Origin of the sequence: Inquilinus sp. CAU 1745, assembly GCF_039839375.1 — a bacterium.
Classification (GTDB): Bacteria; Pseudomonadota; Alphaproteobacteria; order DSM-16000; family Inquilinaceae; genus JBDOQU01.
Genome location: NZ_JBDOQU010000013.1, coordinates 57,413 through 111,311, shown reverse-complemented (window position 1 = coordinate 111,311; position 53,899 = coordinate 57,413). Strand labels below are relative to the sequence as shown.

The 53,899-nt window shown below is 65.1% G+C and carries 61 protein-coding genes, 1 tRNA gene and 1 riboswitch (1 of these 63 only partly in view); of the genes, 23 read left to right on the top strand and 39 right to left on the bottom strand.

Features of this window, described 5'->3' with window-relative positions:
- The 4 genes from proV to AAFN89_RS15315 form a co-directional block, all read left to right on the top strand.
- On the top strand, positions 1-779 hold the 3' portion of the coding sequence (gene proV / locus AAFN89_RS15330) for a glycine betaine/L-proline ABC transporter ATP-binding protein ProV (RefSeq protein WP_347539969.1). Its footprint begins 445 nt before the window's first position; only the last 779 of its 1,224 coding nucleotides appear in the window; its start codon lies beyond the left edge, outside the window; the stop codon is at positions 777-779.
- A 148-nt stretch (positions 780-927) separates the two neighbouring features.
- The gene (locus AAFN89_RS15325; protein ID WP_347539968.1) at positions 928-1,845 is read left to right on the top strand and encodes a proline/glycine betaine ABC transporter permease; all 918 of its coding nucleotides are present in this window, start codon (positions 928-930) and stop codon (positions 1,843-1,845) included.
- A 58-nt stretch (positions 1,846-1,903) separates the two neighbouring features.
- Positions 1,904-2,785: a glycine betaine ABC transporter substrate-binding protein gene (locus AAFN89_RS15320; RefSeq protein ID WP_347539967.1), complete on the top strand. Its 882-nt coding sequence runs from the start codon at positions 1,904-1,906 to the stop codon at positions 2,783-2,785.
- 231 nt (positions 2,786-3,016) lie between these two features.
- Positions 3,017-4,513, top strand: a complete 1,497-nt coding sequence (locus AAFN89_RS15315) for a heme peroxidase family protein (protein WP_347539966.1) — start codon at positions 3,017-3,019, stop codon at positions 4,511-4,513.
- Positions 4,514-4,565: 52 nt separating this feature from the next.
- Here AAFN89_RS15315 and metZ read toward each other — a convergent pair whose 3' ends face one another.
- The 4 genes from metZ to AAFN89_RS15295 all read right to left on the bottom strand — a co-directional run bounded on the left by metZ (position 4,566) and on the right by AAFN89_RS15295 (position 8,376).
- Positions 4,566-5,771, bottom strand: a complete 1,206-nt coding sequence (metZ, locus tag AAFN89_RS15310) for an O-succinylhomoserine sulfhydrylase (RefSeq protein WP_347539965.1) — start codon at positions 5,769-5,771, stop codon at positions 4,566-4,568.
- Positions 5,772-5,813: 42 nt separating this feature from the next.
- Positions 5,814-5,890, bottom strand: a riboswitch (SAM riboswitch).
- Positions 5,891-6,140: 250 nt separating this feature from the next.
- Positions 6,141-6,707: a hypothetical protein gene (locus tag AAFN89_RS15305; RefSeq protein ID WP_347539964.1), complete on the bottom strand. Its 567-nt coding sequence runs from the start codon at positions 6,705-6,707 to the stop codon at positions 6,141-6,143.
- Positions 6,707-7,975 (bottom strand): hypothetical protein, encoded by a 1,269-nt coding sequence (locus AAFN89_RS15300; RefSeq protein ID WP_347539963.1) that lies wholly within the window; start codon positions 7,973-7,975, stop codon positions 6,707-6,709. Before AAFN89_RS15300 ends, AAFN89_RS15305 begins: the two co-directional genes overlap by 1 nt.
- A gap of 167 nt (positions 7,976-8,142) precedes the next feature.
- Positions 8,143-8,376 carry a zinc-finger domain-containing protein gene (locus AAFN89_RS15295; protein ID WP_347539962.1) on the bottom strand — a complete coding sequence of 78 codons (234 nt, stop codon included), beginning with the start codon at positions 8,374-8,376 and terminating at the stop codon, positions 8,143-8,145.
- Between the two features lie 109 nt (positions 8,377-8,485).
- On the opposite strand from AAFN89_RS15295, the gene AAFN89_RS15290 reads away from it, so the two are divergent.
- Together AAFN89_RS15290 and AAFN89_RS15285 are read left to right on the top strand one after the other, a co-directional pair.
- Complete coding sequence (locus tag AAFN89_RS15290; protein ID WP_347539961.1) at positions 8,486-9,472, top strand: ABC transporter ATP-binding protein; 987 nt, start codon at positions 8,486-8,488, stop codon at positions 9,470-9,472.
- The gene (locus tag AAFN89_RS15285; RefSeq protein ID WP_347539960.1) at positions 9,456-10,502 is read left to right on the top strand and encodes an alpha/beta fold hydrolase; all 1,047 of its coding nucleotides are present in this window, start codon (positions 9,456-9,458) and stop codon (positions 10,500-10,502) included. Before AAFN89_RS15290 ends, AAFN89_RS15285 begins: the two co-directional genes overlap by 17 nt.
- Before the next feature lie 9 nt (positions 10,503-10,511).
- Here the strand turns inward: AAFN89_RS15285 and AAFN89_RS15280 are convergent, their stop codons facing one another.
- On the bottom strand, positions 10,512-10,934 hold the full coding sequence (locus AAFN89_RS15280; protein ID WP_347539959.1) for an OsmC family protein: 423 nt from the start codon (positions 10,932-10,934) through the stop codon (positions 10,512-10,514).
- Positions 10,935-11,160: 226 nt separating this feature from the next.
- Here AAFN89_RS15280 and AAFN89_RS15275 point away from each other — a divergent pair, with 226 nt between their 5' ends.
- Both AAFN89_RS15275 and AAFN89_RS15270 read left to right on the top strand, forming a co-directional pair.
- Entirely contained in the window at positions 11,161-12,552 is a 1,392-nt protein-coding gene (locus tag AAFN89_RS15275) for a glycosyltransferase (RefSeq protein WP_347539958.1), read from the top strand.
- A 260-nt stretch (positions 12,553-12,812) separates the two neighbouring features.
- Positions 12,813-12,889, top strand: a tRNA-Arg gene (locus AAFN89_RS15270).
- A gap of 246 nt (positions 12,890-13,135) precedes the next feature.
- Here AAFN89_RS15270 and AAFN89_RS15265 read toward each other — a convergent pair.
- Complete coding sequence (locus AAFN89_RS15265; protein WP_347539957.1) at positions 13,136-13,984, bottom strand: LysR family transcriptional regulator; 849 nt, start codon at positions 13,982-13,984, stop codon at positions 13,136-13,138.
- Between the two features lie 90 nt (positions 13,985-14,074).
- Between AAFN89_RS15265 and AAFN89_RS15260 the strand changes: the two genes are divergently transcribed.
- The 3 genes from AAFN89_RS15260 to AAFN89_RS15250 are packed head-to-tail and all read left to right on the top strand — an operon-like array spanning position 14,075 to position 16,568.
- Complete coding sequence (locus AAFN89_RS15260) at positions 14,075-14,452, top strand: carboxymuconolactone decarboxylase family protein (protein ID WP_347539956.1); 378 nt, start codon at positions 14,075-14,077, stop codon at positions 14,450-14,452.
- Positions 14,445-15,659, top strand: coding sequence for an alpha/beta fold hydrolase (locus AAFN89_RS15255; protein WP_347539955.1), 1,215 nt, complete (start codon positions 14,445-14,447; stop codon positions 15,657-15,659). Before AAFN89_RS15260 ends, AAFN89_RS15255 begins: the two co-directional genes overlap by 8 nt.
- A 3-nt stretch (positions 15,660-15,662) precedes the next feature.
- The gene (locus AAFN89_RS15250) at positions 15,663-16,568 is read left to right on the top strand and encodes a LysR substrate-binding domain-containing protein (protein WP_347539953.1); all 906 of its coding nucleotides are present in this window, start codon (positions 15,663-15,665) and stop codon (positions 16,566-16,568) included.
- On the opposite strand, the gene AAFN89_RS15245 is transcribed toward AAFN89_RS15250, so the two are convergent.
- The 13 genes from AAFN89_RS15245 to AAFN89_RS15185 all read right to left on the bottom strand — a co-directional run bounded on the left by AAFN89_RS15245 (position 16,565) and on the right by AAFN89_RS15185 (position 28,761).
- Positions 16,565-16,795: a DUF2274 domain-containing protein gene (locus tag AAFN89_RS15245; RefSeq protein WP_347539999.1), complete on the bottom strand. Its 231-nt coding sequence runs from the start codon at positions 16,793-16,795 to the stop codon at positions 16,565-16,567. The genes AAFN89_RS15250 and AAFN89_RS15245 overlap by 4 nt on opposite strands.
- Before the next feature lie 2 nt (positions 16,796-16,797).
- A complete protein-coding gene (locus tag AAFN89_RS15240; protein WP_347539952.1) occupies positions 16,798-17,994 on the bottom strand; it encodes a TrbI/VirB10 family protein in 1,197 nt (398 codons plus the stop codon).
- Positions 17,991-18,944 carry a P-type conjugative transfer protein TrbG gene (gene trbG / locus AAFN89_RS15235; protein WP_347539998.1) on the bottom strand — a complete coding sequence of 318 codons (954 nt, stop codon included), beginning with the start codon at positions 18,942-18,944 and terminating at the stop codon, positions 17,991-17,993. The genes AAFN89_RS15240 and trbG overlap by 4 nt, the downstream gene beginning before the upstream one ends.
- Positions 18,944-19,630 carry a conjugal transfer protein TrbF gene (gene trbF, locus AAFN89_RS15230; RefSeq protein ID WP_347539996.1) on the bottom strand — a complete coding sequence of 229 codons (687 nt, stop codon included), beginning with the start codon at positions 19,628-19,630 and terminating at the stop codon, positions 18,944-18,946. Before trbF ends, trbG begins: the two co-directional genes overlap by 1 nt.
- Positions 19,627-20,979, bottom strand: coding sequence for a P-type conjugative transfer protein TrbL (gene trbL / locus AAFN89_RS15225; protein WP_347539951.1), 1,353 nt, complete (start codon positions 20,977-20,979; stop codon positions 19,627-19,629). The genes trbF and trbL overlap by 4 nt, the downstream gene beginning before the upstream one ends.
- 4 nt (positions 20,980-20,983) lie before the next feature.
- A complete protein-coding gene (gene trbK-alt, locus AAFN89_RS15220) occupies positions 20,984-21,292 on the bottom strand; it encodes a putative entry exclusion protein TrbK-alt (protein ID WP_347539950.1) in 309 nt (102 codons plus the stop codon).
- An 8-nt stretch (positions 21,293-21,300) separates the two neighbouring features.
- Positions 21,301-22,068: a P-type conjugative transfer protein TrbJ gene (trbJ, locus tag AAFN89_RS15215; protein WP_347539949.1), complete on the bottom strand. Its 768-nt coding sequence runs from the start codon at positions 22,066-22,068 to the stop codon at positions 21,301-21,303.
- Positions 22,065-24,503: a conjugal transfer protein TrbE gene (gene trbE / locus AAFN89_RS15210; protein WP_347539948.1), complete on the bottom strand. Its 2,439-nt coding sequence runs from the start codon at positions 24,501-24,503 to the stop codon at positions 22,065-22,067. Before trbE ends, trbJ begins: the two co-directional genes overlap by 4 nt.
- An 18-nt stretch (positions 24,504-24,521) precedes the next feature.
- Positions 24,522-24,800, bottom strand: a complete 279-nt coding sequence (locus tag AAFN89_RS15205) for a VirB3 family type IV secretion system protein (protein ID WP_347539947.1) — start codon at positions 24,798-24,800, stop codon at positions 24,522-24,524.
- Positions 24,800-25,132, bottom strand: coding sequence for a TrbC/VirB2 family protein (locus tag AAFN89_RS15200; RefSeq protein WP_347539946.1), 333 nt, complete (start codon positions 25,130-25,132; stop codon positions 24,800-24,802). Before AAFN89_RS15200 ends, AAFN89_RS15205 begins: the two co-directional genes overlap by 1 nt.
- The gene (gene trbB, locus AAFN89_RS15195; protein WP_347539945.1) at positions 25,129-26,139 is read right to left on the bottom strand and encodes a P-type conjugative transfer ATPase TrbB; all 1,011 of its coding nucleotides are present in this window, start codon (positions 26,137-26,139) and stop codon (positions 25,129-25,131) included. The genes AAFN89_RS15200 and trbB overlap by 4 nt, the downstream gene beginning before the upstream one ends.
- A 174-nt stretch (positions 26,140-26,313) precedes the next feature.
- A complete protein-coding gene (locus AAFN89_RS15190; RefSeq protein ID WP_347539943.1) occupies positions 26,314-26,760 on the bottom strand; it encodes a ribbon-helix-helix protein, CopG family in 447 nt (148 codons plus the stop codon).
- A 9-nt stretch (positions 26,761-26,769) separates the two neighbouring features.
- Positions 26,770-28,761 carry a conjugal transfer protein TraG gene (locus AAFN89_RS15185; RefSeq protein ID WP_347539942.1) on the bottom strand — a complete coding sequence of 664 codons (1,992 nt, stop codon included), beginning with the start codon at positions 28,759-28,761 and terminating at the stop codon, positions 26,770-26,772.
- 261 nt (positions 28,762-29,022) lie between these two features.
- Between AAFN89_RS15185 and AAFN89_RS15180 the strand changes: the two genes are divergently transcribed.
- Positions 29,023-29,847, top strand: a complete 825-nt coding sequence (locus AAFN89_RS15180) for an arginase family protein (protein WP_347539941.1) — start codon at positions 29,023-29,025, stop codon at positions 29,845-29,847.
- Positions 29,848-29,938: 91 nt separating this feature from the next.
- On the opposite strand, the gene AAFN89_RS15175 is transcribed toward AAFN89_RS15180, so the two are convergent.
- Positions 29,939-30,886 (bottom strand): helix-turn-helix domain-containing protein, encoded by a 948-nt coding sequence (locus tag AAFN89_RS15175; RefSeq protein WP_347539939.1) that lies wholly within the window; start codon positions 30,884-30,886, stop codon positions 29,939-29,941.
- 86 nt (positions 30,887-30,972) lie between these two features.
- On the opposite strand from AAFN89_RS15175, the gene AAFN89_RS15170 reads away from it, so the two are divergent.
- Positions 30,973-31,632: a DJ-1/PfpI family protein gene (locus tag AAFN89_RS15170; protein WP_347539938.1), complete on the top strand. Its 660-nt coding sequence runs from the start codon at positions 30,973-30,975 to the stop codon at positions 31,630-31,632.
- Between the two features lie 28 nt (positions 31,633-31,660).
- On the opposite strand, the gene AAFN89_RS15165 is transcribed toward AAFN89_RS15170, so the two are convergent.
- The gene (locus tag AAFN89_RS15165; RefSeq protein ID WP_347539937.1) at positions 31,661-31,933 is read right to left on the bottom strand and encodes a hypothetical protein; all 273 of its coding nucleotides are present in this window, start codon (positions 31,931-31,933) and stop codon (positions 31,661-31,663) included.
- A 132-nt stretch (positions 31,934-32,065) separates the two neighbouring features.
- On the opposite strand from AAFN89_RS15165, the gene AAFN89_RS15160 reads away from it, so the two are divergent.
- The 5 genes from AAFN89_RS15160 to AAFN89_RS15140 all read left to right on the top strand — a co-directional run bounded on the left by AAFN89_RS15160 (position 32,066) and on the right by AAFN89_RS15140 (position 36,013).
- Complete coding sequence (locus AAFN89_RS15160; RefSeq protein WP_347539936.1) at positions 32,066-33,241, top strand: zinc-dependent alcohol dehydrogenase; 1,176 nt, start codon at positions 32,066-32,068, stop codon at positions 33,239-33,241.
- A 259-nt stretch (positions 33,242-33,500) separates the two neighbouring features.
- A complete protein-coding gene (locus AAFN89_RS15155) occupies positions 33,501-34,346 on the top strand; it encodes an MBL fold metallo-hydrolase (protein WP_347539935.1) in 846 nt (281 codons plus the stop codon).
- A gap of 205 nt (positions 34,347-34,551) precedes the next feature.
- The gene (locus tag AAFN89_RS15150; RefSeq protein WP_347539934.1) at positions 34,552-34,704 is read left to right on the top strand and encodes a hypothetical protein; all 153 of its coding nucleotides are present in this window, start codon (positions 34,552-34,554) and stop codon (positions 34,702-34,704) included.
- Between the two features lie 65 nt (positions 34,705-34,769).
- Positions 34,770-35,588, top strand: a complete 819-nt coding sequence (gene xth, locus AAFN89_RS15145) for an exodeoxyribonuclease III (RefSeq protein ID WP_347539933.1) — start codon at positions 34,770-34,772, stop codon at positions 35,586-35,588.
- Positions 35,588-36,013: a DUF1810 domain-containing protein gene (locus AAFN89_RS15140; RefSeq protein ID WP_347539932.1), complete on the top strand. Its 426-nt coding sequence runs from the start codon at positions 35,588-35,590 to the stop codon at positions 36,011-36,013. The genes xth and AAFN89_RS15140 overlap by 1 nt, the downstream gene beginning before the upstream one ends.
- Before the next feature lie 219 nt (positions 36,014-36,232).
- Here the strand turns inward: AAFN89_RS15140 and soxR are convergent, their stop codons facing one another.
- Positions 36,233-36,676, bottom strand: coding sequence for a redox-sensitive transcriptional activator SoxR (gene soxR / locus AAFN89_RS15135; protein ID WP_347539931.1), 444 nt, complete (start codon positions 36,674-36,676; stop codon positions 36,233-36,235).
- An 81-nt stretch (positions 36,677-36,757) separates the two neighbouring features.
- Here soxR and AAFN89_RS15130 point away from each other — a divergent pair, with 81 nt between their 5' ends.
- The gene (locus AAFN89_RS15130) at positions 36,758-37,444 is read left to right on the top strand and encodes an MBL fold metallo-hydrolase (RefSeq protein WP_347539929.1); all 687 of its coding nucleotides are present in this window, start codon (positions 36,758-36,760) and stop codon (positions 37,442-37,444) included.
- 232 nt (positions 37,445-37,676) lie between these two features.
- On the opposite strand, the gene AAFN89_RS15125 is transcribed toward AAFN89_RS15130, so the two are convergent.
- Positions 37,677-38,591 carry an AraC family transcriptional regulator gene (locus AAFN89_RS15125; RefSeq protein WP_347539995.1) on the bottom strand — a complete coding sequence of 305 codons (915 nt, stop codon included), beginning with the start codon at positions 38,589-38,591 and terminating at the stop codon, positions 37,677-37,679.
- Positions 38,592-38,777: 186 nt separating this feature from the next.
- On the opposite strand from AAFN89_RS15125, the gene AAFN89_RS15120 reads away from it, so the two are divergent.
- From AAFN89_RS15120 to AAFN89_RS15110, 3 genes are all read left to right on the top strand, one after another.
- Positions 38,778-39,671, top strand: a complete 894-nt coding sequence (locus AAFN89_RS15120) for a DMT family transporter (RefSeq protein WP_347539928.1) — start codon at positions 38,778-38,780, stop codon at positions 39,669-39,671.
- A 9-nt stretch (positions 39,672-39,680) separates the two neighbouring features.
- Complete coding sequence (locus AAFN89_RS15115) at positions 39,681-40,085, top strand: cupin domain-containing protein (protein WP_347539927.1); 405 nt, start codon at positions 39,681-39,683, stop codon at positions 40,083-40,085.
- 125 nt (positions 40,086-40,210) lie between these two features.
- Positions 40,211-41,128, top strand: coding sequence for a DMT family transporter (locus AAFN89_RS15110; RefSeq protein WP_347539926.1), 918 nt, complete (start codon positions 40,211-40,213; stop codon positions 41,126-41,128).
- Between the two features lie 269 nt (positions 41,129-41,397).
- Here AAFN89_RS15110 and AAFN89_RS15105 read toward each other — a convergent pair whose 3' ends face one another.
- The 15 genes from AAFN89_RS15105 to AAFN89_RS15035 form a co-directional block, all read right to left on the bottom strand.
- Positions 41,398-41,829, bottom strand: a complete 432-nt coding sequence (locus AAFN89_RS15105; RefSeq protein ID WP_347539924.1) for a VOC family protein — start codon at positions 41,827-41,829, stop codon at positions 41,398-41,400.
- A gap of 25 nt (positions 41,830-41,854) precedes the next feature.
- Positions 41,855-42,124: a dihydrofolate reductase family protein gene (locus AAFN89_RS15100; protein WP_347539923.1), complete on the bottom strand. Its 270-nt coding sequence runs from the start codon at positions 42,122-42,124 to the stop codon at positions 41,855-41,857.
- A 153-nt stretch (positions 42,125-42,277) separates the two neighbouring features.
- On the bottom strand, positions 42,278-44,050 hold the full coding sequence (locus AAFN89_RS15095) for a DUF3363 domain-containing protein (RefSeq protein ID WP_347539921.1): 1,773 nt from the start codon (positions 44,048-44,050) through the stop codon (positions 42,278-42,280).
- A gap of 247 nt (positions 44,051-44,297) precedes the next feature.
- Positions 44,298-45,071: a lytic transglycosylase domain-containing protein gene (locus AAFN89_RS15090; protein WP_347539920.1), complete on the bottom strand. Its 774-nt coding sequence runs from the start codon at positions 45,069-45,071 to the stop codon at positions 44,298-44,300.
- Between the two features lie 3 nt (positions 45,072-45,074).
- Positions 45,075-45,410 carry a DUF736 domain-containing protein gene (locus AAFN89_RS15085; protein WP_347539919.1) on the bottom strand — a complete coding sequence of 112 codons (336 nt, stop codon included), beginning with the start codon at positions 45,408-45,410 and terminating at the stop codon, positions 45,075-45,077.
- A 57-nt stretch (positions 45,411-45,467) separates the two neighbouring features.
- Entirely contained in the window at positions 45,468-46,013 is a 546-nt protein-coding gene (locus AAFN89_RS15080; protein WP_347539918.1) for a S26 family signal peptidase, read from the bottom strand.
- Positions 46,010-46,531, bottom strand: a complete 522-nt coding sequence (locus AAFN89_RS15075; protein ID WP_347539917.1) for a DUF2840 domain-containing protein — start codon at positions 46,529-46,531, stop codon at positions 46,010-46,012. The genes AAFN89_RS15080 and AAFN89_RS15075 overlap by 4 nt, the downstream gene beginning before the upstream one ends.
- Entirely contained in the window at positions 46,524-46,778 is a 255-nt protein-coding gene (locus AAFN89_RS15070; protein ID WP_347539916.1) for a hypothetical protein, read from the bottom strand. Before AAFN89_RS15070 ends, AAFN89_RS15075 begins: the two co-directional genes overlap by 8 nt.
- Positions 46,775-47,413, bottom strand: a complete 639-nt coding sequence (parA, locus tag AAFN89_RS15065; RefSeq protein WP_347539915.1) for a ParA family partition ATPase — start codon at positions 47,411-47,413, stop codon at positions 46,775-46,777. The genes AAFN89_RS15070 and parA overlap by 4 nt, the downstream gene beginning before the upstream one ends.
- A 211-nt stretch (positions 47,414-47,624) precedes the next feature.
- Positions 47,625-48,509: a replication initiator protein A gene (locus AAFN89_RS15060; protein WP_347539913.1), complete on the bottom strand. Its 885-nt coding sequence runs from the start codon at positions 48,507-48,509 to the stop codon at positions 47,625-47,627.
- Between the two features lie 18 nt (positions 48,510-48,527).
- A complete protein-coding gene (locus tag AAFN89_RS15055) occupies positions 48,528-48,812 on the bottom strand; it encodes a helix-turn-helix domain-containing protein (protein ID WP_347539912.1) in 285 nt (94 codons plus the stop codon).
- A 141-nt stretch (positions 48,813-48,953) separates the two neighbouring features.
- Complete coding sequence (locus AAFN89_RS15050; protein ID WP_347539911.1) at positions 48,954-49,490, bottom strand: DUF2285 domain-containing protein; 537 nt, start codon at positions 49,488-49,490, stop codon at positions 48,954-48,956.
- A 353-nt stretch (positions 49,491-49,843) separates the two neighbouring features.
- Positions 49,844-50,107 carry a DUF2285 domain-containing protein gene (locus tag AAFN89_RS15045; protein WP_347539910.1) on the bottom strand — a complete coding sequence of 88 codons (264 nt, stop codon included), beginning with the start codon at positions 50,105-50,107 and terminating at the stop codon, positions 49,844-49,846.
- Between the two features lie 147 nt (positions 50,108-50,254).
- Positions 50,255-50,506 (bottom strand): hypothetical protein, encoded by a 252-nt coding sequence (locus AAFN89_RS15040; RefSeq protein WP_347539909.1) that lies wholly within the window; start codon positions 50,504-50,506, stop codon positions 50,255-50,257.
- A gap of 890 nt (positions 50,507-51,396) precedes the next feature.
- On the bottom strand, positions 51,397-51,885 hold the full coding sequence (locus tag AAFN89_RS15035) for a RidA family protein (RefSeq protein ID WP_347539908.1): 489 nt from the start codon (positions 51,883-51,885) through the stop codon (positions 51,397-51,399).
- A 152-nt stretch (positions 51,886-52,037) separates the two neighbouring features.
- Here AAFN89_RS15035 and AAFN89_RS15030 point away from each other — a divergent pair, with 152 nt between their 5' ends.
- Positions 52,038-53,009, top strand: a complete 972-nt coding sequence (locus AAFN89_RS15030) for a YafY family protein (RefSeq protein WP_347539907.1) — start codon at positions 52,038-52,040, stop codon at positions 53,007-53,009.
- 153 nt (positions 53,010-53,162) lie between these two features.
- Here AAFN89_RS15030 and AAFN89_RS15025 read toward each other — a convergent pair whose 3' ends face one another.
- On the bottom strand, positions 53,163-53,486 hold the full coding sequence (locus AAFN89_RS15025) for a DUF736 domain-containing protein (protein ID WP_347539905.1): 324 nt from the start codon (positions 53,484-53,486) through the stop codon (positions 53,163-53,165).
- Positions 53,487-53,899: the final 413 nt, after the last annotated feature.

Sequence of the window (53,899 nt, the reverse complement as noted above, 5' to 3'; positions counted from 1 at the left end):
AGGCGATGACGGCGCTCGCGGCCGTCGGGCTCGACCAGTACGCCCAGAGCAGCCCAGACCAGCTTTCCGGCGGCATGAAGCAGCGCGTCGGCCTTGCCCGCGCGCTGGCCAGCGAACCTACGATCCTGCTGATGGACGAGGCGTTCTCCGCGCTCGACCCGCTGATCCGGACGGAGATGCAGGACGAGCTTCTGCGCCTCCAGACCGAACACAGCCGGACGGTCGTCTTCGTCAGCCACGATCTGGACGAGGCGATGCGGATCGGCGACCGGATCGCGATCATGCAGGATGGCGCGGTGGTCCAGGTCGGCACGCCCGAGGACATCGTCATCAACCCCGCCAACGACTATGTCCGGTCGTTCTTCCGCAATGTCGACGTGTCCCAGGTCTTCAGGGCGGGCGATATCGCCCGGCAGACCCAGGTGACGCTGATCGAGCGGCCGGGGATGGACGTCAACGCGGCTCTGGACCGGATGCGCAGGCATGACCGGGACGTCGCCATCGTCGTCAGCCGCGACAAGAAATATCAGGGCGTGGTCACCGCCGACTCCCTGGCCGCGGCGATCAAGGGAACGGAGAAGGACGCCTACCACCGCGCCTTCCTTTCCGACATCGCGCCGGTGGAGGCAGACGCCCCGCTGGCCCAGGTGATGAGCGTCGTGGCGGAAAGCCGGTGGCCGGTGCCTGTGGTGAACGAAGGCGGCCGCTATGTCGGCGCCATCTCCAAATCCTCCCTGCTGATGAGCCTCGACCGGGCGGGTTCGCAGGAGGAAGCGTGAGGCGAGCCTGAACCAACTGCCCCTCACCCAACCCTCTCCCCGGAGGGGCGAGGGCTACCAACTTTACCCTCGCCCCTCAGGGGAGAGGGAGGGGCCCGCGAAGCGGGAGGGTGAGGGGGCGTGCAGAAAACGTTGAATCGAGTCGATCATGGATTTTGAATTCGATATCGGCGCCGGGGCGAACGCCGCCGTCGATTACATCCTCGATAATTTCTCTCCCGCGCTGGACGCGATCTCGAGCGGGATCGAGTTCGTCGCGGAATCGATCGAAGCCGGCCTCCTCTGGGCGCCGATCTGGGCGTTCGTGGCGATCCTTGTCGTGCTGTCGCTGTGGCGGGTCGGCTGGAAGTTCGCGATCTTCACCGGGGTCGCGTTGCTGCTGGTCGTCCATATGGAACTGTGGGAGCAGATGATCGAGACGCTGGCGCTGGTGATCGCCGCGACGATCATCGCGATCTTCATCGGCATCCCGCTTGGCATCGCGATGGCCAAGAGCCGGTGGACCGCGACCGCGCTCCGCCCCGTGCTCGACCTCATGCAGACCATGCCGGCCTTCGTCTACCTGATACCGGCGGCCATGTTCTTCGGGCTGGGCGCCGTGCCGGGGACGATCGCGACGGTGATCTTCTCCATGCCGCCGGTCGTGCGCCTGACCAACCTCGGCATCCGCCAGGTCCAGAGCGAATTCATCGAGGCCGGCCTCGCCTTCGGCTGCACCGACCGGCAGTTGCTGGCGAAGGTGCAGTTCCCGCTGGCGCTGCCCTCGATCATGGCGGGCGTCAACCAGACCATCATGCTGGCGCTCTCCATGGTCGTCATCGCCTCGATGATCGGGGCGGGCGGGCTCGGCAACACCGTGCTGACCGGCATCCAGCGGCTGGATGTCGGCCTCGGCTTCGAAGGCGGGCTCGCCGTCGTCGTGCTGGCGATCATCCTCGACCGCATCACCCAGAGCCTCGACCGCCCCAGCGCGTTCGGCTCGCTCAAGACCCTGTTCTCCCGTGGACGCGCCGCGACAGGCGGCGTCGAGGGCGATATCGGAACCGGCGCCCGCGCCGGCTCCTGAAACCGTCGCCGGCCGTTTCCGATGGCTGGCATCCGTTCCACCCCTCACCGGAGGTGACATGATTAAGAAGATTGCAGGAATTTCCGCCGCGGCCCTCATGGCGGCCGGCGTCGCCCAGCCGGCGTTCGCCCAGGACGGCGAGCCGCTGACCATCGGCTGGACCGCATGGTCGGACGCCGAATTCGTGACCAAGCTGGCCCAGCAGCTCATCACCGAGAATTACGGCCAGGAAGTCGAGCTGATCCAGACCGGCATCGCGCCGCAGTACCAGGGCGTAGCCCAGGGTGATATCGACGCGATGATGATGGCCTGGCTGCCGGGGACCCATGCCGACTATTGGGACCAGGTGGGCCCGGACGTGGTGACGCTGGGCGTCCTCTACACCGACGCCAAGCTGGGCTGGGTCGTGCCGGAATATGTGCCGGAGGACCAGCTTTCCTCGATCGCCGACCTCACCGATCCCGAGGTGCGGGAGAAGCTGGACTCGACCATCCAGGGCATCGATCCCGGCGCCGGGCTGATGCGCCTGTCCAACGAGACGATCGAGGCCTACGGGCTGGACGAGTATGAGCTGGTCTCGGCCAGCGACGCCGCCATGGTCGCGGCGCTGGACCGGGCGATCCGCAACGAGGAATGGATCGTCGTCACCGGCTGGAGCCCGCACTGGATGTTCGGCGCCTACGATCTCCGCTATCTGGAGGATCCCGAAGGCACGCTGGGCGGCGTGGAGCGCGTCTACGCCATCGCCCGCCAGGGCTTCCAGCAGGATTATCCTGAGGTGGCGCAGTTCCTGATGCGGATGCACCTGCCGCTGGAGGAGCTGGAAAGCGCGATGGCCAACGCCCAGGAGACCTCCTATGAGGAGGCCATCGGCCAGTACATCGAGAACCACCCCGCCCGGGTGAACTACTGGCTCACGGGCGAGATGGCGGCGTCCTAAGCCGATTCGTCCTGAAGAGAAGCCCGCCGGTGGAGATCGCCGGCGGGCTTTTCATTTGTTGCCCGACCGGAATCTACGACTGAATCGCCATTCGTTAACCGTTCCGGACGCCTCCGAATTAAGCCCGCTGCATAATATTGTAGGATGTCGGTGACAAAGCCGGCGGCCCGATTGCCGCCGCGCGAGCCGGGGATGACCATCGTCCTTCCACTGTTGTGAGGGAGGGGCGTCATGGACACGCAGGTCAAGATCAAGCCGAAGAAGGGTGAAAAACCGCAGGGCCACGGCCCGCAGGACCATGCCGGCATGCATCACGGATATGGGCGGCGCGAATACCAGCCGGTTCCGCAGGGGCCGGTCTTCAAGCCGGGCAAGTTCGGCCGGATGTTCCCCGAACTGCCGCCGATGGCCGCCGACACGGCGGCGCTGGATGCGCTGGCCGCCGCGATGCTGGATGCCGACGGCAACCAGTCCGGCGACAATCCGGCGGTACCGGCCGGGTTCACCTATTTCGGCCAGTTCGTCGATCATGACGTGACCTTCGATCCGACCACCATGCCGGAAGTGGCGATCGATCCGCAGACGGTCTTCAACTTCCGCACGCCGAAGCTGGAGCTGGACAGCCTCTACGGCTCCGGCCCCGACCTGGATCCGTTCCTCTATCAGCCGGACGATCCGGCGCTGTTCGCGCTGGGATCGACCGGGCAGGGGCAGGGCGACCCGGCGCTCCCTGTAGGCTTCCCCAACGATCTGCCGCGCTTCAACAAGATCGCGCTGATCGGCGACCCCAGGAACGACGAGAACCTGGCGGTGGCGCAGACCCATCTCGCCTTCCTGAAGTTCCACAACAAGATCGTCGCCACTCTGCGCGCAGATGGAACCCCGGCGGCGCAGCTTTTCGACGCCGCGCGGAAGCTGACGACCTGGCACTATCAGAAGATCGTGCTGGAGGATTTCATCGGACGGCTGGTCGATCCGGCGGAGATGGCGGACGTTCGCCAGAATGGCCGGAAGTTCTTCCTGTTCGCGGACGAGCCGTTCATTCCCGTCGAATTCTCCGTCGCCGCCTATCGGCTGGGCCATTCGATGGTCCGGCAGTTCTACAATTTCAACCGCGTCTTCCGCTTCGGCGGGGTGACGCCGGCCAGCCTGGCGCTGCTGTTCCGCTTCACCCGGCTGTCGGGCGGCGGGGCCGACGTGCCGGTGCCCAGCGACTGGATCATCGACTGGCGGCGCTTCTACGATTTCAACGCCCCCGGCGTGGAGGTGAACCCGACCCGCAAGATCGATCCGTTCCTGGTCCAGGAACTCCACACCCTGCCGGGCGGCGGCGGTTCCCTGCCCCAGCGCAACCTGGTGCGCGGCCTGCGCATGGGGCTGCCGTCGGGCCAGGCGGTGGCGGCGCGGATGGGCTTCGCCCCGCTGACCCCGGCTGAGATCGGCGACGGTCCGGACGGGCAGGTGGCGACGGCCCAGGGTCTCACCCAGCAGACGCCGCTCTGGTACTACATCCTGAAGGAGGCGCTGGTGCAGCAGGACGGGCTGCGGTTGGGCAAGGTCGGCAGTCGGATCATCTCCGAAGTCTTCGTCGGGATGCTGGAAGGCGACCCGAATTCCTTCCTGGCGCAGGATCCGACATGGACTCCGACCCTGCCCCGGGCGAACAACGATACCTTCACGATGGTCGACATGCTGACCTTCGTGGATGAGATAAACCCGATCAACTAAGGATCGGCAATAGAGACTGATCGACCGGGGTGGGGGCGGACGGGCGCTGGCGTCACGCGGATTTCGCGGCCGCCAGCGCCCGTTCCACGTCCGCCTGAAGGTCGTCATACCCTTCCAGCCCGATCGACAGGCGGACCAGCCCGTCGGTGATGCCCATGGCGGCGCGGTCCTCAACGGCCATGGCCCTGTGGGTCGTGGTCATCGGGTGGGTCGCGATCGACCGCGTGTCGCCCAGATTGTTGGAGATGTCGACGATCCGCAGCGCGTTGATGAAAGCGAACGCCGCCTGCTTGCTCCCGAGGTCGAGCGATACGATCGTACCGCCGCTCTTCATCTGGCGGCGCGCCAGCTCATGCTGCGGATGGCTTTCCAGGAAGGGGTAGCGGACGGTTCGCGCGCCGCCGTCGGCCTCGATGAATTCGGCCAAGCTGTGGGCCGAGCGGGTCTGGCGCTCGACCCGGATCGACAGCGTCTCCAGCCCCTTCGCCAGCACCCACGCGTTGAAGGGGCTGAGCGCCGGGCCGGTATGCCGGTAATAGGGCATGAAATGGTCGTTGCAGAATTCGGCGTCCGCCAGCAGCGCCCCGCCGAGGCACCGCCCCTGGCCGTCGATATGCTTGGTCGCGGAATACATCACCACGTCGGCGCCAAGCTCCAGCGGCTTCTGGCCCAGAGGCGAGGCGAAGACGTTGTCGACGAAAACCTTCGCGCCGCCGGCATGGGCGATCTCCGCCACCGCGGTGAGGTCGACCAGATCCAGCGTCGGGTTGGCCGGGGTCTCCAGGAAGATGGCGCGCGTGTTCGGACGCATCGCCGCCTGCCAGGCGTCCAGGTCGGCGCCGTCGACCAGCGTCGTCTCGATCCCGTAGCGGGGCAGGATGGTCGTCAGGATGACGTGGCAGGAGCCGAACAGCGCCCGGCTGGCGACGACATGGTCACCCGCGCGCAGATAGCAGAACAGGCCGGTGAAGACGGCCGCCATGCCGCTGGCGGTGACATGACAGGCTTCCGCCCCCTCGATCAGCGCCAGCCGTTTCTCCAGCACCTCCAGCGTCGGGTTGGCGTAGCGCGAATAGACGAAGCCTTCATCCTCGCCGGCGAAGCGGGCCTCGGCCCGTTCGGCGGAATCATAGACGAAGCCGGAGGTGAGGAAGATCGCCTCCGACATCTCGCCGAAATCCGAACGGCGCAGGCCGCCCCTTACGAGAGCGGTTTCGAGGCTGATGTCATCGTTAGGAGAGAGAAGCGCCTGGTCCAAAATGAAAGCCTCCGGAATCGGGTTCGGCCGACCGGAGGCTGAGCGTGCTGGCGCCCGACCTTTTAGCGGTTTTTAACGTGGTCGCAAGCCGGTCGGCTCAAATCTCCACGGAGGACGCGCAATTTCCGACAATGGCGGCGGTTCGTCAAGCCGCACAGTCATGCGGGAGTCCTGCAGGCTCGGCCGCCGGCGAAGGACCGGGCGCGGCCTTGGCCCTGGTCGACACCTAAGAGAAAAAGTCATTCCGGACTTGATCCGGAATCCATGGGCCCTTGCCGCCTCACCGACGGCGAAGAACCGGGTGCGGTCCGGGCCTTAATCGACGCTGCATGGATGCTGGATCAAGTTCTGCATGACCAAACAGAAGAGTCACGCGGGCTCCATCGCCGGAAGTTCGAACCGCTCGGCGAAGGCCCGGTGTCTGTCGACGGGCGGTTTTCCCTCCTTCTGGACATAGAGCGGTATGGTCTTGCCTCCCTGTGGATGGGTCAGTTCCACCACGTGGTAGGTGATCGTCACCGAGGCGCGGTCCTGGTGCCTGTGGGTTATCTTCTGCACCCGCAGAGTCACGCCGCGATAGTTCGCGATCGGTTCCTGCCAGTCGTCGCGTCCGAAAAGCGTCTGGGTCTTCACGATGATCATGCTGCCGGTGATGAGGAAGGATTTCGCGAACCGGAAACTGAAAATCCCCCGGATCAGGAACACCAAGCCGACCAGCCCTCCGACGACGGGGAACAGGATCCTGAAGAAAGGATCATCCATCATCCGATAAGCGACGATGGCGACCGCGATGGCGGCAGGACCGAGGAGAAGGCCGAGCCATACCTGGAGGCGCGGCGTCTTGTAATCGAAGGCCAGGATGGCCGCCGAGGGATCGAGCGCCGGCCTCAGCGCCAGTGCGCCGCCGGGGTTGGTGGCGGTTTTGATCAGCCCCATCAGGCCGCCCCGCCGCGCGCCAGCTCATGCCGCAGGAAATCCCGGACCCATTCCAGCTTCCCCTGGTCGAACTGCCTCCCGGCGAAGACCAGCCGGTCGCTGTCGTTCTCGATGATGACCTGCCAGACATAGGCCGTTTGCCTGTCGCCATTGGAAGTCCTGATATGGGTCATGCGCTGGTCGACGCGGATCTGCTCGATCGCGCCGCGATCCATGCTCCGTTCCGTCGGCCTCTCCAGCGGCCTCGCCCTGACCAGTTTGGTGACGGTACGCTCTATCCAGGCCGAAAGCGCCGATCCTTTGGCGTATTTCACCCATACGCTGGACGCGTCGAGGCCAAGGACGGTTTCGCTATCCTCCTTGCCGCCCCTGAAGAGCCGTTGGAGACCAAGCATCATCAACACGAAGATGGAGCACATCCCGAAGACGAGGATGCCCATATAGGGTTGAAGCAGGAAGACACCGCCGCCGAAAACAAACGGGAGCGCCAGCCAGAACAGCCATGTGAACGACCTGCCGGCGGCGCCTTGGCCGACGACGATGTGAATGGCGTCGCCGTTCCGGGTCACGGTGACGCCGGAGGGCGCGGGACCCGGATCGATCGGCGGGGAGCACGTGATCCCGCCATCGCCCTCATCCTCCGCGGCAATGGGGCTGATCGGCCGATCGAGCGCATCCGTCCCGCGCGCGACGAACCCGCCCGCGTCCGGCTGGAGCGCGGGCAGATCGAAGCGCAGGGCGAACGCTTCCTGGATATCGCGTGGAGATTCGCTCTGATCCGCCACGTAGAGGGGCGTTATCCGGCCGGGATCGTCATGGGCCAGTTCGATGATCTGATAGGTATTGGAGGTGGACGTCTTGCCGACGCTGCTGTCGGCCACCTGCCGCTCCCGCAGCAGCACGCCGCGATAGTTGGCGATCGGCTCCTGCCAGTCATTGCGACCCAGGAAGGTCCGGCTCTTCACGATCACCATGTTGTCGGTGATGAGGAGGGATTTCTCGAACCTGCTCTCGGCCAGGCCGCGAACCAGATTCAGCAGGGCGAACAGGCCGAACCCGCCGGCTGCAAGGGTGACTATTCCGCCCGGGGACAAGTAGATGACGATGGCGGCGATCGCCAGGACCGCGCCGCCGACCATCATGCGCAGCTTCCACAGGCCCTCCGCCGGCTTGTGGTCCAGGGACAGCACCGTCGCCGACGGATCGAGCGCCGGTTTCATTCCCAGCCAGTCGCCCGGATCCAGAAGGGATCTGATCGCAGCAATCATCGGCCCCGCGCCCCCCAGCTCGTTCCGAAGGGGCAATGATAGCGTCACTTGACGCCCGACGCGACACTTTCCGCGCGTACCGCCGTCCGCGCGACCACCGGCGGTAGCTCTTCCCGGACAAAAAACCCGGCCGCCGCCGGGGCTTTCGCCCTTTCAGGCTTCAGGCCTCAATGGGCGGCGGTTCCCGCCCCGCGCTTGACGAACCGGCGGCCGCAATAGCCGCAATCGAGTTGGGTGAGGGTCCCGAAATTATAATAGACCATGGGATGGCCCAACGCGCCGCCCCCGCCGTCGCAGCCGACGGTTTCGGTGTCGTCGTCGATTTCGATCATTTCCGCCGGGATGGGGGAGGTTGCGGGCTTCATCGCCACTGTCGCCTTCATGCTGAACGGGAGAGCCATGGGGCCGGCCCTCCGATTGACCGCTGGAACCGCCGGATGATACCCATGGCGGTCCAGCAATCAACCGATTGGTCGCGCCAGCGGCCTTACGTAGCAGCGGATACCCGTCATGGCCGCCCTCCCAGCCGCGGAACGATCCCCCTCGCCCGACAGCCTTCCCGCCAATGCCGTGGAGGTTCGGGGGCTTGAGAAGATCTACAAGCCCAGTGGCAAGGGCTTAGCCAAGCGTGCGCTGAAGGGCATCGACCTGGAGATCCCGCGCGGCTCGCTGTTCGGGCTCCTGGGCCCGAACGGGGCGGGCAAGTCGACCCTGATCAACATCCTGGCCGGGCTGGTGAACAAGTCCGGCGGGAAGGCCGCCATCTGGGGCTACGATATCGATCGGCAGACCCGGCAGGCGCGCTCGGCCATCGGCGTCGTGCCGCAGGAGCTGAACATCGATCCCTTCTTCACGCCGGCGGAGCTGCTGGACCTCCAGGCCGGGCTTTATGGCGTGCCGAAGGGAGAGCGGATCACCGAACAGCTTCTGGACGCGGTCGGCCTGCTGGACAAGAAGGAGGCCTATGCGCGCTCCCTCTCCGGCGGCATGCGCCGGCGGCTGATGGTCGCCAAGGCGATGGTGCATTCCCCGCCCGTGCTGGTGCTGGACGAGCCGACGGCCGGCGTCGACGTGGAGCTGCGCCAGCAGCTCTGGGCCCACGTCCGCGCGCTGAACGCCGCCGGCACGACAGTCCTCCTGACCACACATTACCTTGAGGAGGCGGAGGAGTTGTGCGATCGCATCGCGATCATCAATCATGGCGCGGTGGTGGCCTGCGACACGACGCGGAACCTGCTGGGCCGGCTGGACAGCAAGACGCTGATCGTGGAACTGACCGATCCGCTGGATGGGATTCCGGAACCGATGGGGCAGTTCCAGGTCGACCTGCCGCATCCCCACAGGCTGGTGGTTCGTTACAGGCCGAGCGAGACGCGGCTGGGCGACGTGCTGAACGTGATGAACGATTGTGGGCTTAGGATCACCGACCTCTCGACGGAGGAGACCGATCTGGAGGACATCTTCCTGCAGCTCACCCGCGATGGCGGCGACGATTAGGCGGGCGGCCGGGCTTTTGCCGCTACCGGGCCTGGCGCTGCTGGGCCTGGCGCTGCTGCTTCTCCTCGGCGGCTGCGCCAGCCTCTCCCAGCCGATGGGCCCGGCGACCGTCGCCCCCCGCATCGGGGAGGAGGCGCTGGTCGCCGCGGACGGTTATCGCCTGCCGCTGACCGTGTGGCGTCCGGAAGGCGAGCCCCGGGCCGTCATCCTGGCGCTGCACGGCTTCAACGATTATGCCCATTCCTTCGATATGCCGGCGACATGGTGGGCGGGAAACGGCATCCTGACCTACGCCTACGACCAGCGCGGCTTCGGCAGAGCCGCCGGCGCCGGGATCTGGGCGGGATCGGAAACGCTGATCCGGGACGCCCGCATGGCGGCGGCGCTGCTTCGCGCGCGCCATCCGGATCTGCCCTTCTACCTGCTGGGGGAAAGTATGGGAGGGGCCATCGCCATCGCGCTGATGGCGTCGCCGGACCCGCCGGAGGTCGATGGGACCATCCTGGTCGCGCCGGCCATCTGGGGGCGGGAGGTCATGCCCTTCTACCAGCGCTGGTCGCTGGATGTTGCCGTGGCGCTGGCGCCGGGCCTGACGGTGACGGGCGAAGGGCTGGACATCGTGCCGTCCGACAATATCGAGATGCTGATCGGCCTTTCGACGGACCCGCTGGTGCTGAAGGCCAACCGGATCGACACGCTGGACGGGCTGGTCGACCTAATGAGCCTCGGCTACCGGTCGGTCGACGGAGTCGAAGGGCCCACCCTCTTCCTCTACGGCCGTAAGGAGGAGGTTCTGCCCATCGTCCAGGTGCGGGAAACGCTGGCGGCGCTGCCGCCCGATCCGGACCGCACGATCGCCTTCTACGGGAACGGCTATCACATGCTGCTGCGCGATCTGGAGCGGCGGATTCCCCAGGAGGACATCCTGGCCTGGATCGAGGACCGCCGCGCGCCGTTGCCGTCCGTCGCCGACCAGGCCGCGGCGCAATGGCTGGCCAATGAGAGGGTGGCCGGCCGGCCCGGCTCCTGACCGGCTTTCTCAGGCGGCGGTATCCACCAGCTCGACCTCATGGGTGATCTTCGCCATCGCGCCCAGCATGACGGAGGCGGAGCAGTATTTCTCCGCCGACAGCGCGACCGCGCGATCGACCTTGGCGCGATCCAGCCCCCGGCCGGAGACGATGTAGCGGACGCGGATATCGGTGAAGATCTTGGGGTCGGTTTCGGCGCGGTCGGCCTCGACCTCCACCACGCAATCCTCCACCGGCTCCCGCCCGCGCTTCAGGATCAGCACGACATCGAAGGCGGTGCAGCCGCCCATGCCCAGCAACAGCATCTCCATCGGCCGGACGCCCAGATCCCGCCCGCCGGATTCCGGGGACCCGTCCATCACCACCGCATGGCCGCTGCCGGACTCCCCGACAAACGTCATCCCCTCAACCCACTTCACCCGCGCCTTCATGATCCATATTTCCCATGATTGATTTGCGAAGGAAGCTATGACCGGGGGTGGCAGACCGCAAGGTAAGGATGAGGTGGACAAGCGTTCCTGAAATTGTCCATCCTCGGGGCCGCGGTAGGTTCACCGACTTTCTTCCGACTCGTGCCGATTCGCGACCAAATCATCAGATAATGTCTGTTGACACGACGCGGTTGTGAGGCCCGCCCTTTGTACAGAGATTTTGGTTATGAAGATAATTCATATGGTTGCGGGCAATGAAATTGGCGGAGCGGAAACATTTTGCCTTGATGCTATAAAAGCCCTTCACGAAGCTGGTATAGAGCAGAGAGTCATATGCAGGCCTCATAGAAACTATATTGAAGTTTTTGAAAATAGATCGATAAAATTCGACATTTTACATTATAATAAATTTGAAAAATTTGGCAAAGCATCAAAAGTTATCGGGGAGGCGATTTCAGAATTTAAACCAGATCTCATCCATTCATGGATGAGTCGTGCTTCATCGTTCGTGCCGAAGAATATTCCGGTGCCCGTTCTTGGGTGGTTCGGAGGATACTATGACCTCAAGCGGTATCGTAATTGCGACTATTTCGGTGGCGTTACGAAAGATATCGTGAGGCACATTATCGAACGAAGCAGCAAACCTCACCGCGCTTACCTTCTGCATACTTTCGGCACTCTGGAGGACAACCCCCCGGTTGATCGACGGACGCTTTCAACGCCGGAACAGGCGCCGGTGGCGTTGCTGCTCTCCAGGATGCATAAAAAGAAGGGCGTCGATACGCTGCTTCATGCTGCCTCGCGGTTGAAGGACGTTTATTTCTGGCTCGCCGGGGACGGGCCGGAAATCGAAAAATACAAGGATCTGGCGAGGCGGCTTAACCTGGGTGACAGGGTCAGATTTCTCGGCTGGCGCACCGATCGCGCCGCATTGTTGAAGGCGGCCGATATCTGTGTGCTGCCGTCCAGATACGAACCCTTCGGCACCGTGATTGCAGAGGCATGGGCCAGCGGTGTTCCGCTGGTCGCCACGAGGGCGGCAGGAGCCCGCCAATATGTCACCCATGAGCATGACGGCCTCCTGTGCGATATTGACGATGTTGACGGCCTCACGCGCCAGATTGGCATCGCGGCGACGGATGACGGCGTCCGGCGAAAGCTGATGGAGAACGGCCGAAATACCTATAGGGCGTTCTTCAGCAGGGAAAAAGTGGTGGATGCGTTCATCGAGACTTACGAGCGGATCATGGAGGTTGGCAAAGGAGTCGAAACTTCCGTGAATGTCGCTGAAATTGATGATGATACCGACGTAAAACGCAGGGTCGACAACGCATCCAGAAGTTGCTTCGGCGGCCTACCCGACGTTGCTGTCGATAAATCATGCCTCGCCGGATTGGCTCAATTGAAGGGGCCGGATCCCGCCGGCATGGACGCATGCGTGGACGCGGCTTTTCTTCAGGCCTCGGGACTCCACGATTTCATTCGGTCGAAATCTCGGGTGGAGGTTTGGCGGCGTCCGGAGCTCGACACGGCGATCAGGAACGCTTGCGACTCTCTTCAACATGACGAAGCCTATCGGAACTTCGTCAGCGCATACTCGGAGGCCTCTCGACAATAGCGATTACAGACCGATTCGGTGAATCCGGGTTTGCATCGGCAGGGCTTTGCGCTAATGTCCCGCCCGCCTCGCCGGCCAGGCTGGAGGCAAGGCAAGGACCCGTAGCTCAGCTGGATAGAGCGCTGCCCTCCGAAGGCTCGTGTCAAGGTGGTCAGCGTACGTCTTAAGGAATAAACAGGCATAGGAAACAACATCTTACGCGAAGGCAATCCGGCCCTTCACTCTCGCGGAAATCCCGCGTAAGCACAGCGTAAGCAGATGCACCCGTAGCTCAGCTGGATAGAGCGTCGCCCTCCGAAGGCGAAGGCCACAGGTTCGAATCCTGTCGGGTGCGCCATTTTCTCTGATTTCTGCGTAAGTTTAGCCCCGCTTGGATGAGCGGGCCCCGTTGAGCTTCTGGTTGCCGTCGCCGTTGCGGCAGTGGCTCAATCGACACTCTTAAGAACGTCCCGAAAATCTCGGGCGCAGAGTCCGTTGTTCGCTGCCGGAATGAGCGAGCAGCCCTTTCAGGGGCTCCTCATTGAGCCTTCATCGCTGTTTTTAGGTCGCTTGCGGCCAACTCCGGACATGTGCACGTGTCCACTCAATACATGGGAGCCAGCCTGTCGGCGCTTTTCTCGATCAGGACGGCGATCTCCTCATACACGAGGCGCACCCGCTCTGCCGTCGCGTCAGTGGCGTGTGCGACGAGCCAGAGAGACTCAACCGGTGACGGCGATGTCTCGACCCTGACCAGTCCCTCGCCGAGAAAACACGGCAGGACGCCAATGCCCAGGCCGGCGCGGATCGCGGCGTGTTGGGCGGCGAGCGTGTTGAGGATGATGTCTGGCTTGCGCGCGGTGATCCGAAGAAGCCACCGCGCTGCCGGCAGGTCGAAAGCGTCGGCCCAGCCGACGAGCCGCGCACGTTCCAGGTCGGCCGCGACGTCGGGCGCGGCATACAGGCCGTGTGCCATCCGGCCCACCTGGCGGACGGTCAGCGCACCCTGTTCGGGGCGAACCAGCCGAAGCGCGAGGTCGACCTCGCCTCGTGCTATACCAACGGTGGCGATACCGGTCACCAATTCCAGTTTAAGCGCGGGATGACGATCGAGGAGCAGGCGGAGGCCAGGCAGCAGGATGTGCGTGGCGAGCGTCTCCGGTGCCGCGAGGCGCACTGTCCCGGCTGCCTCCACGGTGCGCGCCGTCGCGTTGCTGCGTAGCCGCGCCATCGCTTCCTCGACCCGCTCCGCGTCGCCGAGCATAGACTGGCCATCGGCAGTCAGCCGGTAGCCGCCCGAATGGCGCACGAACAGCGGCGCGCCGATGCTCGCCTCCAGGGCCGCAATCCGCCGCCCGACCGTCTGAGCGCTGACGCCGAGCGCGCGGGCGCCGCCGCTGAGCCCGCCGGTGCGGGCAACGGCGGAAAAATAACGAAGATCATCCCAATCCATCGCTTTCCATAAATGGAAAGCCGTCTTCCGTCATCAACTGTTCCTGGAAGCTTCTCACATCGCCATCTTTGTTGTCGAAAGGAGACTTCCATGACCAACGATCGTTTCGAACGCGGCAAAGCCCGCCTGGCAGAGATTGACGGCACTGCCGGCGAGGCGGTGATCGCCAGCCTCGCGGACCTTGCTCCCGACCTCGGCCGCTACATCATCGAATTCGGCTTCGGCGACGTGTACAGCCGTCCAGGCCTGGACCTGAAGACGCGCGAATTGGCGACGGTCGCCGCGCTGACGGTCATGGGGAATGCCCGACCACAACTGGAAGTGCATCTCGCCGCCGCGCTTAATGTTGGCGCGACGCGCGAGGAGATCGTCGAGACAATCATCCAGATGGCGCTCTATGCGGGCTTTCCCGCCGCGCTGAACGCGATCACGGCGCTCCGAGCCGTATTGGAGGCGCGCCATGACTGAGCCAGGCAACGCAGTGCAGCGCTATTTCGCAGCCTTCGGAGCGAGCGATATCGATGCCGCGATGGCGTGCGTCCACTCTGACGCCATCTGGCATGTCGATGGCGATCCGGCGGTCGGCACGGTCGGGATCATCCGGGGGCGTGAGGCGGTACGGAGATGGCTGAAGCGCTTTCCCGACAGCTTCCGCCCGCTGGCCTTCTCGGTGGAGCGGATGATCGCCGACGGCGCAGATGTAATCGCGCTCGGTCGCTTCCGTCACCGCGTCGTGCCGACCCGCGCGATCGTCGACAGCGACTTTGCGATCCGCTTCACAATCCGTGACGGACTGATCGCTCGCTACCAGATCTTCGAGGATTCGTTTCTGATCGGACGCGCGTTAGCGGACGGTACGGCGTCGCGAAGCGCGGCGATCAACGGCACCGTCTATGGCTGGGACGATGTCGGACAGGGGCCACCCGTGCTCTTTCTCCACGGCCTGTTCCTTGACCGTAGCTTCTGGGCGAAGCAGGTTCGGGCGCTGAGCGACACGCGACGGTGCGTCACGCTCGACATGCCGGGACACGGCGCGTCCGGCTGGCGCGACGGTCTGGACCTCGACGGCATAGCCGAGGACATCGCACTATGGATCATCGAGCATGGCGCCGAACGTGCTACGATTGTCGGGCACAGCCAGGGAGGGATGATCGCGATGCGGATCGCCGCGCGCCATCCCGCACTCGTTGAGCGACTGGTGTTGGTGAACACAAGCGCGCGTGCCGAGTATCCCGACAGGCTCGATACGTGGCGCGAACGCCGAGCGGAGCTTCTCGCCGGTGAGGCCGAGCGGGCGTCGGCGTTCTCGACGGTTCAGAACCTGACGACTGCCAGTAGCTGGCTGGCGGAACACCCGGTCGAAGTCGCCGCCGAACACGCAACTATGATGCGGCATGACCCGGACTTGCTGGCTCGGGCGCTCGACGCAGCGGTTCTCGAGCGCGCCGATATTCGCTCGCTACTTGCGTCTATCGAAGCGGACGCCATCGTGCTGTCCGGAGGACTCGACGAGGCGACCCCCTCCGAGCTAGGCGAAGAGATCGCTGCCGCCTTGCCTCGCGCTCGACATGAGGTCGTGCCAGACGCCGCGCATCACCTTCCGGCAGAGGCAGCCGCCACAATGAATCGAGCGATCGATGGAACGCTTGGGCATGAGGCTTGCGCGTCGCGCTGACGCATGGAACTCGCTGACCTCCGCTCGTTCATCGATGTGGCCGAGGCGCTCAACATTCGTCGAGCCGCGTTGGCGGCGGGGGTTGAACCTTCCACGATCAGCCGTCGTATCGCGAAGATCGAGGGCGAGCTGGGAGTTTCGATCTTCGAGCGGCATAGCGCGGGCGTCAGGCTGACGCGGGCGGGCCGGGACTTTTTCCATACGACGTCCAGCGTGCTGCATGACTTGGAGTTTGGCGCGCGCCGTGCTCGCGCTGCGGCACGCGGAGCAAACGGATATTTGCGAATTGGCATCTTCGCATCGATTGCCGGTGGTTTCGGCCACGAGGCGCTGAGATTGTTCCGTGCGCAGTATCCCGACGTCGAGGTCGAGATTGCCGAAGGAGAACCACGTGCGCTCCTACGTCAGCTTCGCGAGCGCGAACTCGACATCGCGTTTGTGACCGGGCAGCATGATTTTGTGGATCTCGACAGCGAGGTGATGTGGTCGGAGTCCGTCGTTCTGGCGATCGCGCGCGACCACCGCGTTGCGACGAAGGAGCGACTTCGATGGTCCGATTTACGAGGCGAGCGCTTCATCGTCAGCCTCCAGGAACCCGGTCCCGAGATCTACGACTGGCTGACCGCCAGGCTAGGCGGGCTCGGCGAGACGACGGACATCGTGCGTTGTCCCGTAGCCCGAGAGACCTTGTTCGTGAAGGTCGCGCTCGGCCTTGGCTTGAGTGTCGTTAGCGAAGCCGGTGCCGCCGTGATCTATCCGAATGTCGTGTTCAAGCCGATCGGCGACCCACAGGATGTCCTGCCCTTCTCGGCCGTCTGGGCTCCCTACACTGACAATCCCGCGCTTCGCCGTTTTCTGTCGATGATGAGGGCCCTGGCATCTCAGCGTCCTCCCCCGCCGCTGGACTAGGTCGACTCGCCTCGCGCGTTTCTCGCCTTCGAAAACGCCCGGTCCGTCGCCATGAACCGCTCCAGCATCGGGGCGATCAGCCGGGACGGCTCGCCCACCGGCTGAGATGTTTCCCGTCCCAGCACCTCGGCATAGGCAATAAGGTCACGATGCACCGAGGCGGGCAGGTCTACGGTCAGCCTCACAGGCTTGTCGTCAACAAGCACTCCGAGTTTGAGCTTCGCCATCATCAGCCTCCGAAGGGTTCGAGCACGAGGTCGCGGGTCACGATCACCCGGACTGGAAACCCTGGCCGGATGGTGAGGGTCGGTTCGACGTTGAGCTGACGCTCGACGATGGCCTGACCCGCATCATTGACGGTGTCCTGCGCGCCGTCGCGGATGGCGCCGAGCAAGCGCTGCTCGTCATTGATCGCCAGCTCAGAGCCGATGCCGAGGAGCGTCGATAGCGACGCCGCTTTGGCGAGATCCCACCAATGATAGTCGACGCCGTCCTCAAGGCCTGCGAAGCCCTGCGCGTCCGCGCCAGGCTGCCGCTCCAGCACGATCGAATGCCCATTGGGCAGGATCAGCCTATTCCAGACGAGGAGCACCCGGCGCTGACCGAAGGCGACGCCGCTGTCGTATTGGCCGATCAGGCGCGTTCCCTGCGGCACGAGAAGGTAGCGGCCGGTGGGGCTGTCGTAGATGTGCTGGGTCACCTGGGCGATGATCTGGCCGGGGAGATCGGAACGGATGCCGGTGATCAGCGCCGCCGGTATGACGGCTCCGGCCTGCAGGACGTAGGGGCTCGCCGTCGGAGCGAGCCGGTCGGTCGATACGGTGCGCCGATCCACGGCACCGTTGAGGAAACCGGCGTGACGATCCTGTGCACCAGGCGGCGTTGCCCCGCCCAGCCCCTGGAGGCCGATCGGACCGCCTGCGGTCTGACCGGCGAGCGAGACGCCGGGCGCGGCCGACTGCGTCCCGGCACTGAAGAACAGCTCGCTGGTGCGCGCGGCCTCGATCTCCTGAAGACGGCGCTGCTCTTCGGGGTCGGGGCCCGGCATCGGTTGCGCTGGGACGGGCCGGCCCTCCTCGCGCGCCCGCACGATCGGTCGGCCGAGATCGCCGGGAAGCGCCGGCCCGAGCTGCGGCACGTTCGCATAGTCGGACGGCAGGCGGCGCAGACCATCCGCCGTCGGCTGGTTGTCGGTGGTGATCAGTTCAGCCGGAGCATCGCCATCGCCACTTCCTTGCAGGCCGAAAATCAGCGCTCCGCCGATGCCGAGCCCGGCGACCACTCCAAGACCGGCTAGAACCTTGCGCGACAGGCGGGTGACACGCGGCGGGGCGGGACGCAGACGCAGTGCGTCGGCAGACGCGGATGGCTGAACCTCCCGCGCCGCTTCTTCTTCGCGGCCGTCATTTGTCGGTGTGTCGCTCATCGCGGCGGTCTCCCATCGGCTCGAATAATCCGCACCCGTTCCTGGTCCTCAGCCCCGAGCCGCAGCTCGGCGGCTGCGAACAGCCGGTCGACGATCAGGATGTTCTGATGAATGCGGGTGTTGACCAGCTCCGGCTCGCCGTTCGAGCCGATGACGAAGAGCGGCGGCATCTCGCCCTGGACGATACCGCGCGGGAACTCGACATAGACTCGCCGGCCATCGTCGTAGACCGAGACCGGCCGCCAGGCCGGACGATCACCGCTCAAGGCATATCGGTGGTTCCGTTGCACGGCGGGCGGAATGACGGGCGCCGCTGGCACCAAAGCCGTGCGCGTCGTCCGGCTCTCCGGATAGGACCAGGCGACGGACGGCATGTAGGGGGTCTCGCCCGAGCGAAGCTCGACGAGGTAGGTCCGGCGATCGGTGTTGATGACGAGGTTGGTCTCGATGTCCGCACGCGTCGGTTTCACCAGGACATGAACGCGGCTTGTGCCGCCAGCGCCGCTGGTCGTATCGCCGATGATCCAACGGGCCGTGTCACCGGCGGCGATCGGCCCCGCCCCCGTCAAGCTCTCGCCCGGCTCGAGCGCGATGCTGGTGATCTGGCCGGGCGCCGCATAGACCTGATAGAGCGCGCCCTCGCTGTAGGGATAGATTTGGATAGCGTTGTAGTAGCCATCGCGCCGCGGCTCGACGCGCGCCGCCGCGTTGGCGTTCTGAACACGCGCCGTCGGCTGCCGAGCGGCCGTTCCCCCCCTGCTCGGCGTCCAAGCCGGCGGGATGTGTAGCGGCCGTGGTCGTTCCTCGACCAAGGGAGCCGGCGGCGCCGGGAGCGACGGAACCGTGCTGTCATAGCTGATCTCCGGCGGTTTGACCGTGGCGCAGCCGGCAAGCGCGGTCGCGGTGACGACAAGCACAGGCAAGGCCGAGGAAAAGAACCTGCGCGTCATCATCCGAGCTCCCGTGACCAGTTGATGGCGTCGACGAAGATGCCGAGCGGGTTCTTGCGCAGCCGTTCGGCGTCGCGCGGCGGCTGCACCGCGACGGTCAGAATGGCGGTCCAGCGATCGGTGCCGGCGAGACTGCCGTCCTGATAGCGCCGTTCGGTCCACGCCACCCGGAAGCTGCTCGGCGAGGCGCGGATGACGCTCGACACCTCGACCGAGATCTGCACTTGCCCGACGCGTGAGAAGGGGTCGTTGGCGCGGGCGTATTCGTTCAGCGCCACGGCGCCTCTTGTCGTCGTGAAGTCATAGGCGCGCAGCCAGTTCTGCCGGACGATGATGGGATCGGCCGGGATCGAACGGACCTGCTCGATAAACCGGCCGAGATGGAAGGCGACCTGCGGATCTGTCGGCCGATAGGCGGCGACTGCGGGCTCGACGGCCTGGGCCTGGCCCAACTGGTCGACCTGCACGACCCAGGGGACAATGGTGCCGCGCGCCGACTGCCAAACCAGCGCGCCAGCAAACCCTCCGGCGAGCAGGAGCGAGCCGAACGCGGCGAGCCGCCAGTTCTTCGCCTGGACGCGGGCCGAGCCGATGCGGTCATCCCAAATCTGGGCGGCTTTCTGATAGGGCGTCTCCGGCTCGGGGGTCTTGCCGTAGTGGGTCGAGGGTCGTTTGAACATGATCAGCGGTCGCTTTCGGAGAGGTTGACGGAGGAGCCGCCGCCATGGGCGTCGCCGGAGCGGACGGCATGGCCGACGGCGGTCGCGCCATGGCTGAGGGATTGGGAGCGCTTCATGCGCCGGGCCCAAGCGGGCGGAGTGTCGGGAGACGGCGGACCGGCCGCCTCGGCGGCTCCGCCACCGATGGAGCCCATGCTAGATGTGCCGCCGGTCGCCTCGAACGCGGCTTTGCCGCCGGCGTTGAAGCTGTCCTTGACGCTGCCGGTTGCACTGGAAGCGGCGCGGCGGAGCGGTGACATCGCGGCGCTGCCACCGGCACGAGCGACGCCGCCGAGGCCAGATGCCACGCCCGCGCCGCCGGATTGTCCGGCCGAGGCGAGGCTGTAGGCGGTCGATGCGCCACCGGCCATGGCCGCGCCGCCCCGCACGGCCGCCGCTCCACCGGAAAGCGCCGCTGCTCCACCCCTCGCGGCGAGACCCGCAGCGGCTCCGCCGGCGATCATCATGCCGCCCGCGGCCATACCGGTGCCGACGGCCGCACCGGCGCTGAGCTGCGGACCACCGGAGACGATGCCGCTGGCGATACCGGGGCCGAAGATGCCGAGGCCGAGCAGAGAGAGAGCGGCGAGCACGATCGCCATTGCGTCATCGATCGTCGGCTCCTGGCCGCCGAAGCCGGCGGTGAACTCGCCAAAAAGGGTCGAGCCGATGCCGATGATGACGGCAAGGACCATCACCTTGATGCCCGACGAGATGACGTTTCCGAGCACGCGCTCCGCCATGAAGGCGGATTTGCCGAAGAGGCCGAAGGGGATCAGCACGAAGCCGGCGAGCGTGGTCAGCTTGAACTCGATCAGGGTGACGAAGAGCTGGACGGCGAGAATGAAGAAGGCGAGCAGCACCAGCGCCCAGGCGAGAAACAGGCAGGCGATCTGGATGAAGTTCTCGAAGAACGAGATGTAGCCCATCAGGTCGGAGATCGATTCCAGCAGCGGCCTTCCGGCGTCGAGCCCGGTCTGGGCGACACGTCCGGGCCGCATAAGATCGGCGGTGGTGAAGCCCGTGCCGCTCGCCTGGAGGCCGAGCCCGGCGAAGCTCTCGAAGATGATCTGGGCGAGGTTGTTCCAGTTGCCGATGATGTAGGCGAAGACACCGACGAACAGGGTCTTCTTGACCAGCCGGGCGATGATGTCGTCGTCGGCGCCCCAGGCCCAGAACAGCGCGGCGAGCGTCACGTCGATGACGATAAGGGTGGTCGCGATGAAGGCGACCTCACTGCTCAGCAGGCCGAAGCCGCTGTCGATGTAGCGGGTAAAGACCTCGAGAAAGCGGTCGATGACGCCGGTGCCTTCCATCGGATCAACGAGCCTCCGTCACGGGCACGGCCGAGACGTCCGACGAGCGGCCAGCCCCGGGGGCGTCGAGGCCGAGGAAGCGACGGCGGTTGTCCGCCCAGGCGCGAAGGCAGGCTTGGTCGCTGGTCGCCGCTTCGCCGAGTTGCTGGCACCGGGTCAGCTCCGTGGGGAGATGACCAGGATCGTCGGTCGCAGCGACCGCCGGCACGGCCGCTGGCCCTTCCTCTTCGCGGGTCATCTCGATCGCCGTCGCGGTGAGCGCGAAGGCGACGAAGACCACGGCGCCGATCCGCGCGAGCATCCTTCCGTCCATGGCGGTTCTCAGTTTCCGTTCGGGAACATGCGGGCGCTGCCCGGCTGGTAGCCGGAGCCCGGCGTCAGGAAACGACGGCGCTGCTCGCGGCCCTGTTCGGCGGCGGCGGACCGCTCGGCGGCGGTAAGGGCGTCGGCCCGACCGTTGGCCGCGACGACGGCGGTGAGGTCGGCGAGCTGCTGTGCCTGGAGGGCCAGGAGCTGGTTGCCGGCCTGGGTCGCCTGGAGCGCGCCGGATGCTCCTTGGCTCCGGCCGACCAGCGCCGACATCTCGGCGCGGTTGGTGTCGATGTTGCCGACGACGCCGGCCTGGACCCGCATCGCGTCCTGAAGCCCGCCTACCGTGTTCTGCCAGCGCTCGCGCGCACCGGCGACGAGCTCGCGATCGGAAGCCGAGATCGAGGCGTTGCCGTAGGTGGACTGGAACGCCCGATCGACCTGCTGGACGTCGAAGGCGATGTTCTGCGCTTCGGTCAAAAGCGCCTGCGTCCGCTGCACCGACTGCTGGATCTGCTGAAGCGAGGAGTGCGGCAGGCTCGCGAGGTTGCGCGCCTGGTTGATCAGCGACTGAGCCTCGTTCTGGAGAGAGGTGATCTGGTTGTTGACCTGCTGCAGGGCGCGCGCCGCTTGAAGCACGTTCTGGGCATAGTTCGTCGGGTCATAGACGACCCACTGCGCCGAAGCCGGCGCGACCATCACCGGCGACAGGCTGAGCGGAAGGGCGAGGACGGCGCCCGCGAGCAGCACGGCGCGCGAGCAGGAACGACGGTCGGTCATGACGGGGTCTCCAGGTTGGTGAGGTCGGGAATGAGGTCGGCGGCCCAGGCGACGCCGCGCGCGCGAAGCCAGGCGGCGAGGAATTCGTCGCGGCCGTGTTCGGACAGCAACCGCTCAATCGCGGCCTGGTCGGTCTTCGAGGATGTGGCGCACAGTGCGAGCGCGACTTCGCCGAGGCCGAGCTCGAACAGGCGGTTGCCGCGCCTCGACTGGCAGTAATAGTCCCGCTTCGGTGTCGCCCTGGCTAGGATCTCGATCTGCCGGTCGTTGAGCCCGAAACGCCGATAGATGGCGGTGATCTGCGGCTCGATCGCCCGTTCGTTCGGGAGCAGCAGCCGCGTCTGGCAGCTTTCGATAATGGCTGGCGCGATCGCCGAGCTGTCGATGTCGGAGAGCGACTGGGTCGCGAACACGACCGAAGCGTTCTTCTTCCGCAGCGTCTTCAACCACTCGCGAAGCTGGCCGGCGAAGCCGTCGTCGTCGAGCGCAAGCCAGCCCTCATCGACGATGAGCAGGGTCGGCCGGCCATCGAGGCGGTCCTCGATGCGGTGGAACAGGTAGGCGAGCACAGCAGGCGCCGCGCCGGTGCCGATCAGGCCCTCGGTCTCGAACACTTGGACCGATGCCGCGCCGAGCTGTTCCGCTTCGGAATCGAGCAGCCGGCCATAAGGCCCGCCGACGCAATAAGGCTTGAGTGCCTGCTTTAAGGCCGAGGATTGCAGGAGGACGGAAAGGCCGGTGAGCGTGCGTTCCGCCATGGGGGCCGACGCCAGCGAGGTAAGCGCCGACCAGAGCAGTTCCTTCACGTCCGGCGTGATGGTGATGCCCTCGCGCATGAGGATGGCGACGATCCAGTCGGCGGCCCAGGCGCGCTCGGGCGTCTCATGGATCCGAGCGAGCGGCTGAAGCGAGACCGATGCGGCCGCGCCGTCGGTGAGTTCGCCGCCGAGATCGTGCCAGTCGCCGACCATGGCGAGTGCCGCCGCGCGGATCGAGCCGCCGAAGTCGAAGGCGAAGACCTGAGACCTCTCGTAGCGGCGAAACTGCAAGGCCATCAGCGTCAGCAGCACTGACTTGCCGGCGCCGGTCGGGCCGACCACGAGGGTGTGACCGACATCGCCGACATGGAGGGCGAACCGGAACGGGGTCGAGCCTTCGGTCCGGCCGAAGAGCAAGGGAGGAGCTGCAAAATGCTCGTCGCGTTCCGGCCCGGCCCACACCGCCGAGAGCGGAATCATGTGGGCGAGATTGAGGGTGGAGACCGGTGGCTGCCGGACATTCGCGTAGACATGCCCGGGCAGAGAGCCAAGCCAGGCGTCGGCGGCATTGATGGACTCGGTCATCGTGGTGAAGTCGCGGCCCTGGATCACCTTCTCGACCAACCGCAGCTTCTCGTCGGCGATCGCCGGGTTCTCGTCCCAGACGCAGACGGTCGCGGTGACATAGGCCTGGCCGATCAGGTCGGAGCCGAGTTCCTGAAGCGCTAGGTCGGCGTCGGCGGCCTTGTTGGCGGCATCGCTATCGACCAGCGCGGACGCTTCGTTGGTCATCACCTCCTTGAGGATGGAGGCGATCGACTTCCTCTTGGCGAACCACTGCCGCCGGATCTTGGTCAGCAGCCGCGTCGCCTCGGTCTTGTCGAGCATCACGGCCCGCGTCGACCAGCGGTACGGGAAGGCGAGCCGGTTCAGCTCGTCCAAAATCCCTGGCGTCGTCGCCGTCGGGAACCCGACGATGGTGAGGATCCGCAGATGCGCGTTGCCCAATCGTGGTTCGAGCCCGCCGGTCAGCGGCTGGTCCGCGAGCAGCGCGTCGAGATACATCGGCGTCTCGGGGACGCGGACGCGGTGCCGCTTGGTCGAGACGGTCGAATGCAGGTAGGTCAGCGTCTCGGCGTCATCGAGCCAGACGCATTCGGGCATGAAGCCCTCGATGAGCTGGAGAAGCCGGTCCGTCCGGTCGACGAAGCCGCGCAGGATCTCGCCCGCATCGAAGCCACCCTGCGCCTTGCCCTCGTAGAGCCAGCTCTCGGCGCGCGCGACGTCCTCGGCCGGCGGCAGATAGAGAAGGGTGAGGAAGTAGCTCGACTCGAAATGCGCGCCTTCCTCCTCGAAATCGGCTTTGCGCTCCGCGTCGATCAGGGCTGACGCAGCCTCTGGGAACATGCTGGCCGGATAGGCTCCGGCGCGATGGCGCTGGGCTTCGACGAAGATGGCCCATCCGGAGCCGAGGCGGCGGAATGCGTTGTTGAGGCGGCCGGCGACACCGACGAGTTCGGCGGGCACGGCGCTGTCGAGGTCGGGGCCACGGAAGCGGGCGGTGCGCTGGAACGAGCCGTCCTTGTTCAGGACGACGCCTTGGCCGGCGAGCGCGACCCAGGGCAGGAAGTCCGCGAGGCGGGTGGAGGTGCGGCGGTATTCCGCAAGGTTCATCATGATGCGGTTCTTCCCGGGTCAGACGTTCAGATGACCGGGGATGCGCAGATGCCGGCGCACGACATCGACGAACAGCGGATCGCGCTTGGCCGCCCAGACCGCCGCGAAATGGCCAATCGCCCAGAGCGCCAGGCCGACCAGCCAGAGGCGCAGGCCAAGGCCGAGGGCCGCCGCCAGCGTCCCGTTGAGGATGGCGATCGAACGCGGCGCGCCGCCGAGCAGGATCGGCTCGGTCAAGGCTCGATGGACGGGCGCGAAGAATCCACCGACCGGCGCTTCGGAGGCGAAGTCCGCCATCAGACGAGCGCCCCGCCGCCGAACGAGAAGAACGACAGGAAGAAGGAGCTCGCCGCGAAGGCGATCGACAGCCCGAACACGATCTGGATGAGCTTTCGCGCACCGCCGCTGCTGTCGCCGAAGGCGAGTGTCAGGCCGGTGATGATGATGATCATCACCGCGATGATCTTGGCCACCGGGCCCTCGATCGATTCGAGGATCGACTGGAGCGGCGCCTCCCACGGCATCGACGAGCCCGCGGCCTGGGCAGCGGGAGACAGCGACAGGCTGACGAAGGTTGCAAGGGCGGCCGTCGCGATGTGGCGACGGAGGCGTGAAGCGTGTTGGATCATGACGGGTCTCCATTGAGGGGCTGATTGTCGGAAAGGGTGGCGCCGGGCGTCGCGGCCGGGCCGACGCGGTAGTCGCCGGAGGCTCCCAGGCCCTCGACAGCGGCGAGATCGACGAGGCGGCGCTGCGATCCCCGACCGGCCAGGACCGCGACGACGTCGATGGTCTCGGCGATCAGCGCGCGGGGCACGTTGACCACGGCTTCCTGGATGAGCTGTTCGAGGCGGCGCAGCGCGCCGATGGCGGAACCTGCGTGTATGGTGCCAATGCCGCCGGGATGGCCGGTTCCCCACGCCTTCAAGAGATCCAGGGCTTCGCTGCCGCGCACCTCGCCGATCGGAATACGGTCGGGGCGCAGGCGGAGCGAGGAGCGAACAAGTTCGGAGAGCGAGGCGACGCCGTCCTTGGTGCGAAGCGCAACGAGGTTCGGCGCGGCGCATTGCAGCTCGCGCGTATCCTCGATCAGCACCACGCGGTCGGTGGTCTTGGCGACCTCGGCCAGGAGCGCGTTGGTCAGCGTGGTCTTGCCGGTCGAGGTGCCACCGGCGACGAGGATGTTCTTGCGCGCCACGACTGCGGACTGCAGCATCTCGGCCTGGCAGGCCTTCATGATGCCGGCGGCGACATAGTCGTCGAGGGTGAACACCGCGACGGCGGGTTTGCGGATCGCGAAGGCCGGCGCGGACACCACCGGCGGCAGGAGGCCTTCGAACCGCTCCCCCGTCTCGGGCAGCTCCGCAGACACCCGCGGCGACCCCGGATGGACCTCCGCGCCGACATGGTGCGCGACCAGCCGGACGATGCGCTCGCCATCGGCGGGCGACAGCCGCTCACCCGTATCGGAAAGCCCCTTGGACAAGCGGTCGATCCAGAGCCGCCCATCGGGGTTGAGCATCACCTCGACGATCTGCCGATCCTCCAGGAACCCGGCGATGGCGGGACCGAGCGCCGTGCGCAACATGCGCGCGCCGCGTGAGATCGCCTCGGATTGCTGGTGAGAAGCCGCCATGTCGTCCCCGTCCTTTGCGGGACCGCGCGAAGGGCGGCCCTGGATCGGGGTTGATTAGAAGGGGCAGGAAATGGGGCCTGACAACAAGTTCAAGAGGGTCGTCGCACCGTGGCGTACAAATAGAAGGAAAGGGCGAAACGTCTGACTTTTTCCAATCGATCTCATCAAGGCCGTTCAGTTGTTCCTGCGCGAATCATCGGGTTCTTCGCTGGATGAAACGCCGCCGATGTCGTCGGGAATCTCCCGGAGGAAGCTTTGACCTTTCTGCAGGCGCCGGCCGAGCGCTTCGATGAACCCGTCGAACCGCTCGCGTCCCTTGATCTGTGCGGCACCCTGGGCGTCGTTCGGCAGGGGCGGCGTGATGGTCAGCCAGAATCGGACGAACAGCGCCAGCGTTTCCGCCGTGACGCCAAGATCGCGCTCCATGCGCTGCACCTGCCGCGAGAGCCGATCGAGGCGACGGGTGAACGCCGCCTCGCGTCGGTCCGCGCCATCAGGTGACAGGAAGGACGCTACCGCCGCCTCGACAATTGCCGAGCGGGACAGCTTCTTGCGATCGGCAAGCTCGACGATCTGTTTCAGCATCTCAGGTGGAAAATAGACGTTCATCCGGTCGCGCATGGTTCAGCCTCACATTTCGATGCCGTCGTTGGGGTCGAGCGCGACCTGGCGCGCAACGCCGCGCATCTGCTGGCGCAGGATGCTGTTCTGCCTGGCGGCGTCCTCAGGCTCGTTGTCATCCATGATGGCGAACTCCTCCTGCCGCTTTGGCTCGCTGGTCTCCCTAACGATGGCGACGTGAGCCGGCAGCTCGGGTTCGCGGCGCAGACCGCTATTGGCCGCATCTCGTCCGGCATTCTCGGTCTCGGAGAGAAGCGTCGGCGAAGGTTCCTGCGGGGCGAGTGATGACCAGTTGTCCGCGCGCGCCGATCGACCGCGCTTCCCCGAATCGGCAGGTGGCAAGATGCGCTCGTTCAGCCGCCCATCTTCGTAGTAGCGGGCCTTTTTCGCGCGGATCGGCGGCGTACCGGCCACCATGACGATCTCATCGGTTGGCGGGAGCTGCATCACCTCGCCCGGCGTGAGCAGGGCCCGCGCCGTTTCCGAGCGCGACACCATGAGGTGGCCGAGCCAAGGCGACAGCCGGTGCCCGGCATAGTTCTTCATCGCCTTCATTTCGGTGGCGGTGCCCAGCGCGTCCGATACACGCTTGGCGGTCCTCTCGTCGTTGGTCGCGAAGCTCACGCGGACATGGCAGTTGTCGAGGATCGAGTTGTTCGCGCCGTAGGCTTTCTCGATCTGATTGAGCGATTGCGCGATCAGAAATGCCTTGAGGCCGTATCCCGCCATGAAGGCCAAGGCGCTCTCGAAGAAATCGAGGCGACCGAGTGCGGGGAATTCGTCGAGCATCATCAGGACGCGGTGCCGACGGTCCTTCGCATGAAGATCTTCAGTCAGGCGTCGACCGATCTGGTTGAGCACAAGGCGGATGAGCGGCTTCGTGCGTGCGATGTCCGAAGGCGGCACGACGAGGTAGAGCGTCGCCGGCTTGGAGGCTGCGATGAGGTCGGCGATCCGCCAGTCGCAGCATCGCGTCACCTCGGCGACGACGGGATCTCGATAGAGGCCGAGGAACGACATTGCGGTGGAGAGCACACCCGACCGCTCGTTGTCGGATTTGTTCAATAGCTCGCGCGCCGTGGAGGCCACCACGGGATGCGGTCCGGCTTCTCCGAGATGCGGCGTCGCCATCATCGCCGCGAGCGTGGTCTCGATCGGCCGCTTGGGATCCGACAAGAACCCGGCGACGCCGGCGAGCGTCTTGTCGGTCTCGGCGTAGAGAACATGCAGGATCGCGCCGACGAGGAGCGAGTGGCTGGTCTTCTCCCAATGATTCCGCTTTTCGAGTGATCCCTCGGGATCGACCAGGACGTCGGCGACATTCTGGACGTCGCGCACTTCCCACTCGCCACGCCGCACCTCCAGCAGGGGATTATAAGCGGACGACTTCGTGTTCGTCGGATCGAACAACAGCACGCGTCCGTGCCTGGCGCGAAAGCCGGCCGTGAGCTGCCAGTTCTCGCCCTTAATGTCGTGGACAATTGCCGAACCCGGCCAAGTCAGCAGCGTCGGCACGACGAGGCCGACGCCTTTGCCGCTCCGCGTTGGCGCAAAGCACAGCACATGCTCCGGGCCGTCGTGTCGGAGATAATCGCGATCGAGCTTGCCGAGCACCACGCCATCGGGGCCGAGCAGACCAGCGGACTTGATCTCGTTCGGCTTCGCCCAACGCGCCGAGCCATAGGTCTCGACGTTCTTGGCCTCGCGCGCCCGCCAGACCGACATGCCGATCGCCACGGCAATGGAAAGGAAGCCGCCGGACGCGGCAATGATGCCGCCGCGGTTGAAAGTTCCCGGCGCGTAGGCCTCGTAAGAATACCACCACCAGAAGAACGCCGGTGGATGGTAGAATGGGACCCCCGCCAGCTCGAACCAGGGCGCACCGAGCTGAGGCTGGAAGCCTAGCTTCCATGCCGTCCATTGCGTAGCGGCCCAGGTCGTGGCGAGCACGATCAGGACGATAATGGTGATCTGGCCCCAGAGGATTTTTGTGGCGGACAAGTCATGCCTCCTCGACAACAAGTGTCGTCAAGGTCGGTCGCAGGGGTCGAGATTTACAAGGCGCTGCCGCCTTATGTCGTAGCTTCGGCGACGCTAGAGAGAAAACACAGGGGATGGCGAATGAGGGGGCGACGGCTGTTTGCGACCCTTGTAAGGCGTTCCCAACCACTGCCGCGTTTGCCGAGAGCTGACGAAGTTTGAGTCGGAGATCGTTAGCTGCGTATCTGAGCAGGAGGAACACGCCAGAGGGGGAACTTGGTAATGAAGGCGGCGTACACCGTATTCCATGCTCGGGCAGGAGATCATAACGATCTTGCAATGCCCGGTGCTGCTGCGATCGGTAACGCGCTGCTGGGCCAGACTGGCATCGCACCGACGACGATCGGCAATTTCGAACCTGCATTGAATAAGGGGTGGCGGGAGGAGCTTGAGGCGGCCATGCCGGCGCTGCGTCTTATGCAAGACAGGCTCGAATCCGTGTTTGCAGAAGGCTCAGCATCCGTTGCTGCCACCAGCCGCTGCGCTGTTTCTCTGGCAACCCTTCCAGTCGTGATCAAGCACCATCCGAGTGCATGTGTCGTCTGGTTCGACGCCCATGCTGATCTGAACACTCCGGGATCAACGACAACCGGCTATCTCGGTGGATTAGTGCTTGCTGGAGCCGCGGGCCTTTGGAACTCCGACCTTGGCGCAGGTCTTTCGTTGAACTCACTGATCCTCGTCGGGCAGCGCGACCTTGATCCATTTGAACAAGAGCTGATCGAGCAGTTCGCCATTCCACACATAAGGCCGACGGACGACCTGCCAGCAGCGCTCCGGCAAGCTATTTCCGGTCGTCCGATTTACATTCACCTCGACTGCGACGTTCTCGAACCCGGGATCGTGCCCACCGACTATTGCCATGAAGGCGGCCTGACATTGGACGATCTATTGGTTTGCTCCCAGGAGATCGCAGAGCATCGCGTGGTCGGGATCGAAATCGCAGAATTTCAGAATGCATGGGACCAATCTGGGGGATCCGTATCGCCTGGCCCCCTTCTCCAAGCGATAGATCCAATTCTGGCATTGTTTAGATCGAGAACGTAGCCTTCATGGCCGGCCTCGTATCCCGTTAGAGATTCGGCGATAATCAACGAGGCTGATAAAGCAGCCGCTCCAGTGTGCATGCCGAACCTCTTCAGCCATGGAAGCGCTCTCGATAGGCGTTCGGACCAACACCCAGATGGCGAAGAAAGACACGACGCATGGTCTCGGTCGAGCCGAAACCGCACCGCGCTGCCGCTCGTGTGACGCTCGCACCCTCCTCCAAATACCGCCTCGCGCCTTCCAAACGGATCATCTCAACACCGTCCGCCGGCGTGCGTCCCGTACTTTGACGGTAACGCCGACAGAAGGTGCGAAGGCTCATGCCCGCCTGATCTGCGAGGGCCGACAGGTCGCGGCTGAGGTTATCAGTGATCCAGGCATGCAATTCTTCGAATTTCGCGTCGGCGCCCTGCAAGGCGAGCGCGCAGCTGAATTGCGCCTGCCCGCCCGGCCGCTTCAGGAACACGACAAGCTGGCGCGCTACTGCGAGCGCCAAAGCCCGCCCGCAATCCGCCTCGACCATCGCCAGCGCGAGGTCGATACCGGCCGTGATGCCCGCGGAGGTCCAGATCGTGCCATCGCACACGAAGATCGGGTCCGGATCAAGCCGAACCGACGGAAAGCGGGACGCGAACTCGGCGCAGCGCTGCCAATGCGTCACCGCCCGGCGGCCGTCGAGAAGTCCGGCTTCGGCCAGGAGGATGGCGCCGCTGCACACGGATGCGACGCGCGATGCCATGCCCGCGCGTCGATGGATCCAGACGATCAGGGATCGGTCGCGGCAGGCAGCGTCGACGCCATATCCCCCAGAAACGATCAGGGTGCCGACATCAGCCTCGCCGAGTGAAAGAGGCTCTGCCCTGAGAACGATGCCGGAGCTGGTGACGACGTCGGGCAGGGCCGAGACAATCGCTATCTCGTAGGGCTTGGACGTGCCCGCCGGCGTCAGATCGTTGGCCGTCGCGAAGACCTGCGCCGGCCCGGTCACGTCCAGGAGCTGGGCATCGGCGAAGGCGAGGATCTCGATACGGTGCGGCATGATGGATGGCATGAAACGAGCGAAGATTGGCGTGTATGCCAACTTGTCCTGCCATAGGTTGGGTCCGTCAAGAGAGGAACGACCCCATGCCCCTTCGCTTCGGCATTCTCTGCTTTCCCAATGTCCAGCAGCTCGACCTCACCGGCCCCTACGAGGTGTTCGCCTCGGCCAGGGGTGCGGAGGTTCACCTCGTCTGGAAGGACCTCCAGCCGATCCGGTCGGCAACCGGTCTCATGCTGACGCCGGATACGCGGCTTGCCGACGCACCGGACTTCGATGTTCTCTGCGTGCCCGGCGGCAGTGGCGTGAACGCGCTTTTGTCCGACGAGGAGGTTCTGGCCTTCGTCCGAGACAAGGCATCGAGAGCGCGTTTCGTCACGTCGGTCTGTACAGGAGCGCTCGTTCTCGGCCAAGCGGGCCTCCTCTCCGGTCGCCGCGCCACTACGCACTGGAACGCGCTCGACTTCCTTCCACGGTTCGGCGCGACCCCGGTCGAGGAGAGGGTCGTTCGGGACGGACCGATCATGACGGCCGGCGGCGTGACGTCCGGCATAGACTTCGGCCTGACGGTCATCGCGGAGCTTCTCGGCCGAGAGGAAGCCGAGACGATCCAGCTTTCCCTCGAATACGCGCCCGCTCCGCCCTTCGGCGCCGGCCTGCCGAACACGGCCTCGGCCTCGGTCCTGGCATCGGCGCGCGAGCGCATGGCTGGATCGCGAAGGGAGCGCGAGGCCCTTCTTGCATAGGGCGACGCTCGCCTATGGGAGCATGGCTTCATCGTCGGAGTCCTTTCGATGTCCGGGCCTTTGTCCACCCCATCGGCGTCGATCGTTTTGGGCTGACCAGCAGGAACGCCGCGGCGGCAGCGATCCCCGCGGACGCTGCGCCGACCGAGACCGCCGCACGAAATCCCGCGAGAAAATCTTCAGACGCGCCTTGCGCGACCACGAACCCGAAGACCGCCGTCGCGATCAGACCCCCGATCCTCGCCATTACGCTGTTGAACCCCGAAGCGGCGCCGACATGATCTGCATCGACCGAGGCCATGACTGCGGCCGAGGAGACCGCAGCTTTGCGTTTTTCGCCTGCTCGCGGCAGATCGAGGGCTGAGCACTTTCGTCCGGAACATTGTCCCGACGCGCTGGTTGATCGTCTTTACCAGAGCGAGGAGATGGACCAATGCGCGCGCTATGCTGGCATGGAAAAGGCGACGTTCGCGTCGACACCGTTCCCGACCCGAAAATCCAACATCCCCGCGACGCGATCATCAAGATCACCGCATGTGCGATCTGCGGCTCGGATCTCCACCTCCTCGACGGCTACCAGCCAACGATGGAAAGCGGCGACATCATGGGCCATGAGAACATGGGCGAGGTGATCGAGCTCGGCTCCGAGGTGACCAACCTCAAAGTCGGCGACCGCGTGGTCGTACCTTTCACCATCAGCTGCGGCCAATGCTGGTTCTGCCAGCGCGGCATGTTCTCCTGCTGCGACACGACGAACCCCAATGCCGAGATGGCGATCAAGGCGATGGGCCACTCCCCGGCTGGCCTCTTCGGCTTCAGCCACATGCTCGGCGGCTACAGCGGCGGCCAGGCCGAATATCTGCGGGTGCCTATGGCCGACGTCGGGCCGATCAAGGTGCCGGACAGCCTTTCCGATGAGCAGGCGTTGTTCCTCTCCGACATCTTCCCGACCGGCTACATGGCCGCCGAGAACGCCCAGATCAAGGACGGCGACACCGTCGCGATCTGGGGCTGTGGACCGGTCGGCCAGTTCGCCATCCGCTCGGCGCTGATGATGGGAGCCGGCCGGGTGATCGCGATCGACGAAGTGCCCGAGCGTCTCGCCATGGCCGAGGCAGGCGGGGCAGAGACGATCGATTTCTCCAAGGTCGATGTCTATGACGAGTTGATGGCGCGAACCGACAAGCGCGGCCCCGACAGCTGCATCGACGCGGTCGGCTGCGAGGCCTCCGCCCACGGCGCGGCGGACGCCGTCCTCGATAAGGTGAAAGCGGTGACGATGCTTGCCACGGACCGGGTGCACGTTCTGCGTGAAGCGATCTTCAGCTGCCGCAAGGGCGGGACGATCTCCATCCCCGGCGTCTATGTCGGCATGGGCGACAAGATCCCGATCGGCGCGGCAATGAACAAGGGGCTGACCTTCAAGATGGGCCAGACCCACGTCCAGGCCTACACCAAGCCGCTGCTCGAGAAGATCGAGGCGGGCCAGATCGACCCAAGCTTCGTCGTCACCCACCCTGCCGATCTCGAAGACGCGCCGGAAATGTACAAGAAGTTCCGCGACAAGAAGGACGGCGTCATCAAGGTGGTGTTACGCCCGGGCGGCTGAGATGACTTTGAACAGCCTAACCCACGCCGGTTGATTATCCGTGGACCCGATCGGACAAAACAAGCAAGTGGCGACGCTTAAGGCGCCCCCCTTTCGCTTCAAGCGCCGTCCACGAGACGAGCATACTGCCGCTCTTAGATGAGTCGCGGGCCAGCCGCGTGAAATCGAAATTGCTCTCCACAATCGCGGGCGCAATTCCATGTGCAACATGCCCCTTCTTAGAACGTTGCCCTTGCTGTTCACGAGGAGACCCAAGGCAATGGCCGTCCAGATTCCACTGCCGGAGAGCGCACGCGCGCCCGAGCAGGTCGATGCCGCCCATGTTCGCGAAGTGCGGACCGACGTAGCCTACCTACGTGCAGCGATGGTCAACGTCGCCTTCGTCGGTCCCCCGGATCCTGGCGATCGCGGCTGGGTGCTGATCGACACGGGCGTCACTGGCACCAAGAAGGAGATCATCGCCGGTGCCGCGTCGCGCTTCGGAGCGTCGTCACGTCCGGCGGCGATCATCCAGACGCACGGCCATTTCGATCACATCGGCGCCCTCGAGGATCTAAGCGAGGCGTGGGACGCGCCGATCTACGCTCACCCGCTGGAGCACCCCTTCCTCACCGGACGCCAGTCCTATCCCGCGCCGGACACCGGCGCCGACGGCGGGATCATGCCCAAGCTCGCCCCCTTGTTTCCCCGCTCGCCCATCGACGTCTCCCGCCGCCTCCAGACTCTTCCGGAGGACGGCAGCGTGCCGTTCCTGCCGGGATGGCGATGGCTCCACACGCCCGGTCACACGCCTGGCCATGTATCCTTCTGGCGCGAAGGGGACCGAACACTAATCGCGGGTGACGCGATCATCACGACGGGACAGGAATCAGCCTACGAGATCGCCGTCCAGGAGCCCGAGATGCATGGACCGCCGCGCTATTTCACGCCGGACTGGACAGCCGCCGCCGCGTCCGTGCGGCGGCTGGCAGCGCTGGATCCGGATCTGCTCGTGACGGGCCATGGCCGGGCGATGGCCGGGCCGGTGATGCTGGAGACGCTGCACCGTCTGGCCGAGCATTTCGAGGAGATCGCGTTACCGAAGTCGCTGCGGCCCGGTGCATGAGTTCGAGGGCCGAGGCCAGATCGCGACGCAGCGTCAATGCAGGTTCGCTTGGCTCCCCGACCTTGGTACCCCTCGCCGGACAATGTTCAACGCGCTAACCGGGCCGCCTCGCCAGGAACGTGACCGGTGCTTACGGGCTCCGCGAGATCGGCGCCGGGCTGGGCATCCTCCTATCCGAGGATCCGACGCCGGGGTGTGGGCGCGCGTGGCTGGCGACGCCCTGGATCTCGCTGGCCTCGCCCCTGCATTCAACCGCGACAATCCGCAGCGCTCGGTCGCCGCGGGCGCTTTCGCGAATGTCGCTCTCATCACAGCGCTCGACATCTTCTGCGCAGAAGCGCTGTCCAAACGTCGGTAGCTGACGTGCGATAGCATCGGTTCCAATAATGCCGGGAATTTCAGGTTCTGTCTGATACCAAGCAGATGAAGATCGCCACCTACAACGTGAACGGCGTCAACGGACGCTTGACCGTCCTGCTCCGATGGCTGGCGGAAGCGGCGCCCGACGTGGTGTGCCTGCAAGAGCTGAAGGCGCCGCCGGAGAAATTCCCGGAAGCGGCGATCGGCGACGCGGGCTACAGCGCCATCTGGCACGGGCAGAAGAGCTGGAACGGCGTCGCCATCCTCGCGCGGGGAGCAGAGCTTCACGAGACCCGTCGCAGTCTCCCCGGGGATCCCGACGACACACACAGCCGCTATATCGAGGCGGCTGTGAAGGGCGTCCTGATCGGCTGCCTGTATCTACCGAACGGCAACCCCGCGCCCGGGCCGAAGTTCGACTACAAGCTCCGCTGGTTCGAGCGCTTCTCGGCCCATGCGGCCGACCTGCTGGCGACTGGGCTGCCGGTCGTCCTCGCCGGGGACTACAACGTTATGCCCACGAATCTCGACGTCTATAAACCGGAGCGCTGGCTCGACGACGCGCTGTTCCGCCCCGAGGTGCGCGAAACCTATCGCCGCCTCGTCGCGCAGGGATGGACGGACGCGCTGCGTAAACTTCATCCGGATGAGCGGATCTATACGTTCTGGGATTACTTTCGGAACGCCTATGGCCGCGATGCCGGCCTGCGGATAGATCATCTGCTGCTCAGCCCCTCCATCGCCCCTCGGTTGGCCGCTGCTGGGGTCGACCGTCAGGTGCGCGGCTGGGAGAAGACCAGCGATCATGCGCCGACATGGATCGAGCTTGCCGAGGTGCCGAAGCGCAGAAGAACCCTCGCACCAGCAAAGGCAGTTTCGTGATGGCCAATCCGTTCGATCTCGAGCGCTTCGTCACGGCACAGGCGCCGGTGTTCGACACCGCGCTTGCGGAGCTGAAAGCCGCCCGGAAGAAGAGCCACTGGATGTGGTTCGTCTTCCCTCAGTTACGCGGGCTCGGTCATTCCTCAACGGCGCAGCTTTATGGGATTGCCTCTCTCGACGAGGCGCGGGCTTATCTCCTGCACGAGCTGCTGGGCCCGCGGCTAACGCTCTGCACGCGGACAGTACTGGAGAGCCAAGGCAGCTCGCTGCACGAGATGTTCGGCTCGCCCGATGACCTCAAGTTCCGGTCCTCGATGACCTTGTTCGAAGCGGCCGCTCCGGACGAGGATGTGTTCGGCCGGGCTTTGGACCGCCTGTGTTCTGGGAAGCGCGACGAGTGGACGCTCCATTTCGTGGGGTCGTGAGCCTTCGCCAGGAGGCCTTTTGGACATGCGACCCGCAAGGCCCAGGTTGGGCCGAAAGCGGAAAGTCGGCTTTCCGACCGCGACACGCATAGGCTGTCCTTCAGCTCACGACCCGAAGCAGACCTACATCGTTGTCTCGGGAGTCTCGTTCTGCGAGGTTGCAAGAATCAGGCGCAAAACCATCGTTTTAATCGAAATATTCGCAACGAGCGACTGTCGTCACGGCTCCAGCTCCACCGCGCCGGTGCCGCGTTCCGCGGCGATATCGTCGGGATTGGCGAGGGGACAGGCGCTGACCGAAAGGCAGCCGCAGCCGATACAGTCGGCCAGGCGGTCGCGTAGCAGCACCGTGCGCGTGATCCGCTCGTCCAGCATGGCGCGCCAACCCGACGCGATGCGCTCCCAGTCCGACGCGGTCGGAACGCGGTCGCGCGGAAGGCTGTCGAAGGCCGTCTTCACCGCAGAGAGCGGAATGCCGAGCTCCGTGGCCACGCGAATGATCGCCACCCTTCGCAGCACGGCCCGCGCATAGCGGCGCTGATTTCCGGCGCTGCGCATTGCGGAGATAAGCCCGTTGCGCTCGTAGAAGTGCAGCGCAGAAACCGCGACGCCGCTGCGCTGCGCGATCTGACCCGCCGAGAGCATTTCGAGACGTTTTGACATTTCTCGTCGGAAAGCCTTGACCTCAACTATGGTTGAGGTTCTATCTAAGGTGCTCCTTCAACACGGACAAGGAGCAGACCGATGAACATCCAAGCAGCTTCGCCCGAAATGGAAGCGCTTGATCCGATAACAACGAACCTCTTCGCGAGCGCCCCTCAGGAGCTCAGCTTCGCGCCCGACGAGGTGGTGCGGTCCTTTCTCATCTGCAGCGACGACGGAAACCTCCTGCTTAACGCCAGCGAGGGCGCGCTCCGCAGCGCCAGCGCGATCGACCGGCTCGGGGGCGCGGGAGCGCTCTGGCTCGGCCACTGGCACGAGGGGATCACCGGCGCTCAAGCGATCGCGGATCGGCTAGGAACGCCCGTCATCATCCATGAGGCAGATCGCGAGGAGGCGGAAAAGAAAGTCGCGATTGCCCAGACGTTCGACGATGCCCGGCAGATCAGACCCGACCTCAGGGCCATTCCCATTCCCGGCCATACGCCTGGCTCGACGGCGTATCTCTGGCATGGTCCGGACGCGAGATGCCTATTCACCGCGGACAGCCTTCTCGTCAAAGACGGCGAGCTGCGGGGCGTGCTCCTCGAAAGCAGCGATCGCCGGGCCTTCCTTGAGAGCCTGTCACGCCTGCGGGACATTGAGTTCGAGCTTCTGATCCCTTGGCCCGCGCTGAAGGGCGCTGTGGTGGCGACCCCCTATACGCCGGAAGCATTCCGCCGCGACCTCGATGCGGTGGTCTCCCGGATAGAAGCTGGCGGCGACGGCTGAAGCACCTCGACGACCAAGATCGTGCTGCGGCGATCATCGGCGCGCTCCACGGTGCATCACGACAAATCCTCAGATGAGGATGATCGCGAAAGTGAGGCGTGTCGATGCGGGATTGCGGCGTCGACCGCGTATAATTGGAGGCCCGGACGGCCGACGCGCTGCGTCTCTACCGGTCCGCCGTCGCATCTCAAGTCGCAGAAATCCCGATATTTGCGACTGCCCGCAGCTCCGCTTAGTGCGCCTTGGCTCTGCGAGATGCGCCGGTGGCGCGCTGGAACTGCCCCGGCGTCAGACTGGTGACCTGCCGAAACCGCGCTGTGAAGTGGCTCTGCCCGCTGAAACCGCAGCTCAGTGCGATCTCGGCGAGCGAGCCTTGCCCGGTCTCGATCAGTCGCTTGGCCCGCTCGATCCGCTGGCGCAGCAGGTAATCGTGCGGGCTCTGGCCGGTCGACCGCTTGAAGGCGCGGGCGAAATGAAAGGCGCTGAGGCCCGCCACGCCAGCAAGATCTCCGAGGCAAAGCGGCCGGTCGACGTGGGCGTCCATGAACTCTGTTACCCGGCGCAGCACGCCGGGTGACAGTCCGCCGCGGGCAGCCAGCGGGAAGGAGCCCCTGTCCGTGAAGCGGGAGGCGAGATAGGCGAGCATCATCTGGCTCGCATGGCTGACGGCTAGCCTGTCAGCCGGCTCATCCCAGCTCAACGGCAGCACGGCGCCTCGAATGGCGGCTTCCAGGTAGGCGTCATGGAAGTAGGTCGCATCGCGCAGCGACACCCGCGCGGGGTCGGCATCCAGCGCCTCCACCACGACCCGGTCGAAGGCCGCGCGCGGGATGTAGAGGTGAAACAGCCGCACCTCGCCGCTGACGTCCCAATCGGTGGTCAGGTCCGAGGGCATCAGGCACAGGCTGCCCGCTCCCGCGCTTTCGAGAGCGGCCCGGCCGCCGCGGCGGCTGATCCCGCTGCCGCCCTCGACATAGAGGCTGAGGGTGTGGTGACCGGGGTTTTCGTACTTGGTCCACGCTATCTCGTTGCGGTCCCACAGAGCCGCCCCGACACCATCGCCCAGGCGCGCTGAAACGCGCAGCGGCACGCCCTCGCGCCGCAACTGGTCGAAAACGGTGTAGCCGCCAAGGTCCGTCGCACTCATTCCGTTCAATCTGCCGGTGAACCGCTGGTGAGGAAACACGGAGAGTGCGGCTGCCGCAAGCGGCATGGGCTGTCTCCGGACCAGTTTACAGCAAGATCGTGACAAGGAGAGCAAGCCGGCGCCAGACGGACCGCGCGCTCTGCGGCACAACGCGACCATGCATGATATGTCACGAGGCTGCGGCCGATGATCCCTTTCCTGTTCGCAACGCTTGTTCTGGCCTGGGGCTTCACCTGGTACGCCATCAAGCTCCAGCTCGGCCCGGTGCCGATGGAAGCATCCATCTTCTACCGCTTTGTCCTCGCCGCCATGGTTCTCTGGGCAGGGCTCGCGCTGACGGGGCGGCTGAAGCCGGCGCCGCTGTCGCAGCACCGCTGGTTCGCGCTGATGGGCGCCAGCCTGTTCGGGCTCAACTTCGTGCTGATCTACGAGGCGACGCAGCACGTCGCGAGCGGCATCGTGTCCGTCCTGTTCTCGGCCGCCACCGTCTTCAACGCCGTCAACCAGTGGGTCTTCCTCGGCAGGCGGCCGAGCAGGCGCGTTCTTCTCGGCGCGGCATTGGGGATCGCCGGCATCGCGCTCCTGTTCGGAGCGGACTTTGCACGAATGGAGGCGGGCGGTGCGGTGGCCTACGGGGTCGCCCTGGCGCTCGGCGGCACCTTCGTCTTCTCGCTCGGCAATCTCGTGTCGCTGCGCGCCGCGAGCGATGGGGTCGACCTGCCGAACGCGGTGGCGCGCGGCATGACGTGGGGCGCCGTCTTCCTCGCCCTTCTGGTCCTGGCGCGCGGCCGCGGCTTCGCGATCGATCTCTCACCCGCCTATCTCCTCAGCCTGCTCTACCTCGCCATTCCCGGCTCGATTCTGGCCTTTCTCGCCTACCTCTCGCTGGTCGCGCGCGTCGGGGCCGACCGGGCGGCTTACGCGACGGTGCTGTTCCCGGTGGTGGCGCTCGCCGTGTCCACGGTGCTGGAGGACTATGTCTGGACGCCTTGGGCGATCGCCGGGCTACCGCTCATCCTTCTCGGCAACGTCGTGATCTTCGCTCGGCCCATGCGACGCCGCGCACCGGACCCGGCGTGATATTCTTCAATGCTGCCGGTCGATGATGACGACGGGCGGCTCGCGCAAAGAGAGAGAAACACCATGCCCGTAGTCAATCTGGATCAGAAGCTGGCGACCTTCACGGAGCATTGGTCGCCGAAGGTCGTCGAGAGCTTCAACGGCCACGACATCATGGTCGTGAAGGTCCAAGGCGAGTTCGTTTGGCACGCTCACGCCAACACCGACGACCTCTTCCTCGTCCTCAAGGGCAGGCTTACGATCCAGCTTCGCGACCGCGACGTGGATCTTGGACCCGGCGATCTCTACGTGGTGCCGAAGGGGGTCGAGCACCGGCCCGTCGCCGAGCAAGAAACCCACCTCCTCCTGATCGAACCGCATGATACGCCAAATACCGGCGATCCAGCGACTGCAACAGCGAAAGAGGCGATTTGAAGCACAAATCAGGACTTATGCGGCATCAGGTAACCAGGTCAGACCTTTCTGCGACAGCAAACGTTGTCTGCTAAGCGGTGCTCCGTGGGAAGCTTTACAATAATATACGCTAAGGCGAGGCTGTTTTGCGTCTCGACAGATCGCTGATGGACCGACGGGCGCTCGGGCGCGGCGCGGTTCTTCTGGCGGTGATCCTGCAAGCTTCCGGCCAAGTCGCCTACGGAACGTGGCTGACGGACATCCCGTCCCCGCTCTTCGTTTTCGCCACTTTCCTTCTGACGGCGACGTTTTTTCTTGTCGTGTCGGGGCGAGGCGCGAAGTTTCCGGCCTGGAAGCCGCTGATCCTTCTCAACGCCAGCACGGCGCTGACATTCCTGGCGTTCTTCTACGCCCTAAAAATCATTGAACCGGCCATCGCCAGCGCGCTCAATGTCGGCGTCGGCCCGATCTTCGCCGTTCTGATCGCGCTAATGATGACGGGGACCAAGCCAACGACGAGGCGATTGGTCGTCTGCATCGGCGTCCTGTGTGGATGCGCCATCCTTGCCGCTGCCGCCGCACGCGGAACGGAAGAAGCTGCGTCGACCGTCAGCACCGCTCTCCTCGGCGTTGCAGCGAGCATTGCGACGGGGGCGGGTGCCGTCCTGATCACCGTCGCGTCGAAGGCTCTACTGGATCGGGGGTGGAAGTCCGGCGCCGTTCTCGCACACCGCTTCTACCTCATCCTCCCAATCTCGCTCGCGTTTGCGACTACGGCCGATTTGTCCGCAATCGAGTGGTCGGCGGCCTTGGCGATGGTTCTCTTGGCCGTCGCGGTGATTGGCGTCATCGCGCCGATGTATCTTTTGCAGGTCGGGATTCGCTACAGCGAGCCCTACACGGTCATGGTGACCATGGCCGCGATGCCGCTCGTCTCCTTCGCTATCCAAGGGCTTTCCCCGGCCTACGCTTGGACGTGGCTGACCGCAATTGGGCTCGCGGTCATCACCGCCTTCATCTTCCTCGATTTGTTGGAGGCAAAAGCGAATCGGCCGAAGCACTGACGCGCACGAGGTCCGTCTTTGGAAAAGTCAGGAATTCCACGCCTCCACAAGCGGCAGCAGCCGCGCGACGATGGTCCTGGGTCAGTCCGGCATAACCCCACGCATCCGCAGGCACCTCATGGACGATGACATAGGTCGCAAGCGGCAGCTCCGGCCATGGTGGTGTGTCTCCCGAGGTCAGCAGAGCGTGAAGCCGGTGACGTAGGACATGGGTTTTCTCCTGTTTCGGATTGTCGATGACGTGCGGTCGGCGGGTCGGATGCCCGCATTCAGGCGGTCGGACTATTGGTGTTGATCATCCAGTCCTTGCCGAAGCGGTCGCGTGTCATGCCGAAGCCGGGGGACCAGGAGGTGGGCGAGAACGGCATCTGGACCACGCCGCCTTCGGCCAGGGCGTCGAACACCCGCCGCGCCTCGTCCGGGGCGTCGAAATGCAGGGCAACCGAGCCGTCGCCCGCGGCCGTTCCCGTCTCCAGGCCATCGGCGCAGACGCCGGGCGGGCTGTCGGACCCCATGATCGCCTGGTCGCCGACCTGCAGCCAGGCATGGGCGATCTTGTCCTGCCAGTCCGGGCCGACTGGAGCGTCGGGCATGTCGGCGAAGGTGATCAGGTCGAGCCGGTCGGCCTTCAGGATGTCGGCATAGGCCTGGAAGGCCTCGCGGGCATCGGTCTGGAACATCAGATTGGGGGTGATCTTCATGGCGTGTCTCCTTTTCGGTCGGGGTTCAGTCGAGGGCGAAGGTGCCGGTGCGGACCGGGCCGTCGCGGTGATGGGTCGTGATGATGACGCCGGTGGTCGAGACGCGGCTGTCGACCAGCTTCAGCTCGTGGGCCGCTGCCCCGTCGCCGAACAGCCGCTTGCCGGAACCCAGCACGACCGGGAAGGTCAGCAGCTTCAGGACATCGACCAGATCGGCGGCAAGCAGGCTCTGGATCAGGTCGGCGCTGCCCTGGGTCAGCAGGTCCGGGCCGTCCTGAACCTTCCGCTCACGCACGGCCTGCCTAAGTTTCGCGCCAGTCTAACCGCCTTTGGACCATCAAGGCTTTACTCGTCGCAAATGTCACTCGCGAAAGTTCGTATTTCGCGACGAACTTTTGCGACGCACCTGAGGTCCGGTTTCCACCCACCCCTATCCGACAGCGGAGGCCTATCGTCCCAGCTCCCGTTTGCGGCCGAAGCTCCATTCGATTTCGCCCCCGTTCCTTGCGATGCCGGCGATGTGCTGGCCGAGCTTCTTCTCGAGCGGCGGCGACCACGGCACGAGCTGGAAGCCGAGGCCGTTGTCGATCATCGCGAAGCGGCCGGATGTGAGATTGAGGCGCTGACGATAGACGCCAGCGATGTGCTCGCCAGCCGCAGTCTTCAGATGCGGCAGGCCGTTGTCGGCCGAGAGCTTCGCCGCGGCGGCGTCCAGATCACGACGGCTCAGGGCGCTTAGGAGACCGCGCTGCAGAATGACGCGCTCGCCTTGTCGGCGAGCGAACCCTTGCTCGGCGAGATGCTCGGCGCGAGCCGGCATCGCTTCGCGAACCTCGCGGCCGAAGCCGCCCATCGCGAGCGGTGTCGGGTCACGTTCGACGAGCCGGTGATCGAGCCATGTCGCGCCCATTGCCGTGATCTGTCGCTTCAGGTCGAAGTCAGAGCGATTGGCGAGCACTAGCGTTGGACGTTCGTCCTGCGGCCCGCCGAAGCGGCGGACCTCGACGATGCCGCCAAGCGGCGGCGAGTGTTCGAACGCCTCGATGCCCCGGAAGCGAACATGGTGGGCGCGGCCGTCGGTGCCGTCGATGACGGCATAGGCTTCGCCGGTCAGTTCGTTCTGAAGGCCCTTGTCCACCAGACGCCCGATGATCGGCGAGCCGCTCACCCCTGCATCGATCACATAATCAGCGACGCCGCGATCCTCGCCTCGCTCGGCGAACGCCCGGTGCATCGTCTTGATGATATCGCCGCGCATACCGAGGTCGCGCAGCGAACGTTCAGCTTCAAGGCCGATCACCCATTCGCCCGGCCCAGCCGGAGTGGCGAGGCCCATCTTTTCCAGGTGCTGGACCCGGCCAACCATAAGGCTTCGACCTTCTGGATCGGTCGGGCCATGTGCCTCGGGGCGCAGGTCGATGTGCCCGGTCGCATCGGCAGCGATGCGGATCTCCACATCGAGCCGCGTCCAACGCTCGGCGGTGATCTCTCTCGCCAGGGCGTTGCGGATTTCGTGCTCGGGTCGTGGCCCGAGTTCGATCGACGCGAGCTCTTCGGCGCGTGAGCGCATGCCACGGCTGATGTAATCGCGCGAGATCACGAGGTCCGCGCCGGTGTCGGCGACGCCCCGCACCAACAAGTGGACGTGCGGATTGTCGGTGTTCCAGTGATCGACGGCGACCCAGTCGAGCCGGGAGCCAAGGTCGGTTTCCATCTGCTTGGCGAGGTCGCGCGTGAAGGCGCGAAGGTCGGTCATCTCGCCGGCGTCCTCGGGCGAGACGATGAAGCGAAAGTGGTGCCGGTCCTCCTTCGAGCGTTCGGCGAAGGCCAGGTCGTCGGCGCGGTCGGTGCCCGCGTCGAACATCGCCGCCCTCTCGCCGTCACGGGTCACGCCGTCGCGCTTCAAATAGGACAGGTGCGCGGACAGCGGGGCTGATCGAAACGCCTTGCCGGAATGCCGGCCAATCCGAGCGGCGACAACGACACGCCGGCTGGAGGAAAAGAGACGATTCCGGCTGAAGTTGATCCGGCCACGCCCGAAACTGGAGCGGCCGAAAGCGGGCGATCGCCCGGTCTTCGGCCCCGAGCTGGACACGCCATTGGCATGACCAGCCCGTTTGGCGGCGTGCAGCACCTTGTTGATGAAGCTCTTGGCCCTCGGCACGCGCGTGCTGCGGATGCGCCCTGGCCGAACGCGAAAATCGCTATCGCCCTCGCTCATGGCTGCCCTGCCAAACGGGGGCCGGCTACAGTGCCGGAAACTGCATTGGAATCACTGGAGAATTCCTCAGTCGCGGCACGCGACCCGACCGATAGGCACGCCGAAAGACAAGCCATCTCAATGGCTTGGATGACGACCGGCGAGCCTCTTTTATCTTGCCATCGTTCGGTCGTGCTCCCCACCCCCCGCCTCAACACACTCCACGATCCGCGTATCCACGCCATGATGCGATGCCGGAACCCGGTGCTCATTGCGGCTGTCCCGTGCGCGACCTGGCGACGAACAGGCCATCGGGCTGCGGCGCGATCGTGTCGGAGTCTGTGACGGATGCCGCCGCTGGAGCATCCTCCGATTGACCGTCGGAGCGCATAGGATCGACAGCCTTGGTGATCGAAACGCGGCGGACGAACAGTGGCGAGCGTCGCCATGCGTCGGGATCGACGGCGGCGACCGCGACCGAGGCTGTGAGGTCACGGCCACCGACAAGAGGCGCGAGCGTGGCGAGATAGGCCCGCGTTTCCGCCGGAAGCGGACGGCCCGTGAGATGTTGTTCGTAGCGGCGAGGACCGGCGTTGTAGGCCGCGAGGAAGCCGGGCGCGCCGTAACGGTCGTGCATCTCGCGCAGGTAAGCGGTGCCCGCCAGGATGTTCTCGCGCGGGTCATAGGGATCGCTGCCGAGGCCGTATCGTGCCCGCAGCTCGGCCCATGTCCCCGGCATGACCTGCATCAGCCCCATGGCGCCGGCGGATGAAATCGCACGCACCTGGCCGGCGCTTTCGACGCGCATGATGGCACGGATCCATGCCTCCGGGATGCCGAAGCGGTGCGAGGCTTCCGCGATGTGGGCCGCGTAGGGATCGGCCGGAACCGGTCGCTCCACCGGCGCGCTCTGCGCCAGCGTGGCGACCGGCGGCGCGGCTGCCGAGACGAGGCCGGAAAGGAGAAGGAGTGCGGCCGTTCGGGCGGCGCGCGCCAGCCCGACGGTCGCAAGATCCCGATATCGCATGTCGAAGCGCGACATCGTTCAGTCCCGCTCCGCGCGCTTGGAGGGACGGTTCCAGTGCAGCGACCAGCCGTTTCCGTCGGCACCGGTCCGGAACAGGTTGGCGCGGATCGGTTGCGGAAGAGCGGGATCGTCGATCGCCAGCGAGACGTAATCACCGGCCTTCTCGCCCACCCGTTTCCAGCCGGCGCCGATCTCAGGGCCGTCCTCCTGGCCGATGTGAACACGGAAGTCGGGCGCGTTCTCGGCGTCCGAGGGCTCGGCGGGAACAATGGCGAGTTCGACGTCGAATCCGAGTGTTCTAATGCGGCCGGAATAGCCGGTCTCGGTGCGGGTGAAGTCTCCGATCTGTGCCATGGCTTTGTCCTTTCTGCTTGCTGGGGGAGAAGTTGACGGTGCCGATCGACGCGCTGATCAGCGCGTCTGCGCGCGCCATTCGAAGCGGCCGCGGCCGTTCTCATCGGTCCAGAGCGGCACCGCTCGACCGATGATCGAAGTGGCGGGGATTGGCCCGAAATAGCGGCCGTCAAGGCTGTCCGAGACTTCCCAGTTCATCAGGAAGACCTCGCCATCCGCGATGCGGCGGCAGCCCTGCCATCCGGGCATTGGCCGACCGAACCTGTCGGTCTCGCGAGCCTGGCCCATCGCGACCCGATCCACCGTGATGGTGACGCTGACCCGACAGACCTCCTGTCGCGGCAGACCCGCGACCCGCTTCAGGAGCGGCACGCCGGGCGGCAGATAACCGCCGTCGGCAAGGAAGCTCGCCATCGGCTCCGGCGGATCGACCGCGACAAGGTCGGTGACCTCCAGTCGCTCGATCGGCTGCACGGCGTAGAGCCCGATCGGCGTGCTGGCTGAGGCGTTCCAGATGAGCTTGGTCGGCGTATCGACATAGGTCGAGACCGCGACCAGCGAGGTGGCGACCAGGGTGCCGAAGGCCCAGACAAGACGGGTCATGGCTCCGCCCTCCGGCGCTTGAGCCATGCGTCGTGGCGCTCGCATGAGTAGCTGCGGGGCTCGTGCCCAGCGGTCAGGCGGTTGTGGACGTGACGCCAGTGATCCGGGGCGACATCGGCCGGATCGAGGTCCAACGCCTCGACAGCGTCGATGGCCTGGAGCACGCGCTCGACCTTCGGCCAGCCGTCCGCGCGGAGGAGGATCTCGCCGCCGGGACGCACGAAGGGGAGCGTCTGATGCGCTTCACCTGGCCCGATCGCCCGCACGATGTCGATACGCGAGATGATGGTCCCGAAGTCGTTCGACGCCCATCGGACGAACGCAAAGATTGCGTCAGGCGCGAAGCTGACGATGCGCCGGCGACGGTCCAGGATCTGCTCATGGACGGGATGGCCGAACCGGATCCAATGCTCGATCTTCTTCTCGACCCAGGTCAGTTCGACCTGGGTGGTAAACGGCGGGAGGGCGGACGCAGGTTGCCGTCCCGCGCTCGCCGGTATGGCGGCTTGGCTAGTCATGATGGTCTCCGGAAGGGTCGGGAAAGGATTGCGAGAGCAACTCGCGCAGCATGTCCGCGACGGTGGTGCCGCGCCCGAAGGCGGCGATCTTGATGCGCCCGCGCAGCTCCGGTGTGACGTCGATGGTCAGCCGGGCGGTGAAGGTGTCGCCCTTGGGGGCTACTGTGGTGGACTCCCCGGCCTTGATCCAGTGCTCCGGATCGGCGGGGCGGCGGGCGAAGCCGGGCGTGGTCGACGGCTTGGTCACGGCGCCAGCCCGTCGATCTCGCGAGCGAGGGCCGCGATCTCGCGGGCGGCGGGACTGCGCTGATTGATCTCGGAGACGAGCCGTCCGGACCGCGCCGTGTCGGCGAAGGTGACGCGCTGGCCGATCGTCGTGGCGAGCACCGGGGGATCATGGTCAGCCAGCGTCTCGGCCGTTTCCCGGGCGATGACGGTGCGGGCGGCGCAGCGGTTCAGGACGAACCGCACGGCGAGTTGCGGACGGTACACGCGCGCCTCCTCGACCAGGCGCAGCATCTCGGCGGACGCCCAGCCGTCGAAAGGCGACGGCTGCACGGGTATGAGGACGAGGTCGGCGGAAAGCAGCGCCGAGCGCATCAGCCCGGCGACCCGGGGTGGTCCGTCGATGACGATGTGGTCGACGCCGCGCGCCAGCTCCGGCGCCTCGCGGTGGAGCGTATCGCGGGCGAGACCGACGACGCCAAACGGGCGCGGCAGGTCCTCGCGGGCGCGCTGCTCGGACCAGTCGAGAGCCGAGCCCTGCGGGTCCGCGTCGATCAGCGTGACACGCTTTCCTCTCCCGGCCCACTCCCCGGCGAGATGAAGGGCAAGCGTCGTCTTGCCGACCCCGCCCTTCTGGTTGAGGAGCGCGACGATCATGACGCGCTCCGGGCGGCAGCTTGCCGGTTATCCGCAGGCGGGCAGAACGGGGGGCGCGTTAGAAAGATTCCGTAGGAATCTAGGTTAGAGAAGTTACGGAAGCCGCAAGTCTCTGAAATTGCGAGTGGAACCAGCGATTTCGGTCCCCGATAGCACGAGGATCGGGTCCCCGATGGCACGACAGGGGCGGTCCTCGATAGCACGAGACGATTCACAGCTTATCCCCAGGGCGGGCGTTGGCGCGGCGGCGGCACTGTGTGCCAAAAGACGGCAGACCGGTCGGAGCGAAGGAGAGGCGTTCGGGTCCGCTGGACGGGCGCTCGATCGTCAGGCGATAGCCAGGCAGCGCCTGGCGACGGACGATGTCGCGCAAGTCGTAGGCGAAGTGCTTCAGAGGCGAGAGGCTGCCCGACTTGGCGTGGAGATGGATGAAGTCGAAGCTCCAGCCGAACTCTTGCCGGCCGCCATGCTTGCGCACGAGCCGATAGAGCCAGCGCTCCAGGCCGCCGGTCAGATCGAAATAGGCGCGGTCGATCGTCAGCACGAGCGCGTCGTCTAGGACGGCGGCGTAGAACCAGTCGGGAACGATCAGCTCGAGGCCGAGTGGACGGCCGCGATCGTCGGCTTTTTCCTTCCACTCGTTGATCCAGGAGAAGCGATGCAGCCGCCGTTCGGTCGGCTGGCGGATCGAGGTCGCGATGGTGGTGGATTGCAGCCGGTCGAGCGCGGCCTTCAGGCGGTCGTAGTCTCGCAGGGAGACGCCGCGGCCGATGAAGTTCAGGATCTCGTAGGGTCTTGCGCCCATCAGCCGCGATGGCCGTAGGCCGGCGTCGCGGGCCTCGACGATCTGGCTCGCGGCCCAGATCAGCACGTCGGCATCCCAGATGGTCGCCATGCCGTGCTCAGGCACCGCCTCGACGCGGATGACGATCGACCCTGCCTTGAAATCGATCGGCGCCAGGCGTTTCGACTTGGCAAGGGAGAAGAACGGGTAGGCCATAAGGTCCTGCGCGTCGCGGGGCGCGAGATCGCCGGGGAGCGCTCGAAACAGGTCGAGCTGTTCGCGCTCGGACATCGGGCGAGGTCGTGCCGCCATGGGATGAGCGCCCGACGGTTAGCGGCCCGCACGACCGGCGAAAGCCGGCGGCAGGGCATCGTGACGCTTGGCGGGAAGAACGGTGCCGCGGCCCGGATCAGAGGTCGAGCTCTTGGCGCCGAGGTCGGCCCAGGACTGGAGATCCTCTACGGCGTACACGACGCGGCCGCCGAGCTTGCGATAGGCGGGTCCGGTCCCGTAGGTGCGATGTTTCTCCAGCGTCCGGCCGGACAGACCGAGGAAACGGGCGGCTTCGGGGGTTCGTAGAAATCGTTGCGGCACGCCGGTGGGATTGGCGGACATAATCGGGCCTCCGTGGGTTCGGTTCGCAGCGCCGAAGGGCGACGGTGAACGAGGGCCACGTTGGCGGAGGGCGGCGGCGCGGGGGGATGGCGAAGATGATGGTCCTAAAAACGCACCCCCAAGCAGGGGCACGGGACCGGGTCAGGCTCGACGTCGATGCAGGAGCTGGCGATAGCCGCCGCTGACCATCTTGCGTCCGTCGCGGACCAAACGGATGGCGGCATCGCGCAGTGCTGAGGTCTTCCAGGGATCCGACGCAACGCGGCCTGCACCGAACATGACTTCGGCGATGTCCCGGTAGCTCGCCCCGGATGTCGTTCCGTCGAGTGCCTGGAGCATGTGCTTGAGGCGGCGTCGGCGCTGCGCCGTCAGGCGCGTGTCCGGCGGTGTGGGTGGCCGGCTCAGACCGCGTATCAGGCGGGCGAGCGCATCCAGCCGGTCCGGTGCGTCGGCGTCGAGCGGCAAGAGCGCGGCGAGCGGTTGGCCAGGTCGCGTGTCGCCTAGTAACAACAGATGGAGGGCGGCGGAACCTCCGCCATGCACCATGTGCAGGCCCTCGTCTCCGAGGCGGACAGTGACGGGATCGAGCTCAGCCGGCGGCGTGCCGTCGCGGCCGGGAAGCGCCGGCGCTATCGTGAGAATCACCGTGCCCGGATCGGCCTCCGGCGCCCAGAACACCGTCGTCTCGCTGGCCGCGAAATCGGGGCGGACAGGGAAATCGCACGCCCCACCGCAGCCTCACCAGGTTGGTCAGCTGGGTGGCAGCGCGAGGGCGCCGTTCGATTTCGGCATAGTCGCGCTGGTATTCCGCGTTGCGCCGCAACCACTCCCAAGCGAGGTCCGACGGGATGAGGTCGTCTAGGTAATCGTAAGTCGATGACGATCGCCATCGAGACGTGTCGGGCTTCATCGGCGGTCTCCGGGGCTCGCATGGATGGTGCATGGACCGGACGATACGATTCCCGGTTGAAAACACTCGGTAAAGTCCCGGCAGACGCATCATCCGTTGCGTGAGACGCACGCCTCCGGTGTCAGTGCCGTCCTTCTCGGACAAGCTCGCGATAGCCGTGTTCCGTCATCCAGCGGGCACGGGCGAGATGGGTGTTGTGGATGCGGCGTGCCCGCTCCGGCTCGCGGTCGGGATCGAGACCGAAAAGGACCGAAACAGCCTCACGCCAATCGGCGCCATCGGCCTCGGCGTCTAGAAGGCGCATGTACCGTGCCATCTGTCGCCGGTCATAATCTGTGAGCGCCGGGCTCTCCGGCGGCTCCTCCTTGAAATCATTCTGCGTCATGGCGCTTCTCCGCGATGCTCCTGAAGCCGTGGCCGTGATGCTTTGACCAGCGTAATATTGTTGAACGGTGCAACACCGCGACGAATGGACGTTACGAAGGCAGCAGGCTGCAGATCTCGGAACGTGCCGCCCGGCTAGTATCGAGCGTCAGGGCGCCTTGCCAACGCCGGATTCCCTTACGATCATCACACCCTCGCCGCGATCGGACGTCAGGAGAACGATGCCGGCGGCTTCCAGCGTCCTGCGCACCTGATCACGCGTCGATTCATGCACCTTGAGGTCGTTGGCGGACTCAAGGCGCTTGAGCGCGGTCAGCGATACCAGGGCCTTTTCAGCGAGCGTCTCCTGATTCCAACTCAGCAACGCGCGCGCGGCCCGCGTCTGTCGGGCGGTGATCATGCATGACCACCTCCTACGGACTCAGGCGCGCACGCCACGACTACGACTAAAATAGTCGCCTTTGCTACGACTGGCTAGTAGAAAGCGCCTGTGCAGGCGTTCCGGCCTGGCGCTAGGCTCTGTCTGATTCGGTCGCCCATAGCTCAAAATCAGATTGCGAGCTTGATGCCGGCCGAGAAGCTCGCTCGAGATTGATGGAAAGTAGACTTCCGGCCTTGATCTTAGATGACGCATAGCACCCAGATTTCTTATCGCAGAAAGGTTGGAATTCCATGCTTCAAACCGGGGGATGTCGGTTTAATGCAGTAACATATAATCTGGACGCCAATGAAACGGTTCACGTCTATGCGTGCCACTGCCTAAATTGCCAAACATGGAGCGGAAGTGCCTTCGGCGAACATGCGATGGTTCCCGAGTCAGCAATGACGTGCGACGGCCCGACAGTCTCTTACTCCCATGCGAACGGCGGGATCGACTTTGAGCAGGTTGTTTGCGAGGCCTGTCATACGCGTATTTTCAATCGCAATAGCGCGCTCCCCGGGCTGATTTTCCTTCGGGCAGGTACATTGTCGGACAGCCATCGCCTGGAACCGATCGCCCATATCTGAACGAAGCGAAAGCAATCCTGGATCGCAATCCCGGACGAAATCCCCTCCTTTGAGGAATCGCCGACGCCAGAAGAGTTCGGAAAGGCAGTTAAGGCCGTTCAAGAAGCGCAGGCACGTCGCCCGGACTGACTGGCACGGCGTGCGAAGCTCCCTTTGGCAATGCGAACCGCAACCGCGCTCCTGTGTCAGGCATCACGCGCTGACGACATTGCCCCGCCCGGTTGGACCGGGCGGGGCACCGCGGGCCTCGGTCGCCGCGGCGCGTGGGGCTATCCGGCGCCGTTAATACAGAACGACGACGGCTTCGACCTCAAAAAGCATTGGATCGATCGCAAGCTTGGGAACCGGGATCAGAGTTTGCGCTGGCAGCCTCTCGCCGAACATTTCCACGACGTTCCTGGTCAGCACTTCCAGCTTGTACATGTCGTGATCGACGACGAATACGGTGAGTTTGGCGACCTGGTCAGGTCTTGCCCCGATCCCTTCAAGCGCGGCATTTAAGTTCGCGTAGGCCTGTTCAACCTGAGCCGCGAAGTCTGGCGACAAGGCTCCCGTGTTATCTTGCCCGCCCTGTCCGGATATGTACGCTATCCGGGCATTGGGAGGGGTGATCACCGCCGTGCTGTAGCCATTCGGCGTTGGATCGTAGAGGTTCTGGGGATTGACGATGGTGAGCTTGCGATCGCTCTCGCCAGCCGAAGTCGTCGTAGCAAGTCCTGTGGTCATGGTGAAAAGCACTCCTGCAATTAAGTATTTGACGGCGCGTGACATGATCTCGGTTCCAAGTTTATTCCCGGGCCGACTTCCGCGTGCCCGGGATGAGGTCGGAGCGAGCATCGGCGCATTGCCTCACCCTCGTCCGACAACAGCACATTAAGCGGCCATACCTGTCAGTTCGTGTCAGGTTGGGTTAGGCTCTTTGTATGCGAGCGAGCCGCCTTTTATCCATCCTGACTACCCTGCAAGCGAAGGGACACGTCACCGCCCAGGCGCTCGCCGAAGAATGCGAGGTGTCTCTCCGCACGATCTATCGCGATGTGGATGCGCTAAGCGCGGCGGGCATACCGATCTACAGTGAGCGGGGCAGCAGCGGAGGCTATCGCCTGCTCGACGGGTATCGTGTCCGTCTGAACGGCCTATCCTCGACCGAAGCCGACACGCTGTTTCTGGCCGGGCTTATGCGACAGGCAGGCGACCTGGGATTGGGCGCCGTGGCGGCGAGCGCGCGCATCAAGCTCTTGGCTGCCTTGCCGGCAGAGATGCGTCCTGGCGCGATGAGAACGCGTTTTTATCTCGACGCACCGACTTGGTTCAGCGAGGGCGAAACCTTGGTCGATCTGCCGCTCGTTGCCGACGCAGTGTGGAACGAGCGTGCTATCCGCATGCGCTACCAGAGCCGGACGGCAGTGAAGGAGCGGCGAGTTGAGCCTCTTGGAATCGTCCTGAAAGGCGGCGCTTGGTATCTGGTCGCCCAGGACAATGGCGCCGCCCGCACCTACCGTGTTTCCCGAATCGGGGAGCTAGAAGTTCTTGATGAACGCTTCGAATATCCAGCGGCTTTCGACCTTCAGGCCTATTGGACCGAGAGCATCCGTCGCTACGAGTCGGAGATCCACCCGAATCTGGCCGAAATTCGTCTTTCGCCTCGTGGCATCGAACTAATGAAGGCCTTTCTGACCCCCTCCGTCAACGCGGATGCGACGGTGTCAGAGGAGGCTGATGCGCACGGCTGGCGGCAGGTAACGCTTTCAGTGGGATCGATCACTCACGCCTCAATGGAGATCCTCCGGTTTGGTTTGGAGGCCGAAGTGGTCGGACCACCGGAACTCCGCGCCGAAATGGCAGAGATCGTCAGCACCTTGGCAAAAGTCTATGTTCGTGGTGATCGGTCGTAGGAGCACACCAGCTGAAGGTCTGGTTATGCGACCGCGATCCCGGAACGCTCACGTCCGAATTTGGGTCGCGGACCGCCACCGCGCCGCGCCGTCAGGCGGCACGCGCGTATGACAATGCCCCGCTCGGTCGGACCGGGCGGGGCGTCGCGGTCCTCAGTCGCCGCGGCGACCGTTGGGGCGGGACCAGATGAGACTGTAGCCCTCGTCCTCGTCGTCGAAGAGGTTGGCGTAGATCGGAGCGTTGAAGCTCGGATCGTCCAGCTTCAGGCCGAGATAGTCGCGGCCCTCGTTGGAGCGCTTGGTCCAGGCGGCGCCGATCTCGGCGCGGCCCACGAAGACCCGGTGGGAGGGGGCGTTCTCGCTGGCCTGGTTGGTTTCGGGAACGATGCGGACGTTCCTGGCCTGGACCGAGAGGGTGACGATGTCGCCGGCGAACTCGTTGGTGCTGGTCTTCTTGAAGGTGCCGATGGTGGCCATGATAAGTCTCCGTTGCTCTCTGTTTCGAGCCCGCGCCCATCGCGGCCTCGATGGCGATCAAGAGGCCGGAGGCGATCGACGGCGCATCGCTTGCGACCGCAGCATGGCGGAGGACGGCGACAGACGACTTTCTTGTTTCGCGAGGAATGACGGCGTAGCCGGCAGGGGAAGAAAGTCGATCGGCGCGGTTGCGTCATAGGCGATCGCGGCGAAGCCGACCTTCGGCCAGATCAGGCCATTGAAGAGGCCGCAGCGGAGCGCGGGACCCGACAGAGATCAGCAATGGAGACCTGGCACGACCCACGACCGAAAGCGGCCCGCACCATTCCGGCGGATAAACCGCACCCCATTCCGGCAAGACCGCCTGCTCTGCATCGGCGCTGCAGCAACAGTTGGCGAGCGTCCGACACGGT

Bases quoted from the DNA above. Each gene is read 5' to 3' on its own strand.
- trbJ (WP_347539949.1), bottom strand. From the start codon at position 22,068: ATGACCGACCGTCGTTCCTGCTCGCGCGCCGTGCTGCTCGCGGGCGCC.
- AAFN89_RS15105 (WP_347539924.1), bottom strand. From the start codon at position 41,829: ATGAAGATCACCCCCAATCTGATGTTCCAGACCGATGCCCGCGAGGCC.
- AAFN89_RS15255 (WP_347539955.1), top strand. From the start codon at position 14,445: ATGACTGAGCCAGGCAACGCAGTGCAGCGCTATTTCGCAGCCTTCGGA.
- AAFN89_RS15200 (WP_347539946.1), bottom strand. From the start codon at position 25,132: ATGATCCAACACGCTTCACGCCTCCGTCGCCACATCGCGACGGCCGCC.
- xth (WP_347539933.1), top strand. From the start codon at position 34,770: ATGAAGATCGCCACCTACAACGTGAACGGCGTCAACGGACGCTTGACC.
- AAFN89_RS15075 (WP_347539917.1), bottom strand. From the start codon at position 46,531: ATGACTAGCCAAGCCGCCATACCGGCGAGCGCGGGACGGCAACCTGCG.
- AAFN89_RS15025 (WP_347539905.1), bottom strand. From the start codon at position 53,486: ATGGCCACCATCGGCACCTTCAAGAAGACCAGCACCAACGAGTTCGCC.
- AAFN89_RS15035 (WP_347539908.1), bottom strand. From the start codon at position 51,885: ATGTCACGCGCCGTCAAATACTTAATTGCAGGAGTGCTTTTCACCATG.
- AAFN89_RS15130 (WP_347539929.1), top strand. From the start codon at position 36,758: ATGAACATCCAAGCAGCTTCGCCCGAAATGGAAGCGCTTGATCCGATA.
- AAFN89_RS15290 (WP_347539961.1), top strand. From the start codon at position 8,486: ATGGCCGCCCTCCCAGCCGCGGAACGATCCCCCTCGCCCGACAGCCTT.
- AAFN89_RS15285 (WP_347539960.1), top strand. From the start codon at position 9,456: ATGGCGGCGACGATTAGGCGGGCGGCCGGGCTTTTGCCGCTACCGGGC.
- AAFN89_RS15170 (WP_347539938.1), top strand. From the start codon at position 30,973: ATGCCCCTTCGCTTCGGCATTCTCTGCTTTCCCAATGTCCAGCAGCTC.
- AAFN89_RS15260 (WP_347539956.1), top strand. From the start codon at position 14,075: ATGACCAACGATCGTTTCGAACGCGGCAAAGCCCGCCTGGCAGAGATT.
- trbK-alt (WP_347539950.1), bottom strand. From the start codon at position 21,292: ATGGACGGAAGGATGCTCGCGCGGATCGGCGCCGTGGTCTTCGTCGCC.
- AAFN89_RS15155 (WP_347539935.1), top strand. From the start codon at position 33,501: ATGGCCGTCCAGATTCCACTGCCGGAGAGCGCACGCGCGCCCGAGCAG.
- trbB (WP_347539945.1), bottom strand. From the start codon at position 26,139: ATGGCGGCTTCTCACCAGCAATCCGAGGCGATCTCACGCGGCGCGCGC.
- AAFN89_RS15120 (WP_347539928.1), top strand. From the start codon at position 38,778: ATGATCCCTTTCCTGTTCGCAACGCTTGTTCTGGCCTGGGGCTTCACC.
- AAFN89_RS15095 (WP_347539921.1), bottom strand. From the start codon at position 44,050: ATGAGCGAGGGCGATAGCGATTTTCGCGTTCGGCCAGGGCGCATCCGC.
- AAFN89_RS15115 (WP_347539927.1), top strand. From the start codon at position 39,681: ATGCTGCCGGTCGATGATGACGACGGGCGGCTCGCGCAAAGAGAGAGA.
- AAFN89_RS15325 (WP_347539968.1), top strand. From the start codon at position 928: ATGGATTTTGAATTCGATATCGGCGCCGGGGCGAACGCCGCCGTCGAT.
- AAFN89_RS15295 (WP_347539962.1), bottom strand. From the start codon at position 8,376: ATGGCTCTCCCGTTCAGCATGAAGGCGACAGTGGCGATGAAGCCCGCA.
- AAFN89_RS15240 (WP_347539952.1), bottom strand. From the start codon at position 17,994: ATGAGCGACACACCGACAAATGACGGCCGCGAAGAAGAAGCGGCGCGG.
- AAFN89_RS15040 (WP_347539909.1), bottom strand. From the start codon at position 50,506: ATGATCACCGCCCGACAGACGCGGGCCGCGCGCGCGTTGCTGAGTTGG.
- AAFN89_RS15125 (WP_347539995.1), bottom strand. From the start codon at position 38,591: ATGAGTGCGACGGACCTTGGCGGCTACACCGTTTTCGACCAGTTGCGG.
- soxR (WP_347539931.1), bottom strand. From the start codon at position 36,676: ATGTCAAAACGTCTCGAAATGCTCTCGGCGGGTCAGATCGCGCAGCGC.
- AAFN89_RS15045 (WP_347539910.1), bottom strand. From the start codon at position 50,107: ATGACGCAGAATGATTTCAAGGAGGAGCCGCCGGAGAGCCCGGCGCTC.
- AAFN89_RS15180 (WP_347539941.1), top strand. From the start codon at position 29,023: ATGAAGGCGGCGTACACCGTATTCCATGCTCGGGCAGGAGATCATAAC.
- AAFN89_RS15080 (WP_347539918.1), bottom strand. From the start codon at position 46,013: ATGACCCGTCTTGTCTGGGCCTTCGGCACCCTGGTCGCCACCTCGCTG.
- AAFN89_RS15175 (WP_347539939.1), bottom strand. From the start codon at position 30,886: ATGCCGCACCGTATCGAGATCCTCGCCTTCGCCGATGCCCAGCTCCTG.
- AAFN89_RS15205 (WP_347539947.1), bottom strand. From the start codon at position 24,800: ATGGCGGACTTCGCCTCCGAAGCGCCGGTCGGTGGATTCTTCGCGCCC.
- trbG (WP_347539998.1), bottom strand. From the start codon at position 18,944: ATGACGCGCAGGTTCTTTTCCTCGGCCTTGCCTGTGCTTGTCGTCACC.
- AAFN89_RS15305 (WP_347539964.1), bottom strand. From the start codon at position 6,707: ATGGGGCTGATCAAAACCGCCACCAACCCCGGCGGCGCACTGGCGCTG.
- AAFN89_RS15265 (WP_347539957.1), bottom strand. From the start codon at position 13,984: ATGGATTGGGATGATCTTCGTTATTTTTCCGCCGTTGCCCGCACCGGC.
- parA (WP_347539915.1), bottom strand. From the start codon at position 47,413: ATGATCGTCGCGCTCCTCAACCAGAAGGGCGGGGTCGGCAAGACGACG.
- AAFN89_RS15315 (WP_347539966.1), top strand. From the start codon at position 3,017: ATGGACACGCAGGTCAAGATCAAGCCGAAGAAGGGTGAAAAACCGCAG.
- AAFN89_RS15320 (WP_347539967.1), top strand. From the start codon at position 1,904: ATGATTAAGAAGATTGCAGGAATTTCCGCCGCGGCCCTCATGGCGGCC.
- AAFN89_RS15160 (WP_347539936.1), top strand. From the start codon at position 32,066: ATGCGCGCGCTATGCTGGCATGGAAAAGGCGACGTTCGCGTCGACACC.
- AAFN89_RS15300 (WP_347539963.1), bottom strand. From the start codon at position 7,975: ATGATTGCTGCGATCAGATCCCTTCTGGATCCGGGCGACTGGCTGGGA.
- AAFN89_RS15250 (WP_347539953.1), top strand. From the start codon at position 15,663: ATGGAACTCGCTGACCTCCGCTCGTTCATCGATGTGGCCGAGGCGCTC.
- AAFN89_RS15090 (WP_347539920.1), bottom strand. From the start codon at position 45,071: ATGTCGCGCTTCGACATGCGATATCGGGATCTTGCGACCGTCGGGCTG.
- AAFN89_RS15055 (WP_347539912.1), bottom strand. From the start codon at position 48,812: ATGTCCGCCAATCCCACCGGCGTGCCGCAACGATTTCTACGAACCCCC.
- AAFN89_RS15165 (WP_347539937.1), bottom strand. From the start codon at position 31,933: ATGGCCTCGGTCGATGCAGATCATGTCGGCGCCGCTTCGGGGTTCAAC.
- AAFN89_RS15140 (WP_347539932.1), top strand. From the start codon at position 35,588: ATGGCCAATCCGTTCGATCTCGAGCGCTTCGTCACGGCACAGGCGCCG.
- AAFN89_RS15245 (WP_347539999.1), bottom strand. From the start codon at position 16,795: ATGGCGAAGCTCAAACTCGGAGTGCTTGTTGACGACAAGCCTGTGAGG.
- trbE (WP_347539948.1), bottom strand. From the start codon at position 24,503: ATGATGAACCTTGCGGAATACCGCCGCACCTCCACCCGCCTCGCGGAC.
- AAFN89_RS15275 (WP_347539958.1), top strand. From the start codon at position 11,161: ATGAAGATAATTCATATGGTTGCGGGCAATGAAATTGGCGGAGCGGAA.
- AAFN89_RS15085 (WP_347539919.1), bottom strand. From the start codon at position 45,410: ATGGCACAGATCGGAGACTTCACCCGCACCGAGACCGGCTATTCCGGC.
- AAFN89_RS15030 (WP_347539907.1), top strand. From the start codon at position 52,038: ATGCGAGCGAGCCGCCTTTTATCCATCCTGACTACCCTGCAAGCGAAG.
- AAFN89_RS15280 (WP_347539959.1), bottom strand. From the start codon at position 10,934: ATGAAGGCGCGGGTGAAGTGGGTTGAGGGGATGACGTTTGTCGGGGAG.
- AAFN89_RS15190 (WP_347539943.1), bottom strand. From the start codon at position 26,760: ATGCGCGACCGGATGAACGTCTATTTTCCACCTGAGATGCTGAAACAG.
- AAFN89_RS15060 (WP_347539913.1), bottom strand. From the start codon at position 48,509: ATGGCGGCACGACCTCGCCCGATGTCCGAGCGCGAACAGCTCGACCTG.
- trbL (WP_347539951.1), bottom strand. From the start codon at position 20,979: ATGGAAGGCACCGGCGTCATCGACCGCTTTCTCGAGGTCTTTACCCGC.